Below are 57,671 nucleotides of genomic sequence, written 5' to 3'. Positions count from 1 at the left end.
ATTCAGCGTGTTATTCGCGATGTTGAAAATGAGGATCTCATGCTTTCTCTTCGTGTTGCAAGTGAAGAAGTTAAGGATATTGTCTTTAAGAATATGTCAAAACGGATGGTTGAAACCTTTCAGGAGGAAATGGAATATATGGGGCCAGTCCGGTTGCGCGATGTTGAAGAAGCACAATCTCGTATTGTAGCGGTAATTCGTAGACTTGAAGAAGCAGGTGAAATCGTCATCGCTCGTGGTGGAGGAGATGATATTATTGTCTAATGTTATTAAATCGAGTTTGATCGAGCCAAAGAATCATCAAAAAAGGGTGATAGGCCTTAAATCTCTACAAACTTCAGGAAATAAACTACCAAGCCAACAACTACCTGATTCAGAGTTTCTTACACAAAAATTACTTGATGATGCGAAGGAACAGGCTGATAAAATTGTGCAAGATGCAATATCATACTCTAATTCACTTAGGCAACAGGTAATAGTAGAAAAACAAAATTGGGAAGAGGAAAAACAAGCACTCTTTACTAAATCGTCAGCTGAAGGTTTTCAGACTGGGTTGGTTGAAGGTCGAGAGCAAGGCTATCAGGAGTACACAAGTTTACTAGCAGAGGCTCGCCAAATAATTGATGCATCTAAACATGACTATAATCAATACCTAGAATCTTCAGAAGAAGTTATTGTAAAGCTTGCTATGACGGTTGCTGAGAAGATAATCGGAGTTCATCTGTCAGAAAATCCAGATGATTTTGTTTATCTTACTAAAAACGCACTGAAAGAAGTAAAAGAACATTCGGATATTACCATCCAAGTTCATCCATTATTCTACCAAGTAGTTGTGCAGCGAAAAGAAGAGCTATCAACTGTACTTAACAAGGAGACGGACTTATTCATCTACCCAAATGAAGAATTGAACGAACAAGACTGTGTGATTGAATCGTCCTTTGGAAAAGTTAATGCAAGTGTGGACACTCAGCTTTCGGAAATAAAAGAAAAACTTCTTTCATTATTATTGGAGGAATAGTTATGAAAGCAATCGATCTTCTTGCTGAAATCCAGTCAATTGATTCGTTCAAACGTTACGGAAAAGTTTCGAGAGTTGTAGGTCTAATGATTGAGTCGCGTGGACCAGAGTGTTCGATAGGTGATTTGTGCCATATTTATGTTGGAATCTCACATAAAAGGCGTATACAGGCAGAGGTAGTAGGGTTTCGCGAAGAACATGTGATCTTAATGCCTTTTTCTAATGTCAAAGATATTTCTCCTGGAAGTATTGTTGAGGCAACTGGTAAGCCACTTGATATAAAAGTAGGTTCAGGATTAATTGGTAAAGTTTTAGATCCTTTAGGACATCCACTTGATGGAAGTGGATTGCCTCGAGGATTAACTTCCGTACCAACCGAACAGGATCCTCCTAATCCATTATCTCGTCCTCCTATTCGAGAACCAATTGAAGTAGGGGTCAAAATGATTGATTCCCTTTTAACTGTTGGTAAAGGTCAACGTGTTGGTATTTTTGCAGGAAGTGGTGTGGGTAAAAGTACATTATTGGGAATGGTTGCCCGTAATACAACAGCAGACATAAATGTCATCTCGCTTGTTGGAGAGCGTGGACGTGAGGTAAGGGAATTTATTGAAAAAGATTTAGGTGAAGAAGGTCTCAAAAGGTCAATATTAGTGGTGGCTACTTCCGATCAACCAGCCCTTCTACGAATTAAGGCAGCAATGACCGCGACTGCGATTGCTGAGTATTATCGGGATCAAGGACTCGATGTCATGCTCATGATGGACTCCGTTACGCGTGTTGCCATGGCAAGTCGGGAAATTGGTTTAGCGATTGGGGAACCTCCAACTACAAAGGGTTATACACCCAGTGTTTTTACTACACTACCAAGATTATTAGAAAGAACTGGAACAAATCATTTAGGTTCAATTACAGCATTCTACACAGTGCTAGTGGACGGGGATGATATGAATGAGCCGATAGCAGACACAGTTCGTGGGATTCTTGATGGCCATTTCGTTCTGGATCGTAGTCTAGCTAATAAAGGCCAATACCCAGCTATTAATGTATTAAAATCAATTAGTCGTGTAATGAACCAAATTACATCTCGTGACCATAAAAGCAATGCAGAGAAGATTCGAGGTCTCATGGCCACATATCTTAATTCAGAGGATTTAATAAATATCGGAGCTTATAAGAGAGGATCTTCTATAGAGGTGGATGAAGCAATAAGGTTTTATCCAAAAATAATTTCTTTTTTGAAACAGCAAACGGATGAGAAATATAGTTTTGAAGAAAGTTTGCGGTTATTGGCACAATTGGCTGAAAAAGGTGAATAAAACAAATGAGTTATAAGTTCAAATTTCAAAAAGTTATGTCGATAAAAGAAAATGAGAAGAATCAGATTTTAGCAGATTACAAAACATCGGTTAAAGAATTTGAAGAAGCCGCTGAAAGTTTGTATGAAACGTTAAAGAAAAAGGAAGTCCTTGAAGAAAATCAAAGAACGCAGTTACAATTTGGCCTATCTATCCAAAGTATTCGGCATCAGCAATCATTCATTACAGGTTTAGAAAGGACCATTTCGTATTATCAGCAACTTGTCATTAGAGCACGACAAAAAATGCAGCAACTTCAAGACTTGTTAACAGAGAAGAATATTGAAGTTAAGAAATATGAGGTCATGAATGAGAAAGAACTTGCCATTTATGAAGGTCAGTTGAAAATACAAGAAAGCCAGATGATGGATGAAATATCCATTCAACAATATATGTCTAAAGGAAGATAGGTGATCAAATGGAGACAAGTGAAAAAGAATATAGTAAGTTTCAATGGTTTCTGTTTGTCGTTCTTATTCCTACCATCTTTACACTTATAGTCGTTTTTGTTCTATTATCAGTTGCGGGTTTTAATCCTCTTGGAGCCATGAAAGAATTTGCTATCAAGGTGCCAGGTATATCTTCCATTTTTAATGATGAAGAAAAAGAGGTTCAAAAACTAGAAGAGGCTGAGGGATCTGTAGAAGAGTTAGAGGCTGAGATATTAGCAAAGGAAACAAAAATTACCGAACTAGAAAAAGCTTTAGAAACGAAGAGTGGGGAAATACAAACACTAGAAAATGAGATCAGAAATCTTTCGGATGAACTTATTAAACTTCAGGACGAACGTTTGGCGAAAAGTAAATCATTAGATGAATTAACTAAAATGTATGAAATGATGTCTCCAAAAAATGCGGCAAAAATTATTCCTAATTTGAAAGAGGAAGAAGCAACGGAGATTCTAACAAGTATCGATACGAAAAAATTAGCTGCCATCTTTGAAAAAATGGCACCAGAAGATGCTGCGAAATTCACCCAATTAATTACTCAATAATGATGCATTGTCTTGAAGGGAGGTGAAATAAGGTGAACATGGTAGCACACTTAGGACATTATCCAGAAATAAGTAGAAAGACTGTCGAGGTTATATCAGCAGTTAAAAGTAGTAATTCATTACAAGGGAATTTTCGTGAAGCTCTAGATGCGATAAAAGTTGTGGACCGTTCACAGACAGTTGAATACCATGAAGAAAAGACTTTAACTAATGTAGAGCAAGAAAATCTACTTGACGATTCTGCAATTGAATCAATAGAGAAAGCATTATATGAAATCGAGACTTACTTGAGGGATGGGGCTAATTCACCTGAATTTGAAGATGTCCTTAACGCACTTCCACTAGAATTGGTTAATCAAATCATGACATTTGTCTCTACGATTAAGTACGATGAAAGTCAACTTAATTTAGATAAGGTTACTAGTAGTTCGGAGCTTATTGGCCTTCTTTTAATAATCAAGACGTATGTCGAAAATAATCCCTCTCAACAAAAGAAAGGTCTTTTGAACTTAATAGAAACATTAAAAGTGAAGTATAGTGATATGGTCTCAAAAGAGCCACCAAGTGTTATGCATACGACTAATATAAGGTATCAGAAGTTTATCCATGAGTTAATGGAAAACATAGAAAACATACTTACTAAATCAGAAAAGCCTATTTCGGAATTACAGTCCCGTATACATTATCTACACACAGTTCATGCGAGATATTTTTCTACGCCAAAAGGGATAGAAAAACCGCAGACGATTATCACTAACATTCAAGAACAAAACGTAAGTACTATAACACAAAATCAAAGATTGACAAACGAAACTATACCTTTGAATGAAGCGGGTTCAAACCTAGTATCAAAAGCTCAGCAATTTTCAATTTTTGTTGAACAGTCGAATACGCCATTACCAAATCAACAACAATTTATTAGGCAGTTTCAAAATATATTAGCAAGAAGTAGCTTTTTGAATAATGGTGGACAACAAAAATTATTAATTAATCTTTACCCTGAACATCTTGGTTCATTACGAATTGAACTACTACAAACGGAGTCAGGGATGATTGCTAGAATTATGGCCTCAACGAGTCAAGCAAAAGAATTACTAGAGTCACAATTAGCTAACCTAAGGCACACTTTCATCGCCCAAAATATTTCAGTTGATAAAATTGAAGTTTCAACACAACTACAATATCAAACTGAGAGAAACATGCAGAGGGAAAATGAACATCAACAAGAACAACGTCAACAATCAGATAGACAACAAGATGAACAAAGCAAGCAAGAACATGGCGGCGACGAAACATCTTTTACTTCTACTCTATTAAATGAGCTTGTTAACTTTAAAGTATAGGTGGTGAATGAATGTCTACTAAAATCGATTCAAGTCTGTATCTTTCTAATCTAAAACAAGAGAGAAAAACAGGTAATGATATTTTAGGTAAAGATGACTTTTTAAAAATATTAATGACACAACTTCAAAACCAAGATCCATTGAATCCAATGGAAGATAAGGATTTTATCGCTCAAATGGCTACCTTTACTTCACTTGAACAAATGACCAATATGAATAGTACACTACAAAAATTTGTAAGTGAAATGCAGGGTGAACAACTATTAAAATATAGCAATATGATTGGAAAAGAAGTGGAGTATAGCTATAAAACAGAAGATGAGGACGGAAGTGAAATTATAAAAAAAGGACAAGGAATTGTCAATTCTGTTTCTCAAAAATCAGGTTATATTGAGTTAGAGTTGAAAGATGGAACTAAGATATATAGTGATGAAATCTTAAAAGTTAAGGAACCTTCTAACGAGGAAGAATAGGAGGTGATAATGTTGGACCATCGAATTCTTCAATTGCAAACTCATCCACTTTCATTGCAAACACAGAGAAAAGTACAGCAACCTCAACAACCTAAAATATCGTTTAAAGATGCACTCGAAAAAGAGACAAGCTTGGTGATTAGTAAGCATGCACAAAAGAGATTAGATGAGAGAAATATTAGTATTCAAGATTCGAAGTGGAAAGAAATTCAAATGAAAATATCTGAGGCGAAAACAAAGGGCATTCGAGATTCACTAGTTGTAACAAAGAATGCAGCACTAATTGTTAATGTTCCGAATAATACAGTCATCACTGCGATGAATCGTGATGAAGCGAATTCTCAGATATTCACGAATATTAATGGGACGATTATTTTAGATTAATATAAAATGGCTGGACCTTAAATGGAAGCCAATGGTGTGCGGACTGACAGAAGCCACCTAAAATCGAAAGGGGAAAATTAAAAATGTTACGTTCAATGTATTCAGGTATCAGTGGATTGAAAAACTTTCAAACAAAGTTAGACGTGATTGGAAATAACATCGCTAACGTAAATACTTATGGATTTAAAAAAGGTAGAACTACTTTCTCAGATATGATGAGTCAAACCATTCAAGGCGCAAAAGGTAGTGATAATTTAAGAGGTGGTGTGAACCCAAAACAGGTTGGTCTAGGATCTACACTATCGACAATCGATACTATTTCTACCCAAGGTAGCATCCAGTCTACAAACCGACCGCTTGATTTAGCTATTTCAGGAGCAGGCTATTTTACAGTGTCGGATGGACCAAACACTTATTATACAAGAGCTGGAAACTTTTATTTGGATGAATCTGGTGATTTAGTTAATGCCAATGGTTTAATAGTTGAACCTGGGATAAATATACCATCTAGTGCACAAAGTTTTAGTATTGACTCCGCGGGGGTAGTTAGTTATGTAGACGATACTGGACAATTACAAACCGTGGGAACAATAGAAATCACTGTTTTTGCTAACCCAGATGGCCTTGAAAAAGCTGGAGATAACTTATTTATTGAAACTCAAAACTCAGGAACACCTACTACTACAACAGCAGGAAACGGTGGAGCTGGAAAATTAATGGCTGGTGCTCTTGAAATGTCAAACGTTGACCTTTCTGAAGAATTTACTGAAATGATAGTCGCTCAACGTGGGTTCCAAGCAAATACCCGTATTATTACAACATCTGATGAGATCTTACAAGAGCTTGTAAACTTAAAACGTTAAGGGGGTTAGGGGTTTAATTCATTAAAAAACCCATGTGTATTGATAACTCTAACAAAATTAAATAATAAGAAGTTTACTTTAAATGCATTGTATATTGAACAGGTTGAATCCTTTCCTGATACAACAATTACTTTAACAAATGGAAAAAAACTTGTTGTGAAAGAAACAGAAGGAGACGTACAAGAGAAGGTACAAGAATTTTATCAAAAAATAAATGTTCTTGGCCGTCATTAGGGAGATAAGTTGCTATGAAAAATAAGTTGCTTGTAACAATGGTCATCATCTTAAGTATTATTACCTTAGTTGGTACGGCCGCTTTCATTTTTTTAACAAAAGCAATAGCTAGTGATAACAATCAGGAAGAGCCATCTATTGATGAAATACTTAAGGCAACTGTGGAGATTCCAGAAATTACAACAAAACTCTTAAGTGATGACTATATTCGTATATCCTTTAAAGTCCAAACAGATGGAAAAAAGGGAAAAGAAGAGTTAGAGAAGCGTAGCTTCCAAATAAACAATATTATAATTAAAGAACTTTCAAATATGACATCTGATGAATTTAAGGGTGAGGAAGGGATTGTGAATCTTGAAAATCGATTAAAGGATCGAATTAATGAATTAATGCAAGATGGTACAGTCGTTAGCGTCTATGCGACATCCTTTCTTCCGCAGTAGGTCATGAGATTTAAATTACTAAAAATGATGGTTCAATAAGTGACTAAAAGGACGCGTAAAAAATTGTCACGTCTTTGAGTTTTATTGGCACTAGCACAACATGTGCTTTTAAAGGTCGAGACGTGACTGTTTTGAGGAACGGGATATTAAGACATAAATATCTTGATGTGCCATTTTCGGACACTTTTTGAGCAATCTTTATTGAGCGGAGGTGGAACCTTGCCTGGAGATATATTATCCCAAAGTGAAATAGATGCTTTACTTTCGGCCCTTTCAACTGGTGAAATGAATCCAGAAGAACTTAAAAGAGAAGAAAGTGAACGCCGAGTAAAAATATATGATTTTAAAAGGGCGCTTCGTTTCTCAAAAGATCAAATTCGAAGTATCACTAGAATACATGAAAACTTTGCACGGTTATTAACAACCTATTTTTCAGCACAACTTCGAACATATGTCCAAATATCAGTTGGAACTGCGGACCAATTGCCTTATGAGGAATTTATTCGCTCAATTCCTAATATGACAATTTTAAATGTATTTGAAATGCCACCACTTGACGGGCGTATCATATTAGAGGTGAATCCCAATATTGCATATGCAATGCTTGATCGTTTGCTCGGAGGAAGAGGTACAGGATTAAATAAAATTGACAACTTAACAGAGATCGAAACGAAATTAATGAGCAATATGTTTGAAAAAGCATTCGAACAAGCGAGGGAAGCATGGGCTAATTTAGTGGAACTTGACCCGATTTTAACGGAATTTGAGGTAAATCCACAATTCCTTCAACTTGTTTCGCCTAATGAAACAGTGGTTGTTATTTCACTAAATACGCAAATTGGTGAAACAAGTGGAATGATTAATATTTGTATACCTCATGTTTTCCTTGAGCCAATTATTCCAAAACTATCGGCCCATTACTGGATGCAATCTGCACCTAAAAATGAAAAAAATAGTGAAGAGATTGCTAATATCGAAAACAACCTTAAGGATACTAAACTACCAATTGCTGCGGAATTAGGGACAGCCAATATTGCAATTCAGGAATTCTTACTTTTGGATATTGGTGATACCATCCAGCTTGATAAAATGATTCAAGAACCAATCGTGGTAAAGGTTGAGGGAATTCCGAAATTTACTGCTCAGGTTGGAAAGTTAAATAAAAAACAGGCCGTGCAAATCCTAGAGGAGATTAAAAGGGGGGACAGCGAAGATGAATAATGGAAATATGCTATCTCAAGATGAAATCGATGCATTACTACGAGGTACTGCTGATTTAGACAACGAAGAAAAAGTAGCAAATAATAATGATAAGCCCCTGGTAGAGGATTTTTTATCCGTACTTGAACAGGATGCCCTCGGGGAGATTGGGAATATATCGTTTGGTAGTTCAGCAACAGCCCTTTCTACTTTACTCAACCAAAAGGTAGAGATAACGACACCAAATGTTTCTCTAGTGGTAAGTTCAGAACTTGAACAAGAGTTTCCACACCCATATGTGGCAGTTTCCGTAAATTATACAGCGGGTTTTACAGGTACAAACCTGTTAGTAATTAAACAAAGTGACGCAGCCATCATTGCTGACTTGATGCTTGGTGGAGCTGGGGTTGCAGCACCAGAATCTCTTAGTGAACTTCAGTTAAGTGCTGTACAGGAAGCGATGAACCAAATGATGGGTTCTGCAGCCACCTCTATGTCAACAGTTTTTAGTAAAAAAGTTGATATATCTCCACCAAATATTGACATTCTGGACATAAAACATGGTGAGGGTGCTGAGAATCTTCCACCAGATGATATTTTGGTAAAAGTGTCGTTTCGATTGAAAATTGGGGAATTGATTGATTCATCTATCATGCAACTTGTTCCAGTCGAATTTGCGAAAGATCTAGTGGGAGAACTTCTTTCATCACAATCTGAAATGGTTGCTCCAACCATGGAGGTTATTTCAGAACATCAGGAATATAGTGAGATTACTGAACAACCGTCAATTGTGAACGAACAACAGAATAGACAGCAAATGGAATCAACTCACGAACGTTCTTATCAATCTGTTCAGCCTGATAGCAATCAACCTGTTTCAAATAGTAATCCACAGCATCTAGGTGGAATCCAAATGAAACAACCAGAAATTCAACCAGCCGTTTTTTCTGAGTTTGAACCAGTTCATTTACAAGAGGCTGAATCAAGAAATTTGAATATGTTATTAGATATTCCTCTTCAGGTTACTGTTGAATTGGGTAGAACAAAACGATCTATAAAAGAGATCCTAGAATTATCTGCTGGCTCTATTATTGAATTGGACAAGCTCGCAGGAGAACCTGTTGACGTTTTAGTTAATGGCAAACTCATTGCACAAGGTGAAGTAGTTGTAATTGAAGAAAATTTTGGTGTCAGAATAACTGATATTATTAGCCAAAGTGACCGCATTAAAAAATTGAATTAAATTAGGGGGCTTTTCTAATGGGACATAAAATACTTATTGTAGATGATGCAGCATTTATGAGAATGATGATTAAGGATATCCTAACTAAAAATGGCTATGAGGTCGTTGCTGAGGCGGCTGATGGCGCACAGGCGGTTGAGAAATATAAGGAACATAACCCAGACCTTGTTACCATGGATATTACAATGCCAGAGATGGATGGTATTACTGCGTTAAAAGAAATTAAAAAGATTAATCCAAATGCAAAAGTTATTATGTGTTCAGCTATGGGGCAACAAGCAATGGTCATCGATGCCATTCAAGCGGGAGCAAAAGATTTTATTGTTAAGCCATTCCAGGCGGATCGAGTGATTGAAGCAATCAGTAAAACATTAAGCTAATGATATTTATAAAATATAGTTTTCTTATGCGGTGACCAAATACAAACTCAGGAGAGTGGCAACAAAAGTGAAGTATTTTAATAAAGTTTTTATAGCACTTATCTTCTTTCATGCCTTGCTTGTCACTTTTCCTGTACAAGCTGTAGAAGGACAGATTAATAAAAGTGTCAGTGACACACTTGGCCAGCAAGAAGAACAAAAAGATAGGAATTTAAATGATGAAGAGCAAACAGAGATTCCAAAACCTGTGAATGAGCTTACTGCTGGCGACTTTTTTAAGATGATTTTTACAACCTTATTAGTTCTTGCACTGATTTATTTTTTATTGAAGTTTGTGAATAAAAGAAATCGAATGTTTAACGGTCAGAAATTTATTGAAAACTTAGGTGGGACTAGTTTAGGAACAAATCGATCAATTCAAATCGTTAAGGTCGGGGAACGAATATTGGTTGTAGGTGTAGGAGACTCGATTCAACTTCTTAAGGAAATCGATGATGTTGAAGAAATCAAAGCCATTATTGAGCAACATAATTCAACGCTAGAATCCATTATTCAACCAAGAGATGTAATAAATCGATTTTTTGATAAAAGAAGGGAAGCGAAGGATGAGGACAAGCCTTCATTTTCCTCCATCTTAGAAAAACAATTTTCAGATTTAAAGCAAGGGAGAAAGAAAATTGTCGAGCAGCTTGAAAAGAAGGAGTCTAGCAAAGAATGAATGAATTCATGGAATTTTTTAATACTAGTGCCCCTGAGAATGTTTCGACATCGGTAAAACTTTTTCTCCTTTTAACTGTTCTATCACTCGGACCTAGTATTTTGATATTGATGACCAGTTTCACTAGGATTATTGTTGTACTATCGTTTGTTCGGACATCCCTTGGAACTCAGCAAATGCCACCGAATCAGGTGTTAATTGGATTAGCCTTGTTTTTGACATTTTTTGTGATGGCACCTACTTTTAGTGACGTAAATGAGCAAGCATTGACACCACTTTTTAATGAAGAAATAAATTTAGAGGAAGCCTATAACCGTGCGGCAATTCCATTTAAAGAATTTATGAGTGCACATACTAGGCAAAAAGATTTAGAACTGTTTTTGAACTACTCTGGTGCAGAGCGACCTGAAACGATAGAGGATATTCCTTTAACTGCCTTGGTTCCAGCTTTTGCAATAAGTGAACTAAAGACAGCTTTTCAAATTGGTTTTATGATTTTTATCCCATTTCTTGTAATTGATATGGTTGTGGCCAGTATCTTAATGTCTATGGGGATGATGATGCTTCCTCCAGTTATGATTTCCTTACCATTTAAGATTCTTTTATTTATCCTTGTGGATGGATGGTATTTAATTGTTAAGTCCTTATTACAAACCTTCTAGAAGTAGGTGAACATAATTGAGTTCTGAAGCAGTAATTTCTTTGGCAGAACAAGGTGTTTATACAACTTTAATGATTAGTGGTCCTCTCTTACTGGTAGCTCTATTTGTTGGATTACTTGTCAGTGTGTTCCAGGCAACAACACAGATTCAGGAGCAAACATTGGCATTTATTCCAAAAATTATCGCAGTACTTGTGGGATTAGTGTTTTTTGGCCCTTGGATGCTTTCAAGAATGGTTGCATATACACACGATATTTTTAGTAATTTAACAAGATTTGTAGGATGAAAAAATGACAGAGGTCTATACCTATTTCCCTGCATTTTTGCTTGTATTAGTGCGGGTTACTAGCTTTTTTGTAACAATGCCACTATTTTCATATCGAACCTTACCTGCTTCACACCGAGTAGGACTTGCATTTTTTATTTCATGGATCATGTTCCTGTCAATGGAAAAACCAATTCTTCAAATTGACGGGTATTTTATCATGTTAATTTTTAAAGAGGCAATGGTCGGATTAATGGTTGGCTTAGTTGCTTATGTAATCTTTGCGGCCATTCAAATTGCAGGTGGATTTATTGATTTTCAAATGGGGTTCGCTATTGCAAATGTGATCGACCCGCAAACAGGGGCGCAAAGTCCGTTGATGGGACAATACTTATATACGTTTGCACTTTTGTTTTTATTGTCTATCAATGGTCATCATTTGTTATTAGATGGTATCTTTTACAGTTATGAATTCATCCCGATGGAGCAGGCAACCCTTCCGTTTGGTGATGAAAATATAGTGGAGTTTATTTTACAGGCATTTGGTGCGATGTTTATTATTGCATTTCAAATGTCAATGCCAGTAGTAGGGGCGTTATTTTTAGTTGACATAGCTTTAGGAATTGTGGCAAGAACGGTTCCACAGTTAAATGTGTTTGTTGTAGGTCTACCACTAAAAATTGGGGTAAGTTTTGTCATAATGTTTATTGCAATGACAATGATTTTCATGCTTGTTGGGGTTCTGGTTGACCAACTTGCTTTAACGATGAGAGGTTTATTGGAATTGTTAGGAGGAAGCTAAATGCACTATATTCGTCTTGACCTACAATTTTTTGCAGGTGAAAAAACAGAAAAAGCTACTCCTAAAAAACGCCAAGAAACTAGAAGAAAAGGGCAGGTTGCAAAAAGTGCGGATGTAAATACGGCAATTTTGCTCCTTTCCGTTTTTTTTACTCTCATGGTTTTTGGTGGCTTTTTACTTGATCGTATATTAGCTTTTTTAAAACATTCATTCACTCAATATGTATCCATTACGCCTACAGAACAAAGTGTTCAACAGGTTTTTATTGAATTATCATTGGAAGCAGCAATTGTGTTAGCACCTATTATGATAGTTGCCCTTATCGCTGGGGTTGCAGCTAACCTCATGCAAGTCGGTTTTTTGTTTTCAACGGAATCGATTCATATGAAACTCAGTAAACTTGATCCGATTCAGGGGTTTAAGCGTATTTATTCGATACGTGCACTTGTTGAGCTCATTAAATCTATATTAAAAATAGTTATTGTAGGTGGTGTGACTTTCGCCATTCTTTGGTTCCGTATAGAAGATATTTTGTCTCTACCCCAGAAAACCGTTGGTGCCGCTCTGATTATACTTGCTAAACTGACGGTACAGATGGGGTTGTTTGCGGGTGGGGCACTGTTATTTCTTTCATTTTTAGACTATCTATATCAACGCTTTGATTATGAAAAAAACATTCGAATGTCAAAGCAGGATATTAAAGACGAGTATAAAAAGACCGAAGGGGATCCTCTGATTAAATCAAAGATAAAACAGAAACAACGTGAAATGGCAATGAGTCGCATGATGCAGGAAGTACCAAATGCAGATGTCATTATTACAAACCCTACCCATTATGCGATTGCTCTTAAATATGATGAATCTAAAATGGATGCCCCCTTTGTAGTGGCCAAGGGTGTTGATTTTATTGCACAACGTATTAAAGAAATTGGGGCAGAATATGAAATTACTACTATTGAAAACAGGCCACTTGCTAGAGCCTTATATGCTGGAACTGAAATTGGTGATGCGATACCAGAAGAATATTTTAAAGCAGTAGCAGAAATTCTAGCTTATGTGTATCGCTTAAAGGAAAAAGTATGAGCAATACTTTGTTTTTGAGTGGTTTGTATAACACCCTCATCTTGTGTTTTTTGATTTAAAGGAGAGAAAATAATGCGAGCAAGAGAATTATCCGTTTTACTTAGTGTGATCTTAATAGTTGCAATGCTTATCATCCCATTTCCATCCTGGTTGTTAAGTATTTTAATATTGATAAATATCTCTCTTGCATTGCTGGTCCTCTTAACCTCTATGAATATGCAGGAACCACTTCAATTTTCCATTTTTCCATCATTACTCCTACTATTAACCTTATTTAGATTAGGGTTAAATGTTTCTACAACAAGATCTATTCTTGCTACAGGGGATGCTGGTGGAGTTGTACATACCTTTGGTACCTTTGTTGTTGGTGGGAATGTTGTTGTGGGATTCGTCGTCTTTCTAATCCTCATTGTGATTCAATTTATTGTTATTACAAAAGGATCTGAACGTGTATCAGAAGTTGCTGCTCGTTTTACACTAGATGCTATGCCAGGAAAACAGATGAGTATTGATGCCGATCTGAATGCTGGCATGATCTCGGATAAAGAAGCACGTGAACGCCGTGACAAGGTAAGCAGAGAAGCAGATTTTTACGGGGCAATGGACGGAGCAAGTAAATTTGTGAAAGGTGACGCCATTGCAGGGATTATCATAGTACTTATCAATTTAATATTTGGTTTTATTATTGGAATGACACAGCATGGATTAGGATTTCAAGAAGCCATTTCTAAATTCACCCTATTAACCATTGGGGATGGGCTTGTAAGTCAGATACCCGCGTTACTTATCTCGACTGCAACAGGTATTGTTGTAACTCGTGCTGCATCTGAAGGTAACTTAGGAACCGACATTACGAAGCAATTATTTGCATATCCAAAAATGCTTTATGTTACAGCAGGTACAATCTTCCTACTAGGTTTGTTCACTCCTATTCATGATTTATTAACGATATCTATCTCAGCTTTATTAGCTATTGGTGCCTATATGATTTCTAAAGATAAAGATCGGGAAATTCAAATCGAACCAGAAACGGAAGAAGAAGTACAAGTAGAAGATCTTAAGAGCCCTGAAAGTGTTGTTAATCTTCTAAATGTGGATCCGATTGAGTTCGAATTTGGATATGGTTTGATCCCCTTGGCAGACACAAATCAAGGTGGAGATATTTTAGATCGAATTGTTATGATCCGTCGACAGTTAGCCATAGAACTTGGTCTTGTCATTCCAGTCGTAAGAATTAGGGACAATATTCAATTACAACCGAATGAATACCGTTTAAAAATAAAAGGAAGCGAGATGGCAAGAGGAGAACTGTTGCTCGATCACTACTTGGCAATGAGCCCAGGGTATGATGACAATTCGATAGAAGGGATTGATACAGTTGAACCTTCGTTTGGATTGCCTGCAAAATGGATTTCCGAGGATATGAAAGATCAAGCAGAAATGCAAGGATATACGGTAGTGGACCCACCGTCTGTAGTGTCCACGCATATTACCGAAATCATTCGAAGAAATGCCCATGAATTGCTTGGTCGACAAGAAACAAAGCAATTAATCGATCATTTAAAAGAATCTTACCCTATTTTAGTAGAAGAAGTGACACCTAATCCACTCGCAGTCGGGGATATTCAAAAGGTATTAGCCAAATTGCTGAAAGAAAATGTATCAATACGAAATCTACCGATCATTTTCGAAACTCTGGCAGATTATGGTCGAATGACAACAGATACGGACTTATTAACAGAATATGTAAGGCAATCACTAGCTAGACAAATCACAAACCAATTTATTGTCTCAGGTGAGACTATGAAAGTTGTCACACTTTCAGGTAGGGTGGAGAAAGCAATAGCTGATGGTGTTCAGCAAACAGAACACGGTAACTATTTATCAATTGAGCCAAGCGTTTCACAATCAATTATTGAATCAATTGCAAAACAGATTGAGTCTGTAAGTATTCAAGAACAAACACCGATTTTATTATGCTCGCCTGCTGTTAGAATGTATGTAAGACAGTTAATTGAACGGTATTTCCCACAGATTCCTGTGCTTTCATATAATGAGCTTGAGGCGAATGTAGAAGTTCAAAGTGTTGGGGTGGTGAACATAGATTGAAGGTAAAAAAATTCATTGCATCTTCTATGCCAGAAGCAATGCAATTGATTCGTACTGAATTAGGTAGTGAAGCGGTTATTTTAAATTCAAAGGTTGTTCAGACACCAGGCTTTTTCGGTCTGTTTCGAAAAAAAAATTTTGAAGTGATCGCGGCTATTGATTCAGAATTTACAAGAAATCAAAAGATGCAAATAAAAGAAAAAGATAAACATGCACCTAATACCGAACTAAAAAATGAAGCTGTAGAGCCTATAGCTCAAAAACCAGTTATTAAAAATGAAACAAAAGTTACAAACAACACCTCTGAAGAGATATCCAAAGAAATTCAGGAACTCAAGGCAGCCATGAAGGAGTTATCCTCCGACCTGAATCCTTACACAGGACCTCTTCAGGAAATAAATCAATTGTTGCACGAACAAGAGATTGATCCAACAATTCGAAAAGAATTGATGTCTAGTTTGTTGGAAAAATGGTATCAATCTTCAAAAGAGGCTTCATTTAAAGAAGTTAAAGAATGGACAAAGACCATTCTCCTATCGAGGATATCTGAACTAGATTATGGTGGTGTGACATATCATAAAAAATACATTAATGTTGTTGGTCCAACTGGTGTCGGAAAAACAACAACGATTGCTAAAATTGCAGCGGACTGTATGTTGAAGGACAACAAAAGCATTGCATTTATTACCACAGATACATTCCGTATTGCAGCAATTGAGCAATTAAAAACATACGCGAAAATTCTAGGTGCTCCAGTGGAGGTTTGTTATTCATTTGACGATTTTAAACAAGCAAAAGATAAATATAAGGATTATGATGTTGTATTTATCGACACGGCTGGTAGGAATTTTCGTAATGCAAAGTATGTAGATGACTTAAATAATCTCATTCAGTTTTCAAGTGATATGGAGACGTTTTTGGTGCTTTCGTTAACATCCAAGATGAGTGACATGAAAGCAATATATGAACAATTCTCGAAAATTGATATTAATAAGTTTATTTTTACAAAGGTTGATGAAACAACAAATTTTGGAGCAATGATGAATTTAATTGTAGATTCAGAGGTTGGTGTCGCTTATCTAACGAATGGACAAAATGTCCCAGATGATATCGTCGTTGCCACACCTAACTTAATCGCAAATACGATACTTGGAGTCGATGAATGATGATGGACCAAGCTGAAGTTCTTCGTAAAAAATTAGCATCAAAGAATAACCAAAATCAACCGAAGACAATAGCGGTCATTAGTGGAAAAGGGGGTGTAGGTAAATCAAATCTATCACTTAATTTTTCCATCGCCTTGTCGCAATTTGAAAAGAAGGTCTTGTTATTTGATATGGACATTGGGATGGGGAATATTGATCTTTTGATGGGAATTACTGCTCGTCACACGATAGTTGATTTATTTGAAAATAACCTCTCCATTAACGATATCATAATGAAAGGCCCAAAAGGAATTGATTATATTGCGGGAGGTAGCGGTTTACCGACTCTCTTTAAACTCGACAATAAAAAATCTGATTATTTGATTAACCAATTGCAAGTTCTACTCACAGATTATGACTACGTTATATTTGATATGGGCGCTGGAATGACGGAAGAAAATGTTAAGTTTCTATTGGCTATGGATGAAATCTTTGTCATTTTAACTCCTGAACCAACATCAATTACTGATGCATACTCAGCCATGAAATATATTTGTATGTTTGACCAGTCTATTCCAATGTATTTACTAGTAAATCGTGCTGAAAAGGAGACAAGTGGGATACAAACCTCAAAAAGGCTGAAGCAAGCAGCGTTGCAATTCTTAATTAAAGAAGTTGCAATATTAGGTGTTTTACTTGACGATAAAACCGTTCAAAAGGCTGTCATTCACCAAGAACCATTTTTGCTTTATGCACCGAATGCTGGGGTTAGTAAGAGTTTAATGGAGATATGTAAAAAGTATTTAGAGATAAGAAACGAGCAACACATTAATAAGAATCAACAAAGTTCCTTTATATCAAAGTTACAGCGTTTTTTCGTACGTGGTAGATAGGAGACGACAATGAACAAGATAAATGTACTTGTTGTAGATGATTCAGCATTTATGAGAAAACTTATTACTAGTTTTCTTCAGGAAGATTTAAGAATTGAAGTTGTTGGCACTGCAAGAAATGGAAATGATGCTTTGGAAAAAATCGAAAAACTGAATCCTGATGTAGTTACGTTAGATGTAGAGATGCCTGAAATGAACGGCATTGAAGCATTACGACGAATTATGAGTGACTTTCCTCGCCCAGTTGTGATGCTTTCAAGTACAACAAAGGATGGGGCAGATAACACGTTACAAGCCATCCAGTATGGAGCTGTTGATTTTATTCAAAAACCATCAGGATCTATTTCGATTGACCTTCACCTTATCAAGAATGAAATTGTGACAAAAGTACTACAAGCGGGTAAAGTTAATGTTGAATTGTTGAAAAAGCCATTAAGTATACAAGAAACTCCTACTACTAGAATGATAGATTATAGTAAAATAGAACTAGTAGATCGTGGGAGTTTTAAAAAAATCGTTTGTATTGGTACTTCAACAGGAGGACCAAGAGCATTACAAGAGGTTCTTCCTAAATTACCTAAAAATTTCACTGCTCCCGTTGTAATTGTTCAGCATATGCCAGCGGGTTTTACAAAATCATTAGCCGACAGACTTAATAGTTTATGTGAGATTACTGTTAAGGAAGCAGAAAATGGAGAGTTTCTAAAGGCTGGAACGGCTTATATTGCACCTGGTGGTTCCCATATGAAAATTAAAAAAATTGGTACAACCCTCGCTGTCAATATTGATAAAAGTGAAATCAGGAATGGGCATAGACCTTCTGTTGATGTTTTATTTGAATCGATAAGTGAAATTGATGGAATTCAAAAAATCTCTGTAATCATGACGGGGATGGGGTCAGATGGTTCTCAAGGATTAATTAAACTGAAGAATACAGGAAAAGTGATTTCGATTGCAGAATCAAAGGAAACTTCTATTGTGTTTGGAATGCCAAAGGCAGCAATAGAAACAAATTTAGTAGATCGAGTTGAACATTTAGAGGCCATTGCAGATTCCATACTTAAATTTACATAGGCAAAGGGGTGTTACGTGATGGAAATGGATCAATATTTAGAGGTGTTTATTGAAGAAAGTAAAGAACATCTCCAGGCTTGTAATGAGCATTTATTACATTTAGAAAAAGAACCTGAAAATATTACAATCGTTAATGAAATTTTTCGCTCTGCCCATACATTAAAGGGAATGGCTGCAACAATGGGCTATGAGGACCTTGCTAGTCTAACCCATCAGATGGAAAATGTGCTCGATGCTATTCGTAATATGAAAATAGAAGTTACACCATCCATTTTAGATGTTGTTTTTAAAGCTGTGGATTATTTAGAAGAAATGATTTTTTCAATTGCCGACGGTGGTGATGGAAAAAAGGATGTTACAGATGTTGTCTTATTACTAAAGAAAATTGAAAGTGGAGAACACAACACGGAGCTTAATACATCTACTACGGTAGAAATGAATGCTGAAAGTAAACATCCAGCTGCGAAGGCTAATTATGATGATTTTGAGTTAACGGTGATACAACAATCAACGGAACAAGGGTTTAATTGTTATGAGATCACAATAAGTTTAGTTGATGATTGTCTTTTAAAGGCAGCTCGTGTATTTATGGTTTTTGAGGTTCTTGAACAAGTCGGTGAGATTATCAAGTCTATTCCATCTGTGGATCAACTAGAAGAGGAGCAATTTCAAAATGAATTTACTGTAACCCTCTTATCTATGGAATCTGCAGAACATATTGAAAAACGTATAATGAAGGTTTCTGAAATAGATAAGGTAGTCGTTCAGTACTTTTATTCAAAGGAGACAACGAGTCAACCAAAAGAACTGATTCAGGCACAAGCTGAAGTTGCTCCTGCCCTTGTTGAAAAAGTGGAACACGAAAAAACTGAAAAAGAGACAAACCACGCACCAAAGTCTAATAGTAAGAATGGAAGTAATCACAAAACGATTAGAGTAAATATCGAAAGACTAGATATATTGATGAACCTTTTTGAAGAATTAGTCATTGACCGTGGACGATTAGAACAAATATCAAAAGACCTCAATCATTCTGAGCTGAATGAGACTGTTGAAAGAATGTCTAGAATTTCTGGAGATTTGCAAAATATTATCCTCAACATGAGAATGGTTCCTGTTGAAACAGTGTTCAATCGTTTTCCACGAATGGTTCGTCAATTAGCGAGGGATTTGAATAAAAAAATTGATCTTCAAATTATCGGTGCCGAAACAGAATTAGATCGTACAGTTATTGATGAAATTGGTGATCCACTTGTTCACCTTTTACGAAATGCGCTAGATCATGGTATTGAAACTCCAGATGTTCGATTACAATCTGGAAAGTCAGAAACTGGGACTGTTATTTTAAGAGCTTATCATAGTGGAAATCATGTCTTTATTGAGATTGAAGATGATGGCGCTGGAATTAGTCGAGATAAAGTCATTCAAAAGGCTATAAATAAAGGACTTGTTACTGCAAAAGGAGGCGAGTCTTTAACAGATAGTCAAGTATTTGATTTTATTTTCTCTTCAGGTTTTTCAACTGCCGAAAAAGTGTCAGGTGTATCTGGACGTGGTGTTGGTTTAGATGTTGTGAAGAATACGATTGAAGCTTTAGGCGGTACGATTACGATTCAATCAGAGATAGGAAAAGGGTCAATGTTTTCAATCCAGCTACCACTTACATTATCAATTATTTCAGTATTGCTTGTTGAGGTTCAAAATGAAAAATATGCAATACCACTTTCTTCAATTATCGAAACGGCCATTATTAAGAAAAGCGATATTCTGCATGCACATAACCAAAAGGTAATTGATTTCAGAGGCAAGGTTGTACCGTTAGTAGACTTGAAGGAGATATTTGAAGTCCCCATTTCCAATGAAGAGGATGATTACCTATCAATTGTGATCGTGAAAAAAGGAGATAAATCGGCTGGTCTTATCGTAGATTCTTTCATTGGACAACAAGAGATTGTATTGAAATCTCTAGGAAACTATTTGTCGAATGTATTTGCGATATCTGGAGCAACTATACTTGGCGATGGACAAGTTGCCTTAATTATTGATTGTAATGCATTGATAAAATAATTTAACAGAATAAAAGTTATTGGTTGAAGGGAAGAAATTAAATGTCTGAACAAGCAACTGCGTTAAAGGTAATTGTATTTTCACTTCTAGATGAGGAATACGCAATCCCTGTATCCCAGGTTCGCTCAATTGAAAAGGTACAACATATCACGCGTGTACCTAGAACAGAACCTTATGTAAAAGGTGTGATTAATTTAAGAGGGGTTGTAACCCCAATCATTGATTTAAGAACTCGTTTTGGTATGCCTGAGACTGACTATTCAGATAGTACCAGAATTATTATCGTTGCTACAGAAGATGTAGAGGTAGGAGTAGTTGTAGATACAGCTAATGATGTTATGGATATCTCAATGGACACGATTGAGCCACCACCAGAAATTGTAGGTAGTGTTGAGATTGAATATTTAGAAGGTGTGGCAAAACTAGATAAAAGATTACTTATCTTATTAAATTTAGATAAGGTTCTTAATCCAGACAGAGTTAGTAAGATCGAAGGGTGATGGATGTGTCATTTTTCCAACGTATTAATTTGACTCATTTAGATATTTTAAAAGAGATTGGAAATATTGGAGCAGGTCATTCCGCTACAGCCCTTTCAACACTTCTAAATCGTAAAATTGATATGCGAGTACCCGATGTGAAAATTGTTTCATTTGATGAGATGATGGAATTTGCTGGGGGAGCAGAAAATGTTGTTGCAGCAATCTACCTTCGGTTCGAAGGAGATATGACAGGTAATATGTTTTTTATTTTGCAACTACCTCAAGCAACAAAACTTATTCAGGACTTAATAGGGGATGAAAGCTTCTCTTTTTTAAGTGATGTTCAACATGAAATGGGCATTTCTGCTTTCCAAGAGGTTGGAAATATTTTATCGGGTTCGTATCTCACATCATTATCAGATTTTACTGGATTAAATGTATATCCTTCTGTTCCAGGATATTCAGTAGATATGGTGGGTGCAATCATTGGTTACGGTTTATTGGAACTTTCACAGGTTAGTGATTTTGCTATTGTCATTGAAACTGCTATAAATGAATCAGAAGATCATGCAAACAATCATGTTAATGGGCACTTTTTACTTTTACCTGATCCCGATTCATTTGAAAAAATCTTCACCGCTTTAGGAGTTCATACACATGATTGAGTCAAAGCAGGTAATAAAGGTCGGAATAGCAGACATGAATGTCGTTGCTGCACCAGACTTAATTCGAACATCTGGCCTAGGATCATGTGTTGGTGTTGTAATATATGATCAAACTAAGAAGGTAGCAGGTCTTGCCCATATCATGTTACCGAGTTCAGCATCTACAAAAGCGGGTAACTTGAACACCGCCAAGTATGCTGATACTGCAATTGAGGAACTAATACAACGAATTATTACAATTGGGGGTAGACCCATGGGATTAAAAGCCAAGATTGCTGGTGGCTCCCAAATGTTTCAATTCCAATCAGGTAGTGATATTATGAGAATCGGTCCACGAAACGTCGATGCCGTTAAAGCTGAATTAGAAAGACTTAATATTACACTTGTCGCGTCCGATGTTGGGGGAAGTAATGGTCGTACTATTGAATTTGACCCTATGTCAGCCATTCTTAAAATTCGTACTGTCAATAAAGGTACAAAAGAAATTTAAACAGGTAACATTGCAAAAAATAAGCGAAAGGAGGAGTAGAATGTCCAGATTATCATCTACAGACACGCAAGAATATTGGCAAAAATGGACCGACTCACGAGATACCGATGCAGGGGATGCCCTTGTCAGAAAATATATGCCACTTGTTTCATATCATGTACAACGGATCTCGGTTACGCTTCCAAAAAGTGTGAACAGAGATGAGTTGAATAGTCTAGGGATGATCGGTTTATATGATGCTCTGGAAAAATTCGATCCTTCTCGTGATTTAAAATTTGATACATATGCATCCTTCCGAATTCGAGGAGCGATAATTGACGGTCTTAGAAAAGAGGATTGGTTGCCAAGAAGTGCAAGAGAAAAATCAAAAAAAGTAGAAGCTGCTATAGAAAAACTCGAACAAAACTTGATGAGAAACGCAACGATTCCAGAAATTGCAACTGAGGTTGGGATGAGCGAGGAAGAAGTATATCAAACGATTAATGAAGGCTTTTTTGCAAATGTACTCTCAATGAATGAATATCAACATGATGAAGAAGGTAGTGATAAATCAGCGTTTTCAATCAAGGACGATACAACATTAACTCCTGAAGAACATGTTGTGAAAAAAGAATTATTAAACCAATTGATTCATGTGATTCAACAGTTGAATGAAAAAGAACAGTTAATTATAAGTCTATTTTACAAAGAAGAACTCACCTTAACTGAAATCGGTCAGGTTATGGGATTATCAACATCTAGAATTTCGCAAATTCACTCGAAGGCCCTTTTTAAGCTTAAAGAGATATTACAGAAACACATCCACTAATAAAGGGTAAGGGTGTTTTAAAATAGCGTCAGGTTAAATCAGTCATTCTCTTACATCATGATATAGCGCAACTAGTAAATAAATAGATTTCAATCCATTGCCTTTCGTAAAAAATATGCGTAGGAAGAAGTGAATAAATTGAGTCTTAAATTAGTTGAATTGCAAGTTGCGCTTCCTAGAACACAAGATGTAGGGAAAATTCATGAACAACTAATAACGCGCGGACAGCACATGCAAGAGCATATTTTCTCGGAAGCGGAAAAGATAGAAAAAAGAAATAGAACCATTGTCAACGAGAGCAACGAAACAGAAAATGCACACTTACATAAGGATCAGACATCGAAATTGTATCCAGAACAACGAACACATAAAGTGCAAAATCCTGAACAAGAAAATAAAGAACACCATCCTTATAAGGGGAATTTTATTGATTTTTTAGGATAGAGGGATTTTGAATGATAACCATATTATTTATACTTTGTTTTGCCTTAATTGCCTTAGCCTTTTTTTTAATTATTCTTCTATATCTTAAATTTACTCAACTAAAAGATATAGAGATTAAACAAGAGCGATTACTTAAAGAATTTGAAAGTGTGATCACTTCATATGTAATGGAAATTAAAGAAGACAATGAAGTGTTTTTAAATAGAATTCAACAAATACAAAAGTCAACAGAGAATAATGAGGATGAAACTGAAACTTTACATAAATACAAAGAAAAAGACAACCTCGAAAATAGAGAAAGTACGATGGATTCGTTCTATTTTAAAGAGCCAGAACTAACATCAGATGAGCTTCAAGACATGTTACCGTCTTATTCAGATCACGGAGATAACATACAATTAGATAAGGTAGAAATAAAGTCTGAGCAAGTTCAATCAGAAGATCAGGAGGAAAATGTAGATAATCTTGTCAAAGATATCGAAATCCTAATGAAGCATGGTCTTTCTTATGAGGAAATTGCAAAAAAGTTAAAAAAAGGAAAAACAGAAGTTGAACTTTTACACAAATTTCGTCAAAACAACTAATTTTTCTTGCTCTCATGTTTTGATTGTGATATATTAATTTTTGGTGTTATCACACACGTTCATAGATTTAAGCAAATGGTGCTGTACAAACAGTTTTGTTTAAAGATGATATGGACGGAGGAAAAAAAACCATTAGGAGGATTTACACATGTCAGTAATTTCTATGAAGCAATTGCTTGAAGCTGGTGTTCACTTCGGTCACCAAACACGCCGTTGGAACCCAAAAATGAAACGTTACATCTTCACAGAGCGTAACGGTATCTACATCATCGACCTTCAAAAAACTGTAAAAAAGGTTGAGGAAGCTTATAATTTCGTAAAGGAATTAGCAGGTAACGGTGGAACTTTGCTTTTTGTTGGTACAAAAAAGCAAGCTCAAGATTCTGTTAAAGAAGAAGCTGAGCGTTCTGGAATGTACTATGTTAACCAACGTTGGTTAGGTGGTACATTAACAAACTTTGAAACAATTCAAAAGCGTATCAAACGTCTAAAAGACATTGAAAAAATGCAAGAAGACGGTACTTTTGATGTTTTACCTAAGAAAGAAGTTGTAGGACTTAAGAAAGAATTAGAACGTCTTGAGAAATTCTTAGGTGGAATTAAAGATATGAAGCAATTACCAGATGCTTTATTCATCATTGACCCTCGTAAAGAGCGTATTGCTGTTGCTGAAGCACATAAACTCAATATTCCGATCGTTGGTATCGTTGATACAAACTGTGATCCGGATGAAATTGATTATGTAATTCCTGCAAACGATGATGCAATTCGTGCGGTTAAGCTTTTAACAGGAAAAATGGCAGACGCTATCCTAGAAGCTAAACAAGGTGAAGAAACATCTGCTTAATGAGCGAAAGGTGATAAGAGGTTTATGCCTTTTATCACCTTTTTTAAAGACAATGTCTAACTCAGATGCAACTGGTTAACAGGTCATAAGACAACCTCTTCTGAAGGTATTGAATACGTTTGGAATTGTTATCGTATACTTGTTACTTAAAGGATTGCATGTAACGCTTCTCTAAGAATTATATAATTCCGCAAATTAAGTCATAATAGAAGAAGACTATCTAACAGTTATTTGAAATTGAACAAATAGTAGTACATAGTAGCAAATAAGGAGGAAAACATAATGGCAATTACTGCACAAATGGTAAAAGAGCTCCGTGAAAAAACTGGAGCAGGTATGATGGATTGTAAGAAGGCTCTTACAGAAACTGATGGTGATATGGAAAAAGCAATTGATTACCTTCGTGAAAAGGGTATTGCGAAAGCTGCGAAAAAAGGTGATCGTGTAGCAGCTGAAGGCTTAACTTCTATCGAAGTACAAGGTAATGAAGCTGTCATTTTAGAAGTTAACTCTGAAACAGACTTCGTTGCAAAAAATGAAGGTTTCCAAGCTCTAGTAAAAGAACTAGCATCTCACCTATTAGCAAATAAACCAGCTACAGTTGAGGAAGCATTAGAACAAAAGATGGACAACGGTGCAACTGTTGCTGAGCATGTGAATGCTGCAATTTCAAAAATTGGTGAAAAATTATCACTTCGTCGTTTTGAAATTGTAACTAAAGAAGACGGTGATGCATTTGGTGCATACCTTCACATGGGCGGTCGTATTGGAGTTCTAACAGTTCTAGGTGGAACTTCAGATAGCGATATTGCTAAGGACGTTGCAATGCATGTAGCTGCTGTTAATCCTAAATATGTTTCACGTGATCAAGTATCTGCGGATGAAGTTGAGCGCGAGCGTGAAGTACTAACTCAACAAGCGTTAAATGAAGGAAAACCTGAAAATATCGTATCGAAGATGGTTGAAGGACGTCTTGGTAAATTCTTCGAAGACATTTGCCTTCTTGACCAAAGCTTTGTTAAAGACCCTGACCACAAAGTTGGTAAATATGTACAATCTAAGGGTGCAACTGTAAAGAGCTTTGTTCGTTACGAAGTTGGTGAAGGTATCGAAAAACGTCAAGATAACTTTGCTGAAGAAGTAATGAGCCAAGTGAAGAAGTAAAAAGAAAACAGGGAACACATCATGTGTTCCCTCTTTTTGAAAGGTTTAGCTTTAAATCAAGTACTGACGCCATGGCTGACTAATTATAAGACAATTCTTTAGAGATTTTCTGTTAGTTGGTTCCCATAGATAGGCGCAATGTACTTTTCTTATAAAGATGGAGGTTTTTTATTCAATGAGCGATGCCAAATATAAACGTGTAGTGTTAAAATTAAGTGGAGAAGCATTAGCGGGTGAGCAGGGATTTGGCATAAATCCATCTGTAATCCAGTCTGTAGCCAAACAAGTGAAGGAAATTGCTGAGCTTGGAGTGGAAGTTGCTGTAGTAGTTGGCGGTGGAAATATCTGGAGAGGTAAAATTGGAAGTGAGATGGGTATGGATCGTGCAAATGCCGACTATATGGGAATGCTTGCAACAGTAATGAATTCCTTAGCATTGCAGGATAGTTTAGAAAATCAAGGTATCCAAACTCGTGTTCAAACATCCATTGAAATGCGTCAAGTTGCAGAACCGTACATAAGAAGAAAAGCAATTCGTCATCTTGAGAAGAAACGAGTTGTAATTTTTGCAGCAGGAACAGGAAATCCTTATTTCTCTACTGATACAACTGCTGCGCTACGTGCTGCTGAAATAGAGGCAGAGGTTATTTTAATGGCGAAAAATAATGTTGATGGTGTTTACACTGCAGACCCAACTAAAGATAAAACAGCTGTAAAATACGAGACCTTATCCTATCTAGATGTCATCAAAGAAGGATTAGCTGTAATGGATTCCACAGCTTCTTCACTTTGTATGGACAACGATATTCCGTTAATCGTCTTTTCAATCATGGAAGAGGGCAATATTAAACGTGCTGTACTCGGAGAAAATATTGGAACGATTGTAAGGGGGAAATAACTTTATGGCAAATAATACGATAAACCAAGTGAAAGATAAAATGGCTAAAGCAGTTCAAGCGTTATCTCGTGAACTAGCAACTGTTAGAGCTGGTAGAGCGAATCCAGCTATTCTTGATAAAGTTACTGTTGATTATTATGGTGCACCTACGCCATTAAATCAATTAGCATCTATTAATGTTCCTGAAGCTAGAATGCTTGTCATTCAACCATATGACAAGTCAGTGTTAGGTGATATGGAAAAAGCGATTCAAAAGGCTGATTTAGGTTTAAACCCAACAAATGATGGCTCTATTATTCGTATTTCAATCCCGCCACTAACTGAAGAAAGACGACGTGAATTAGTGAAGGTTGTTAAGAAGTATGCAGAAGAGTCAAAGGTTGCTGTTCGAAATGTTCGTCGTGATGGCAATGATGAATTGAAGAAACTTGAGAAAAACGGTGAAATCACAGAGGACGAATTACGTAGTCTGACTGAGGATATCCAAAAACTTACAGATGAATCTATTAATAAAATTGATTCTGTTACAAAAGAAAAAGAAAAAGAAATCATGGAAGTCTAATCCATTTCAATGTACAATATATTGTAAAAAGACCCTCTTACGTTTACAGGGGGTTTTTTTGTTAATACTGTCTACTAATTAGTTACCTCGACCAATTAGATGGTAAAATGGATTGATACGGGTGTTGGAGGACTTATTCATGTTTAAAAAATTTAAAAAGGCGAAGAAAAAGCCTATTTCTATTTCGGAAGAGGAAATAGCAAAGGGGCCAATTCCTAATCACATAGCAATCATAATGGACGGTAACGGTAGATGGGCAAGAAAACGATCATTGCCACGAACTGCTGGTCACCATGAAGGAATGAAGGTTGTTAAAAAGGTGACAAAACTTGCTAGTAGACTAGGAGTTAAGACGTTAACAGTCTACGCGTTTTCAACCGAAAACTGGAAGCGTCCAGAGGATGAGGTTAATTATTTATTAAAACTTCCCCAAGAATTTATGGGAACCTTCCTACCAGAGTTAATTGAAGAAAATGTACAGGTCCGAATTATGGGGAATAAAAATGCGATACCTGCACATACTCAACAAGCGGTTGATAAAGCGGTAAACGATACAAAACATAACACTGGCTTGGTTTTAAACTTTGCCCTAAATTATGGAGGCCGCGCAGAAATCTTAGATGCGGTAAACAATATCGTTACGGACTATCAGGAAGGTCGTATACATAAACAAATAGATGAAGAACTTTTTTCAGGGTATTTAATGAGTGCAGGATTAGCAGATCCTGATCTATTAATTCGAACAAGTGGGGAAATTCGACTAAGTAATTTTATGCTCTGGCAGCTTGCATATACAGAATTTTGGTTCACCGATGTATTATGGCCTGATTTTAAGGAACAACATTTGTTAGAGGCAATAAGTGGTTTTCAAAAGAGAGGTAGACGATTTGGTGGTTTATAATTGTAATCACCAATCCGTTTTCAAAAAGGAATGATACAATGAAACAAAGAATTATTACAGCGATAATTGCAGCAGCAGTCTTTATACCTATTGTGATTATTGGAGGTATCCCATTTACAATCCTGGTCTATTTAATGGGGGCAATAGCAGTTTTTGAGCTATTGAGAATGAAGCACATTCATATTGCATCTATCCCAGGGATTATATCCCTTATCTTGTTGTGGGTTATTTTAATACCTAGTGAGTATAATGAGTTTTTTACGACTTTAAAATTTACGAAAATTGAATTGGTCCTCCTTATCGTCTTATTTATCTTGACGTATACTGTTATTTCGAAAAATAACTTTAGCTTTGATGATGCTGGACTTATTATTTTAGCGGCGCTATATATTGGATTTGGGTTTTATTATATGATTGAAATAAGAGCGCTGGGATTAGCATATATATTTTATGCGTTCGTTGTTATATGGACAACTGATTCAGGTGCCTATTTTGTTGGTAGAAAGTTGGGTAAAAATAAACTTTGGCCAGAAATAAGTCCAAATAAAACAATTGAAGGATTTATTGGGGGAATTGTAACTGCAGTTGTTTTTGCATTGATTTTTAACATGATTGCAGATTTATTTGATTCCTTTATTTCCTTATTTATTGTGACATTAGTCGTGTCAATTTTTGGACAAATTGGGGATCTAGTAGAATCTGCATTGAAGCGACACTATAAGGTAAAGGATTCAGGAACACTCTTACCTGGTCATGGTGGTATATTAGACCGGTTTGATAGTATGCTTTTTATTCTACCGATTCTTTATTTTTTACGAGTTATCCTTTAGTAGTGGTTGTAAATTGGGAGTGAGTTTGTGAAAAAAATAAGTTTATTAGGTGCGACAGGCTCAATTGGGCAGCAAACATTGGATGTGATTGAACAACATCCAGATCAACTGCAGCTTGTAGCGATGTCATTAGGAGAGAATATTACACTAGGAAGAGAAATCATACGTAAGTTTTCTCCAAAACTTGTTTCTGTAAAATCAAGAGAAACATTTGAAATTCTTAGAAATGAATTTGAAAGTGACATTCAGTTTGTTTATGGTGATGAAGGACTGATCGAAGTTGCTACATTTGAAGAATCCACAATTGTACTTAACTCAGTAGTGGGAAGTGTAGGTCTTCTGCCAACACTTAAAGCAATAGAAGCAAAAAAGACGATTGCTCTTGCTAACAAAGAAACATTAGTAACAGCAGGTCATCTTGTTATGGATGCAGCTAAACGTAATGGTGTTGACATCTTACCTGTTGATAGTGAGCACTCTGCTATTTTTCAATGCTTACAGGGTGAAAATGAAAAGAATGTGGACAAAATTATTCTTACTGCTTCAGGCGGGAGTTTCCGTGACCGAACTCGTGAGGAACTTGAGGGAGTTTCGATTGAGGATGCACTCAATCATCCGAACTGGTCAATGGGTGCAAAAATAACAATTGATTCTGCGACAATGATGAACAAAGGATTAGAGGTCATTGAGGCTCACTGGTTGTTTAATCTTCCTTATGAAAAAATTGAGGTTCTTCTTCATAAAGAAAGCATTATACATTCTATGGTTGAGTTTCAAGACAGTAGTGTCATCGCTCAACTTGGAACACCAGATATGAAAGTGCCTATCCAATATGCCTTTTCATATCCTGATCGTTTACCAATGTCGGCTTCTAAGGATAGATTAAAACTTTGGGAGATCGGTAAACTGCATTTTTCAAAGCCTGACTTCGACAGGTTTAGATGCCTTGGATTAGCGTTTCATGCAGGAAAAACAGGTGGGACGTTACCAACTGTATTGAATGCAGCTAATGAAGAAGCCGTAGCAGGATTTTTGAGTGGGAAAATTTCATTCTTAGAAATTGAAGAAATGATTGAGGAAACAATGGAGAAACATCAGACCATCCAAAACCCTAGTTTGGATATTATTCAACAGGTAGATAAAGAAACACGGGCATATGTACGTGAGTTAGTAGAGAAAAAATAAAGAATAAAGTCAACTAACAAAAGGTGGTTAAATATGTGGAGACTGTGATAGCCTTTATATTAATTTTTGGTGTACTCGTATTTGTTCATGAGTGGGGACATCTCATGTTAGCAAAACGAGCAGGAATTCTCTGCCGTGAATTTGCAATTGGGATGGGACCAAAGGTATTTACCTTTACTAGAAATGAAACACTTTATACGATTCGTCTCCTCCCAATTGGTGGATATGTTAGAATGGCTGGCGAAGATCCAGAAATGATAGATATTAAACCAGGGCATAATATCGGCTTATTATTCGATAAACTTGGGAAAGTTGATAAAATTATCTTAAACAATAAAGACAAATATCCAGATTTAAGAGTCATAGAAGTAGAAGAAGCAGATTTGGAACATAATCTCTTTATTTCAGGGTATGAAGATGGAGAAGATGAGACTTTAAAGCGATTTGAAGTTAGTGAGACTGCCTTCTTTGTTGTAGATGGACAAGAGACTCAAATTGCTCCATATAACCGTCAATTCGCCTCTAAAACGTTAATTCAACGAACATTGGCAATTGCTGCTGGGCCAGCAATGAACTTTGTACTAGCTTTTGTTATTTTAATCGCTCTTGGATTGTTACAAGGTACTCCAGTTGATAAACCTATCTTAGGTCAATTAACAGAAGACGGTGCTGCAATTCAAGCTGGTCTTCACGAAGGGGATATTGTTCGTGAGGTCGACAATGAACAAGTATCTAGCTGGAACGAAATTGTGGAGATAATTCGTGCACATCCAGAAGAGGAAATTCCATTTGTTGTCGAACGTAATGGTGAGCTTCTGGAAATATCCGTTACACCAAAAGCGCAACAACTAGAAGATCAGACAATTGGCATCATAGGTGTATATGGTCCAGTTGAGAAATCTGTCATACCTTCGTTAAAACATGGCGTGATGGAAACCTTTATGTGGACAAAAGAAATTTTATTAGGACTCGGAAAGCTTATAACTGGACAATTCTCCATTGATATGCTTTCAGGGCCAGTTGGAATATATGTTTCAACCGATACAGTGGTTCAGTCAGGAATCTATTATGTGATGAAATGGGCTGCTATACTTAGCATCAACCTTGGAATTGTCAACCTTTTACCATTGCCAGCTCTTGATGGTGGAAGATTAGTGTTTTTTGCAGTAGAGGCTGTACGTGGAAAACCAATTGACAAGCAAAAGGAAGGTATGGTTCATTTTATCGGATTTGCATTACTAATGCTGTTGATGTTGGTTGTAACTTGGAATGATATTCAAAGATTCTTTTTATAAAGTAAACCTTAATTAGTGTGGGGATTCAAATTCTGTTTCCCCTCTAATTGTTTGCCTGCGACCCACTCATGTGGGAGTCTTTCCACCCGTTAATGCGGGATAACTTAAGTTGAAATTATAATGAGGTGCAAGATATGAAACAAAGTATGACACTTATACCTACACTACGTGAAGTACCAGCAGATGCTGAAATCAAAAGTCATCAACTCTTAATTCGAGCAGGTTTTATACGACAAAATGCTAGTGGCGTGTATAGTTATCTCCCATTAGCAAAACGTGTACTACAAAAAATTGAGACAATTGTCCGTGAAGAAATGGAGCGTGCAGGTGCTGCTGAACTTCTTATGCCTGCTTTAACTCCTGCAGAACTATGGCAAGAATCTGGTCGGTGGTATTCATATGGTCCAGAACTCATGAGATTACATGACCGTCATAAGCGTGATTTTGTACTGGGTCCTACGCATGAGGAGACCATCACTAGCATTGTTGGCGATGAAATTAAATCATATAAGAGATTGCCACTTACTCTTTATCAAATCCAAACTAAATTCCGAGATGAAAAAAGACCACGTTTCGGACTATTACGTGGCCGTGAATTTATTATGAAGGATGCATATTCTTTTCACGCAGATCTAGAAAGTTTAGATGATGTTTATGAAAAAATGTATACTGCCTACTCTAATGTGTTCGCTCGTTGTGGATTGAACTTCCGAGCAGTCATGGCGGATTCAGGTGCGATGGGTGGAACAGACACTCATGAATTCATGGTGCTTTCTGAAATTGGGGAAGATACAATTGCCTATTCAGATACATCCACATTTGCAGCGAATATTGAAATGGCTCCAGTAATCATGGAATACCCAAAAAGTGATGAGCCTGTAAAAGATTTAGAAGAAGTAGAAACAATCGATATAAAAACGATTGAAGAGGTAGCGGGTTATCTTAATGTTTCAGCAGAAAAATGTATCAAATCATTACTATTCCAAGTGGATGATAAGTTTGTGCTAGTATTAGCTCGTGGGGACCACGAAGTGAATGACATAAAAGTAAAAAATTTACTTGGAGCTACAACAGTTGAATTAGCAACTGCAGAAGATACTGAAAGAATTATGGGTTGTACAGTCGGTTCACTAGGTCCAATTAATGTGTCTGAAGACATTACTGTAATTGCTGACCATGCCGTAGCATCAGTTGTTAATGGTGTTTGTGGTGCAAATAAAGAGCATTATCATTTTGTGAATGTGAATCCAGATCGTGATTTTGCTGACATTCAATATGCTGACCTACGGTATATTCAAGAAGGAGATCCTTCTCCAGATGGACAAGGAAAAATCGTTTTTGCTGAAGGGATCGAAGTTGGTCATATCTTTAAGCTTGGTACACGCTATAGTGAAGCTATGGACGCTACATTCCTTGATGAAAATGGAAGAGCACAACCTATCATCATGGGTTGCTATGGTATTGGAATTTCAAGAACCCTTTCTGCAGTAGCAGAACAATCTAATGATGAAAATGGTTTAATTTGGCCATCAAATCTTGCACCATATGATTTGCATCTGATTCCGATAAACATGAAGAATGAAGAACAAAAAGCCCTTTCTGAATCGTTATACCTAACCTTACAGGAGAGTGGTTACGATGTTTTATTTGATGACCGAGCTGAACGCCCAGGTGTCAAATTTGCCGATTCTGATTTAATCGGTCTTCCTCTACGTATTACTGTTGGGAAAAAAGCAAGCGAAGGTATTGTTGAAGTAAAAGTACGTAAAACAGGGGAAACATTGGAAATAAATATTGAAAATCTAATCGAGACAATTAACAAATATGTAGTAAAATAAAGAATAGAAAAGAAAAGGGTACCTCTGTATATGTTGAGGTACCTTCATTATTGTTTAAGTGAAAGAGCAGGATAATAGTGTGAATATAGGCCGCTAATCTAGGCATTTTCGTCTGAAGAGGGGGAACGAGGATGGAATTATCGCCACAGCAGAAAGAGCGTTTTAATGTATTGCTTCAACAACTTGAATTAACAGATGATGCACTTGTAGCGCATTTTGAAAATGCAGGAATTGAAAAACTTGTAATTGATAAAGAAAAGAAAGCATGGCATTTCTTTTTCTCATTAAATAAATTAATTCCAGCAGATGTTATGAGAATATTCTCTACACAATTACGCACAAAGTTTACTAATATCGCCTCAGTAAGTTTCTCAATACGTGTACAATCACAACATGTCACCGAGGAGATGGTTCAAGCCTATTGGCCTCTATGTTTACAAGAGTTAGATGGAATCGCTCCACCGATACTTTCTTTATTGCATAATCAAGTACCAAAACAACAAGGTCTAAAACTTCATATCAAAACAAGAAATGATACAGAAGCGACTGCCATAAAGAAAAAATATGCTCAAATAATTGGACAGGTGTATGAGTCATATGGTTTTCCATTTTTTCAGCTTGAAACAGAAGTAGAAGTCTCTAATAAAGAATATGAGCAATTCTTAGAGAAAAAACAACAGGAAGATCAAGAAAAAGCTTTATTAGCTGTTGCTGACATGCAGAAGAAAGAAAAGGAAAAAGACCAAGCTGGCGCAATCTCAGGACCTATTACGATTGGTTATACAATTAAAGATGATGAAGATTTCAAAGAAATTAGTTCAATCCTTGATGAAGAACGTAGAATTGCTATTCAAGGTTATATCTTTTTTGCAGAGACGAGAGAATTGCGTAGTGGTAGAACGCTTCTCACGTTTAAAGTGACAGACTATACTGATTCGATATTGGTGAAAGTCTTCTCTCGTGATAAAGAAGATGTTCATCTATTACAAGCCATCAAAAAAGGAATGTGGGTACGGGTGCGAGGAAGCATTCAAAACGATACATTTGTCAGGGACCTAGTTATGTTAGCGAATGATATCAACGAAATACAGCCTTTAAATGAAAGAAAAGACACCGCGCCTGAAGGAGAGAAGCGTGTTGAACTTCACCTTCATTCACCGATGAGTCAAATGGATGCTGTAACATCAATTAGTCAATATGTTGGACAGGCTAAAAAATGGGGACATACTGCTATTGCTTTAACCGACCACGCAGTTGGACAATCATTCCCAGAAGCATATGCCGCTGCAAAGAAAAGTGGAATAAAGATGATTTATGGGGTTGAAGTTAACTTAGTAGATGATGGTGTTCCTATTGCATATAATTCACAACACAGGAACTTAGAAGAAGATACCTATGTCGTCTTTGACGTTGAGACAACAGGATTATCTGCGGTTTATAATACGATTATCGAATTAGCTGCGGTGAAGGTTAAGAATGGAGAAATTATTGACCGGTTCGAATCATTTGCTAACCCACATCATCGATTAAGTGCAACTACCATCGATTTGACAGGCATTACAGATGATATGGTTCGAAATGCACCTGAGGTCAGTGAAGTTCTAGTTAAATTTAAGGAATGGACTGAGGATGCCATTTTAGTCGCTCATAATGCGAGCTTTGATATGGGCTTTTTAAATGTGGGTTATAAAAAAGCGGGGATCGAACAAGCAACAAATCCAGTCATTGATACACTCGAACTTGCTAGATTCTTATATCCAGAACTTAAAAATCACCGTTTAAATACATTATGTAAAAAGTTTGATATTGAGTTGACACAGCATCACCGAGCAATTTATGATGCTGAAGCTACAGGGTACTTAGCGGTGAAATTATTGAAAGATGCGGCTGAAAAAGGAATCGCATATCATGATCAACTTAACGATTACATGGGACAAGGAAAGGCGTATCAACGCTCTAGACCTTATCATGCAACTTTGCTAGCACAAAATGATGTAGGTCTTAAAAATCTATTTAAATTAATTTCCTTATCCCATATTCACTATTTTTATCGTGTACCTCGTATTCCGCGGTCTCAACTGCAGAAATATCGTGAGGGAATTCTAGTTGGTTCTGCTTGCGATAAAGGGGAAGTCTTCGAGGGAATGATGCAAAAATCTCCAGAAGAGGTAGAATCCGTTGCTCAGTTCTATGATTATTTAGAAGTACAGCCACCTTCAAATTATAAGCATTTATTAGAATTAGATTTAATACAGAATGAACGTGAGCTTAAAGATATTTTGAACAATATTGTTAAGCTTGGAGAAAAGTTGAATATACCTGTTGTTGCAACAGGTAATGCGCACTATTTAAATCCTGAGGACCATATCTATCGAAAAATTTTAGTAAGGTCTCAGGGTGGTGCAAATCCATTAAATCGTCATTCACTTCCAGAAGTTCATTTTCGGACAACGAATGAAATGTTAGACTGTTTCTCTTTTCTAGAAAAAGAAAAAGCAAAAGAAATTGTCGTAACAAATACACAAAAAATAGCTGATATGATTGGCGAAGTAAAACCAATCAAAGATGATCTTTATACACCTAAAATTGAGGGTGCTGACGATGAAATTCGTAATATGAGCTATAGTATGGCAAGAAGCATCTATGGTGAGGACTTACCTGAAATTGTAGAAAAACGATTAGAAAAAGAGTTAAAAAGTATTATTGGGCATGGATTTGCGGTTATTTATTTGATTTCGCATAAACTTGTAAAAAAATCACTTGATGATGGATATCTTGTAGGTTCACGTGGTTCGGTAGGGTCTTCTTTAGTCGCGACAATGACAGAAATTACAGAGGTTAATCCCCTACCACCACATTACGTTTGTCCAGATTGTAAACATTCTGAGTTTTTTAATGATGGATCTGTTGGATCTGGTTTTGACTTACCAGACAAGGAATGCCCACAATGTGGTGCGAATTACAAAAAAGATGGTCATGATATCCCGTTTGAAACTTTCCTTGGATTTAAAGGGGATAAAGTACCAGATATTGACCTTAACTTCTCAGGTGAATACCAGCCCCGTGCTCATAACTATACGAAGGTTTTATTCGGAGAGGATTATGTATTCCGTGCTGGAACAATTGGTACAGTAGCCGAAAAAACTGCCTATGGATATGTAAAAGGGTATGCTAATGACAATAATTTAACGATGCGTGGAGCAGAAACGGATCGATTAGTTGCGGGTTGTACAGGGGTCAAACGGACAACGGGTCAACACCCAGGGGGCATAATCGTTGTCCCAGACTACATGGATATTTATGATTTCTCACCGATTCAATATCCTGCTGATGATACAAATTCCGAATGGAAAACAACACATTTTGATTTCCACTCGATTCACGATAATGTATTAAAGCTTGATATACTTGGTCACGATGATCCAACTGTGATTAGGATGCTTCAAGATTTAAGTGGAATTGATCCAAAAACGATACCTACAGATGATCCTGAAGTTATGAAAATTTTCAGTGGTACGGAATCTCTCGGAGTAACAGAAGAACAAATTATGTGTAAAACGGGAACACTGGGGATTCCAGAGTTCGGTACACGATTTGTTCGTCAAATGCTAGAGGATACTAAACCAACTACTTTCTCAGAACTTGTTCAAATCTCTGGTCTGTCACACGGTACGGATGTATGGTTGGGTAATGCTCAGGAGCTTATCCATAACAATATATGTACGCTAAGTGAAGTTATTGGTTGTCGTGACGATATTATGGTGTATCTCATATATAAAGGCTTAGAGCCGTCATTAGCCTTTAAGATCATGGAATCTGTACGTAAAGGTAAAGGACTAACAGATGAGTTTATTGAAGAAATGAAGAAAAATGATGTTCCAGATTGGTATATTGATTCATGTCTAAAAATCAAATATATGTTCCCTAAGGCCCATGCTGCCGCATATGTATTAATGGCCGTTAGGATTGCGTATTTCAAGGTTCATCTACCATTACTATACTACGCAGCATACTTCACTGTTCGTGCTGATGATTTTGATGTTGATGCGATGGTTCGAGGTTCTAGTTCAATACGTGCGAAGATCGATGAAATTAATGCAAAGGGACTTGATGCTTCACCTAAGGAGAAGAACCTCCTTACTGTTCTCGAATTGGCACTTGAAATGTGTGAGCGAGGTTTTGCCTTTAAGAAGGTTGATTTATATCGCTCGAGTGCTACAGAATTTATCATTGATGGGGATGCACTTATACCACCGTTTAACTCAATTCCAGGACTAGGTACAAATGCAGCAATCAATATTGTAAAAGCTAGAGAACAAGGTGAATTTTTATCGAAAGAAGACTTACAGAAACGTGGTAAAGTATCCAAAACAATCATGGAATATCTAGAGAATCATGGATGTCTTGAGGATATGCCAGAACAAAACCAATTATCGTTGTTCTAATTGTATGCAGTTCAACGAATGTCTCTATCGGACATAGAATGGACCGAAAGATAAATGACCTTTCGTTTTTCTATTCATTTTGATTTGCATATAAATACCGATTATGTTATAGTTTTTATGGAAATACTATGTATATTACTGGTAAAAGAGTGGGGCTTCCCACTCTTTATTCTTTGGCTGAGGCTAAAATTGTGTATCAATGTGTTTAAGATGGAACTTCTCTATATTTTCCAACTGCCTCCCTGCTATTATAGCAGGGTGTTTTTACACTACTTAGGAAATACTATGAATAAAACAAAGGTATTCCTTGACAGCTTAGGAGGAAAAACATGAGCAAAAAGGTAACACAGATAGTGGAAGAATTAGTGATACCTATATTAACTGAATTACAGATGGAGCTTGTTGATGTCGAGTATGTAAAGGAAGGGAAAGACTGGTTTCTTCGTGTCTACATCGATTCAGAAAAGGGTGTTGATATCGAAGATTGTGGTACAGTTAGTGAAAAATTAAGTGAAAAACTTGATGAAGTAGATCCCATTCCGTATAACTATTTTCTCGAAGTTTCTAGTCCAGGTGCTGAGCGGCCATTGAAAAAGACAAGTGACTTCGAAAAGGCAATTGGAAAACAAGTGTATGTCAAAACATACGAGCCAATCGATGGGGAAAAGATTTTTGAAGGAGAGCTTGCTTCATTTGATGGTAGTCTTGTGACAATGAATATAATGGTTAAGACACGAAAAAAATCTGTTGAAATTCCGTATGAAAAAATCGCAAATGCGAGACTTGCTGTTACTTTTAACTAAAAAAGTGAGAGTTCAAAGTGTGATGAAATGGATGAGGTTGTCATTTTCACCAGACTATTTGAACAACATCTAATAGGTTTGAGATAATAAAGGGGGATTTGAAATCCAATGAGTAGTGAATTATTAGATGCCTTAACATTGCTCGAGAAAGAAAAAGGCATTAGTAAAGATGTGATTATAGAGGCAATCGAGGCAGCTCTTATTTCTGCATATAAGCGGAATTTTAATCAAGCTCAGAATGTAAGGGTTGATTTAAACTTAGCAAATGGTTCAATGCGAGTGTTTGCTAGGAAAGATGTAGTAGATGAAGTGTTTGACCCACGATTGGAAATCTCCTTAAGTGAAGCTAGAACTATTAATCCAAACTACCAAGTGGATGACGTTGTTGAAATTGAAGTAACACCAAAAGATTTTGGACGTATTGCCGCACAAACGGCTAAACAGGTCGTTACTCAACGTGTTCGAGAAGCAGAAAGAGGAGTTATCTACTCAGAATTTATTGATCGTGAAGAAGATATTATGACGGGAATTGTACAACGTCTTGATTCTAAATTTATCTATGTAGCTTTAGGTAAAATTGAAGCATTACTCCCGGTTAATGAACAAATGCCAAATGAACAGTATAAGCCTCACGACAGAATTAAAGTCTACATAACAAAGGTTGAAAGAACGACAAAGGGACCACAAATCTTTGTTTCTAGAACACATCCTGGATTACTGAAGCGTCTATTTGAAATTGAGGTTCCAGAAATCTATGATGGAACAGTAGAAATAAAGTCAGTCGCTAGAGAAGCGGGAGATCGTTCAAAAATTTCTGTCCACTCCGATAATCCAGAAGTAGACCCAGTCGGATCCTGTGTTGGACCAAAGGGGCAACGTGTTCAAGCAATCGTGAATGAATTAAAAGGTGAAAAAATTGATATTGTTAAATGGTCCGATGATCCAGTTGTTTTTGTAGCAAATGCTCTAAGTCCATCTAAGGTTCTTGATGTCATTGTGAATGAAGAGGAAAAAGCAACAACTGTCGTTGTCCCTGACTATCAATTATCATTAGCCATTGGTAAACGAGGACAAAATGCACGATTAGCAGCAAAATTAACTGGTTGGAAAATTGATATTAAAAGCCAATCAGAAGCTGAACAAGCAGGAATTTACCCAAGAGAAGGCTTTGGACTATTTGAAGACGATCAACTAGAGGAAAACGAGGAAGAAGCATTCGATTTGCAGACTGAAGAAATCGAGTGAGGTGGAAAAATTGGTAGGGAAGAAAAAAATACCATTACGTAAGTGTATAGTTAGCGGTGAGATGAAGCCGAAAAAGGAACTAGTAAGAATTGTCCGTTCCAAAGAGGGTGAGGTTTCAATAGACCTTACTGGAAAAAAGTCAGGGCGAGGCGCATACCTAAGTAAGGATAAAGAATGTATCTTGCTTGCAAAGAAAAGGAACATACTAGCAGGTCAACTAAAAGCTACGATTGATGATTCAATTTATGAAGACTTACTCCAACTGGTAGAGAAAGAGAAGCTTTCATAAATGGAAAAGTGGATATCGTTATTGGGACTTGCCAATCGAGCAAGAAAGGTCATTTCAGGTGAAGAACTTGTTGTGAAGGAAATTCGCAACGGAAACGCAAAAATCGTTTTATTATCTGATGACGCTTCAGCAAACACTACAAAGAAAATCACAGATAAATGCACGTATTATCAGGTTCAACTTCGTAATGTAAGCGATCGGTACACATTAGGGCATGCGATTGGAAAAGATGCTAGAGTAGTTGTCGCTATTACAGATAGTGGGTTTGCAAAAAAAATTAGTCACTTGCTCGATTAACATATTTGGGGGTGAACATATGAGCAGAATGCGTGTATACGAATATGCAAAAAAACAAAATATCTCAAGTAAGGAAGTTATATCGAAGCTAAAAGAGATGGACATAGAAGTAAAAAATCATATGGCAACAATAGAGGGAGATATTTTGAATAAATTGGATCAAACATTTGGTAAAAAATCAGAAGCACCAAAGGCTTCAAACGAACAAAATAAAAATAACAGTCCAAAACAACCAGCTAATAATGCTACAACGAATGTGACTGAAAAGAAGGATGCTAAGAAAAAGCCAGCACCTTCTAAAAATCAAGGACAAAAGAAGGGCTTCCAGTCTAATAATCGAAACAATAATCAAAAGAATAAAAAGAGACAGGGTAATAATCGACCAAATCATCAACATCAACCTGTTCAACCAAAGCCTGAAAAGAAATTACCTGAAAAAATTACGTTTATCGGTTCATTAACAGTTGGAGAATTAGCTAAAGAACTTGGCAAAGAGCCTTCAGAAATTATTAAGAAGCTCTTTATGCTTGGGGTAATGGCGACAATTAACCAAGAACTTGATAAAGATTCTATCGAATTAATCGCTTCAGAGTACGGTGTAGAAGTAGAAGAAGAAATTGTCTTTGATGTAACTGAATTTGAACAATATGTCGAAGAAGATAATGAGGAAGACTTAATTGAAAGACCTGCAATCGTAACAATCATGGGACACGTTGACCATGGTAAAACAACAACTCTTGATTCAATTCGACATACAAAGGTTACTGCTGGAGAAGCTGGTGGGATTACTCAACATATCGGTGCCTACCAAGTTGTTGAAAATGGCAAAAAAATAACTTTCTTAGATACACCAGGACATGCCGCGTTTACGACAATGCGTGCTAGAGGAGCACAGGTTACAGACATAACAGTATTAGTTGTAGCTGCAGATGATGGTGTAATGCCACAGACAGTAGAAGCAATTAACCATGCTAAAGCAGCTGAGGTACCAATTATCGTTGCTGTGAATAAAATGGATAAACCTACGGCAAACCCTGATCGAGTTATGCAGGAATTAACTGAGCATGGCCTAGTTCCTGAAGCTTGGGGAGGCGAAACCATTTTCGTACCGATTTCAGCATTAACTGGTGAGGGTATCGACGAGTTGCTTGAAATGATCCTTCTCGTTAGTGAGGTTGAAGAGTACAAAGCGAATCCTAAAAAGAGAGCAACAGGTACTGTAATTGAAGCAAAGCTTGATAAAGGTAGAGGATCCGTTGCTACGTTATTAGTTCAAAATGGAACGTTACGCATTGGTGACCCAATTGTAGTTGGAAACACATTTGGTCGTGTACGTGCAATGGTTAATGATTTAGGCCGTCGTGTTAAAGAAGCAGGTCCTTCAACTCCAGTTGAAATTACGGGACTTAATGATGTTCCACAAGCTGGTGACCAGTTTGTTGTCTTCGAAGATGAAAAGAAAGCACGTCAAGTTGGAGAAGCTAGAGCTCAGAAACAATTAGTTGAGCAGCGTGGGGATAAAGTAAAGGTTAGCCTAGAAGATTTGTTTGAACAAATCAAACAAGGTGAAATGAAAGAAATTAATTTAATTGTAAAAGCTGATGTTCAGGGTTCTGTTGAAGCCTTAACTGCGTCACTTCAAAAAATCGACGTAGAAGGTGTAAAAGTTAAGATTATCCATACTGGCGTTGGTGCAATTAATGAATCAGATATTACGCTTGCATCAGCTTCAAATGCTATTGTAATCGGCTTTAATGTTCGACCTGATGTTAATGCGAAACGTAAAGCGGAAGAGGAAGAAATTGATATTCGTCTTCACCGCATCATCTACAAAGCGATTGAAGAAATTGAATCTGCAATGAAGGGTATGCTAGATCCTGAATTTGAAGAGAAGGTAATTGGCCAGGCTGAAGTACGTACTACTTTTAAAGTATCTAAGATTGGTACGATTGCTGGAGCTTACGTGACAGATGGGAAGATTACTCGTGACAGTGGAGTACGTCTCATCCGTAACGGCGTCGTAATATTTGAAGGTGAAATTGATACGTTGAAACGTTTCAAAGATGATGTGAAAGAAGTAGCTCAAAACTACGAGTGTGGTATAACAATTGCGAAATACAACGATATTAAAGAAGGAGATATCATTGAAGCATTCGTCATGCAAGAAGTTGAACGCCGTTGATCGGATATGTTGAGTGCGAATGTGTAATTTATGATGTAAATTCTTTAAAAGCGAAGCGTGCTGTTTTGCAGAGCGTTATAACGAGGCTCAAGCAAAAGTTTAATGTTTCAGTGGCTGAGGTTGACCATCAGGATACATGGCAGCGAACAAGGCTTGCGATTGTTACTGTTGCATCAAGCCGTAAAGTCACTGAACACGAATTAAACAATGCTCTAAAGTTTATTGATTCGTTTCCAGAATTAGATCGAACAGTAACCGATTTTGAGTGGTTATAGACGAGGTGATACAAAGATGAGTTTACGACCAAATCGTGTTGGAGAACAAATGAAAAAGGAATTAAGTGACATCATTGGACGGAAGATTAAAGATCCGCGCATTGGATTTGTAACTGTAACCGACGTTCAAGTTACTGGAGACCTTCAACAAGCAAAAGTTTTTATTTCGGTTTTAGGTGATGAAGAGCAAAGACAGAACACTTTAAAAGGTCTTGCAAAAGCGAAAGGCTTTATCCGCTCAGAAATAGGTCAACGTATTCGTTTACGAAAAACACCTGAAATTCTATTTGAATTTGATGAGTCAATAGACTATGGAAATCGAATTGAAACAATCCTTCATGAAATTAATAAACAGTCAAATCAAGAATCAAACCAAGAATAGAAGAAAGGATAGGCTTTATAATAAAAGTCTATCCCTTTTTCAATTTTATTTATGAACATTTCTTAAAAAGTGATCGGTAGGGGAGTGACAATAGGTGGATGGAATTTTACTACTTAATAAACCAAAAGGAATGACTTCTCACGATTGTGTTTTCAAGGTCCGAAAGCTAGTGAAAATGAAAAAGGTAGGCCATACTGGAACATTAGACCCTGATGTATCAGGAGTTCTACCTATTTGTTTAGGAAGAGCTACAAAAATCGTTGAATACATAACAGCCGCAAATAAAACCTATGAAGGCGAAGTAACGATAGGTTTCTCAACGACTACTGAGGATTCTTCTGGTGAAAAAGTAGAAGAAAAAAGTGTAAATAAAGATATAACAAAAGATGAAGTGTTGAAAGTGTTTCGTTCCTTAACTGGAGAAATTATTCAAACACCTCCAATGTACTCTGCCGTTAAAGTAAATGGCAAGCGACTATATGAATATGCAAGACAAGGAATGGTAATTGAAAGACCTTCACGAAAAATTACGATACACAAATTAGAATTGCTTAGTGATATCAAAAAAGATAATGGGACGATTTCATTTCGTTTTCGTGTTACCTGTAGTAAAGGTACATATGTAAGAACTTTAGCTGTTCAGATTGGTGAGCAACTGGGGTATCCATCCCATATGTCTGATCTAAAACGGACATCATCTGGCGAATATACACTTGACCAATGTATAACTCTAGATGAACTAGAGTCCCTTGTTCAAAAAGGAAACATTGAAGAGCATTTACTTTCAATTGAAACGGCTCTATCTCATTTGCGCAAAATATTAATTAATGATAAAGTAGCAGAGAAAGTAAAAAATGGGGCAGTACTTCCATTACCACAAGAATTAAGTGATATTCAGGTTGAGGAACCTATTGTTACCCAATGTAATGGAGAAATCCTAGCAATATATCAAAGACATCCAGATAAACCACAATTGATAAAACCTATCAAAGTATTAGTAAATAACCAAGAATTAAAATAGGTTTGGATAGGTTATTCAGTGTAGAAAAGGTGAAATAGAAGTGAAAACGATTCATATCACACATCCACATTCATTTACTAAGACAGATTTTCCACCAACTGTGTTGGCGTTGGGATACTTTGATGGTATACATTTAGGTCACCAAAAAGTTGTTGAAACTGCAAAAAAGGAAGCAGATAAACAAGGAATCGCTTGCTCTGTTATGACATTTGACCCACATCCATCAGTTGTATTGAGAAAAGGTGGAGCACATATCGAATATATAACCCCTTTACATCATAAAGAAGAGCTTTTTGCTGACTTGGGAATTGACTATCTCTATATAGTGAATTTCACATCTGAGTTTGCAAGTCTTTCACCACAACAATTTGTGGATGAATATATTGTAGGTCTTCATGTTAAGCATGTTGTTGCTGGATTTGATTTTACCTATGGGCGATTTGGAGAAGGAACAATGGAAAATCTTACCGAACTCGCAAAAGGAAGATTCACTCAAACAACTGTAGAAAAATTAACCTTTAATAATGAAAAAGTGAGTTCTACGCTTATTCGAAACCATATTGCATCAGGAGAAGTTGATCAATTACCATGCCTGTTAGGTCGATACTACTCAATTAAAGGGATAGTCGTTGATGGCGAAAAACGAGGCAGAAAGATCGGGTTTCCTACAGCCAATATAAAATCGAATGGAGATTACATTATTCCGAAAATGGGAGTCTATGCAGTTCGATTAAAAATCGATGCAAAATGGTATAATGGAGTATGTAATTTAGGTGTAAAACCTACTTTTCATGAAAACAAAACAGTACCATCTATTGAAGTTCATTTATTCGACTTTAACGAAGATATTTATAGCAAAGAAGTTACTGTTGAATGGCATAAGCGAATTCGTTCTGAACAAAAGTTTTCATCTGTTGAAGAATTAGTTAAACAAATTGGGCAAGACAAGGAACATGCGAAGGAATACTTTGAGAAAATAGCCGAACATACTTGCTTTTTATCGTGAAAAGTTGTATTCTAGTTAAGTATTATAAAGAACCATTGCGTGGCAGTTCGAATCACCAACGTCTGCTAGGTAATTGGGGATACTATTATTAGGAGGTGAATAGGATGGCAATCACACAAGAGCGTAAGAATGAAATTATCAGCGAGTTCAAGACTCACGAAAATGACACTGGTTCTCCAGAGGTTCAAATCGCTGTCCTAACTGAGCAAATCAATAAGTTAAATGATCATTTACGTACACACAAGAAAGATCATCATTCACGTCGTGGTCTATTAAAGATGGTTGGTAAACGTCGTAATTTATTAACATATCTACGTAATAAAGACGTAACTCGTTACCGTGAATTAATCAACAAGCTTGGACTACGTCGATAATCTACGAAAAAGCGGGAGCATTCCCGCTTTTTTATTAGGTTAAAAATGGAGGGATTTTTTTCCTTCCTTTCTACCAAATTGAAATAAAATTCACTTTACATATGGAACAAGTATTGATATGTTCGAATAAATTAGTTCATACTATTAATACATAAACTGAATGTGATATGAAAGAGGGGTACTAATATATGGAACAAGGAAAGCAAGTCTTTTCCATGGACTGGGCTGGCCGACAACTGACCGTAGAAATTGGTCAGTTAGCGAAGCAAGCGAATGGAGCTGTATTAGTTCGCTATGGAGAAACAGCTGTTTTAAGTACAGCAACAGCATCAAAAGAGCCAAAACCGTTGGATTTCTTTCCGCTGACAGTAAACTATGAAGAAAGATTATATGCGGTTGGAAAAATTCCTGGAGGATTCATCAAACGGGAAGGAAGACCAAGTGAAAAAGCTATTCTAGCAAGTCGATTAATAGATAGACCAATCCGACCTTTATTTGCGGATGGTTTCAGAAATGAAGTACAAGTTGTCAGCATTGTCATGAGTGTGGACCAAGATTGTTCTTCAGAAATGGCAGCTATGTTTGGTTCGTCATTAGCTTTATCTGTGTCAGATATTCCATTTGAAGGTCCAATTGCGGGCGTTACTGTTGGTAGAGTTGATAATGAATTCATCATCAACCCGTCAGTGAAGGATCAGGAAAGAAGTGATATCCATCTAGTTGTTGCAGGTACTAAAGATGCCATTAACATGGTTGAAGCAGGTGCAGAGGAAGTTCCTGAAGAAGTAATGCTTGAAGCAATTATGTTTGGACATGAAGAAATCAAACGTTTAATTGAATTCCAAGAAAAGATTGTTTCAGAAGTTGGTAAGGAGAAAATGGAGATTGTTCTCTATGAGCTTGATCCAGAATTAGAAGCACAAATCCGTGCAAAAGCTGAAGAGGACATTAATAAAGCTGTACAAGTTGCTGAAAAGCATGCAAGAGAGGCTGCAATAAATGAAGTTAAGGAAACGATTGTTGCAGAATACGAGGAGCAAGAAGCTGAAGAAGCAACCATTAAACAAGTAAAAGAAATCTTAAATAAACTTGTAAAAGAGGAAGTACGTCGCTTAATTACTGTTGAAAAGGTACGTCCAGATGGAAGGAAAATTGATGAAATTCGCCCTCTTTCATCCGAGGTAGGCATACTGCCACGTACTCACGGCTCAGGTCTATTCACACGTGGACAAACTCAAGCATTAAGTATTTGTACCCTTGGAGCACTTGGTGACGTGCAAATCCTCGATGGATTGGGAATTGAAGAAACGAAGCGATTTATGCACCATTACAATTTCCCTCAATTCAGCGTTGGTGAAACAGGACCAATGAGAGGTCCAGGCCGTCGTGAAATTGGCCATGGAGCATTAGGTGAACGTGCACTTGAACCTGTTGTACCTTCTGAAAAGGATTTCCCATATACCATTCGTCTTGTATCGGAAGTGTTAGAATCAAATGGTTCTACTTCTCAAGCAAGTATCTGTGCAAGTACATTAGCGATGATGGATGCAGGTGTACCTATTAAAGCACCTGTAGCAGGAATTGCAATGGGTCTAGTTAAATCTGGAGAGCACTATACTGTGTTATCCGATATCCAAGGAATGGAAGACCACTTAGGAGACATGGACTTTAAGGTTGCTGGAACATCAAAAGGTGTAACCGCTCTTCAAATGGACATTAAAATCGAGGGTCTTTCTCGTGAAATTCTTGAAGAAGCATTACAACAAGCGAAAAAAGGTCGCTTGCACATTCTAGATTCTATGTTAGCAACTTTAACTACACCACGAACTGAATTGTCTAGATATGCACCTAAGATCTTAACAATGGCTATTAATCCAGATAAGATCCGAGATGTAATTGGACCAAGTGGAAAACAAATCAACAAAATCATTGATGAAACGGGTGTAAAAATCGATATTGAGCAAGACGGTACGATCTTTATCTCATCAGTTGATTCAGAAATGAATGAAAAAGCGAAGAAAATTATTGAAGATATCGTTCGTGAAGTAGAAGTAGGTCAAATGTACCTTGGTAAAGTAAAACGTATTGAAAAGTTCGGTGCGTTTGTAGAAATTTTCAGTGGTAAAGACGGACTTGTTCATATTTCAGAGCTTGCTGAAGAACGAGTTGGAAAAGTCGAGGATGTTGTTTCAATTGGTGACGAACTACTTGTAAAGGTAACAGAAATCGATAAACAAGGACGAGTAAACCTTTCAAGAAAAGCCGTTTTACGTGAACAAAAGGAAAAAGAACAACAAAAACAATAAATAAATCCTTTCGCAAAGCCTGGTAAACCGGGCTTTTTAAGTTTTAGTAAAACATCTTTATAAAAAGGCTCTATAATATTTGTTGGGGTTTAAACAAAATTTTGTGTGCATAAAAAAACACGCAAACTCCACATTCTTTTATACTTGAATTGTCTAGAAACAAGTCTAAAGAATGGAGTTGCGTGTATATGGATTTTACCATGATTATTCCTGGATTAAAAGGGTCTATCCTAACCAATGTTGAAGAAGTAGGCGAAGTTATCCGCCTGTACGTTGAAATGGAGCGAAAAGTACATCGGTGCCCTAAATGTAATCAAAGGACGAGTAAAATTCATGACTATCGTATACAAAAAATTCAACACTTAAAGTGGTTTGAAAGAAAAACCCAAATCTTTTATAAGCGAAGACGATATGTCTGTGAATGTGGGAAACGTTTTTCAGAGAAAAATCCTTTTGTCATGCGTTATCAACGTACCTCAATAGAATGGAATCAAGCTATATCAATTAAAGCGATTAAAGGAAAAACATTTAAGGAAACAGCTGAAATCTACGGGTGTTCATCTTCAACCATTATACGTCGATTCGATCAAATTTCACGAAGTGAAATTCGTCCGGTGGAAGAATTACCTACAGTTATAGCTATTGATGAATACAAGGGTGATACCCGCGAAGGGAAATACCAGTTAATCATTGCGAATGGGATAACAAAAGAACCGATTGATATTCTACCAAATCGTTATAAACGTACGATAAAAGACTACTTAAGAAAGCACGGATCTAGAGTGCAAATAGTCATAATGGATATGAATCATTCCTTTAAAGCAGCCGTTCAAGAGGCATTGGGTAAACCTGTTATTGTAGCTGATAGATTTCATTTTTGTCGTTACATCTATTGGGGGCTTGATGGAGTAAGACGTCGAGTACAAAACCAATTTCATGGCTACGACCGTAAAAAGTGTAAACGTATGAAACATGTCTTTCATAAAGACTGCCAACGCTTAACTAAGGATGAGAAATGGCATTTAAATCGTTACTTGGAGATGTCGAATGAACTCAAACAAGCATATGAAATTAAAGAGGCATATCGTTCTTGGTTTTTACGTGCCAAAGAAAACGGAAAAAACAGTATCAGTTTGGTTAAAAAGGAATTGGAAGAACTATATAAGTTAATTGAGGATTCAAAGATACCTGAAATGATTAAAGCAATAAAGACCATACAAAATTGGCAAGTTGAAGTATTAAATAGCTTTGCCTATGAATATTCAAATGGGTTTTTAGAGGGAATTAATAATTCAACCAAAGTTCTAAAGAGAAATGCTTATGGATTTAGAGTTTTTGAACGCTTTAGGGCGAAGATTTTATTAACACACAAGTATAAAAGAATTGGGGTACATATTGGTTAACCGAGTTGGTGTGATTCTCCTCTATAAAAAATGATGAATGGTACCATCCATCATTTTTTATAGAGGCCACCAAGCGTAGCGCGGTAGCCTAAAACCCCAACATTTGATTTAGAACCTATAAAAAAGCTTTATTATTTGATTTCTGTTCTACCTTGTCCCTCCTTTACATATTTTCTAGTAAAGAGGGGGATAGTTATGAAAAAACAATACATACAGTTTTTAGCTTTTATATGTATTTTATTGGTTTCAATTGGATCATTACATAATCCGTTTACAAATGATTACGTCAGGGGTCTAAAAGAAAACGCTGAAGCGATCCCTGTAAGTGGTAAAGGTGACCAGTTATTAAATGAAATCGAGAAAAGGGCAATCGAGTATAGTATTCCAGCAGAAGATGCAAAGATTGACCCTGTTTGGAAAGCAACTCCTGGCTTAAATGGACTGGAAGTGGATATAAAAGCATCATTTGAAAAAATGAAAAAAGATGGCGATTTTAATGAAAATAAGCTTGTATATAGGCAGATTTCACCAAAGGTTCATCTTGAAGATTTACCTTCAACTGCAATTTATCGTGGAAATCCGAACAAACCAATCGTTTCATTTTTGATAAACGTGGCATGGGGGAACGAATATATCCCTGATATGCTTAAAACTCTAAAGAAGCACAATGTGAGAGCAACATTTTTTCTTGAAGGAAGATGGGTAAAGGAAAATCCTGATTTAGCAAAAATGATTACAGATGCTGGCCACGAGGTTGGTAACCATTCCTATACACATCCAAATATGAAAACATTGGCCTCTAATCTAGTAAGAGAAGAGCTACTTAAGACAAACCAGGTTATTGAGGCTGCTACAGGTAAAAAGCCAACTTTGTTTGCGCCACCTAGTGGAAGTTATCGTGATGAGGTCGTAAAAATAGCAGATGAACTTGGCATGAAAACAATCATGTGGAGCGTGGATACAATAGATTGGCAGCGCCCTCAACCACATGTGCTGGTTCAAAGAGTTATGGGTAAAGTTCATCCTGGGGCCATGGTGTTAATGCATCCAACATCACCAACCGCTCAAAGTCTTGAGCGATTAATTATTTCTATCAAACAAAAAAATCTTGCAATCGACAACGTTTCTACATTATTAAATGAAGAACGTATTATACTAAAGAAAAAGTAACGTTGTGTTCTTAGAACAGGAGGAATCCAGACTTGATCAAAAAATATACTTGTCAAAATGGTGTAAGAATTGTATTAGAAAATATCCCAACTGTTCGATCAGTTGCAATTGGTGTTTGGATTGGTACAGGTTCACGAAATGAAACCCCAGAGAACAATGGTATATCACATTTTCTGGAGCATATGTTTTTTAAAGGTACGAAAACAAGAACTGCAAGGGAAATTGCCGAGTCTTTTGACAGTATAGGTGGACAGGTAAATGCATTTACCTCAAAAGAATATACTTGTTATTACGCAAAAGTCTTAGATGAGCATGCAAAATTTGCACTAGATGTTTTAGCTGATATGTTTTTTAATTCAACTTTTGATGAAGAAGAATTAAAAAAAGAAAAAAATGTCGTTTATGAAGAAATAAAGATGTATGAAGATACACCAGATGATATAGTTCATGATTTATTGAGTAAAGCGACTTATGAAAATCATCCACTAGGATTTCCGATATTAGGTACTGAAGAAACGTTGGCCACTTTTAATGGGAATACGCTTCGTCAATACATGAATGAAATGTATACACCTGAAAAAGTAGTTGTGTCAATTGCAGGTAATATCGATGAAAAATTTATATCTGAGGTAGAAGCATATTTTGGTAATTATTCTGGAAGTCAATCTAATCAAGAATTGCAGAAACCTGTATTCCATACAAATAAAATCACCCGAAAAAAAGATACTGAACAAGCACATCTCTGTTTAGGATTTAATGGCCTACAAATTGGGGATAAAGATGTTTATGACTTAATCGTGCTAAATAATATTCTTGGCGGTAGTATGAGTAGCAGATTGTTCCAAGAAGTACGTGAGCAAAGAGGGTTAGCTTATTCTGTATTCTCCTATCACTCCTCTTATAAAGATACAGGGATGGTGACCATTTATGGTGGTACAGGTAGTAATCAATTAAACCTCCTGTACGAAACCATTCAAAACACCTTAGCTAAGCTAAAAGCAGAGGGAATTACTGAAAAAGAATTAAAAAATAGCAAAGAACAAATGAAAGGTAGCTTGATGCTGAGCCTCGAAAGTACTAACAGCAGGATGAGTCGCAATGGAAAGAATGAATTATTATTAAAGGAACATAAAAGTCTTGATCAAATATTAGAGGAAATTAATGCAGTAAATGAAGAAAGTGTGAATGCGATGGGTAAACGCGTTTTCACTGATGATTTTTCATTAGCTTTAATCAGCCCTAATGAAGATCTACCACTAAAGTGAAATGATCAATAAGAAGATTTCCTCAATTTCGACCCGTTCCTATTCGTAAGGTACCAAATTGAAATTGCTTCTAAAAAAGTGGACTACTCCATAATATGTAGTAAGGACAATGAAGGGGTGGTCTTATTGAGGCTAAGTGAACTAAGTGGAAAAGAAATTGTCGATGTAAAACGTGCCGAGAGACTTGGGGTTTTAGGACAAACAGATTTAGAAATTGATGAAAGGACGGGTCAAATAAAGGCCCTCATCATTCCTTCTTTAAAATGGTTTGGATTAAAAAGACAGGGAAATGAAGTCCGAGTTTCTTGGCAACATATCCGTAAAATAGGTACTGATATGATCATCATTGATATTCCAGATGAATATGGAACTGAAGAAGAAATTGAATAACACTCACAAAAAAACCACGAGTTTTCGTGGCAGCTGAAAAACTTACGTTTTTTATAGGTGATTAAATTGATAAATCAAAAAAGACGACTAAAATTCATTTTTTGAATTAAAAGTCGTCTTTTTTATGCATATGATACCATTTCACCCGGGGTTATTACCCTAATAGTTTTAAAATCCGCTTTATATTTACCGTAAATATCGCCATGGCATCTTGTAATTCCATGCCAATTAGACCCGAGGATTTCGCTACATCATACCCGTGTCTGTGTTTTAATTCGCTATTTTTAGCTTCTATTTTATAACGCTCTTTGGGTTTTTCTTTAAAATAGTCGCTTTCCTGAAATTCCATCTGTTCAGTATGTACATTTGATTTAATACTAACAGAATAAGTTTTACTTTTAGCACCTTCCTTATAACAACCTTCTTTAAATGGACAGTGTTTACACTTTTCGATATCAAAATAATAGGTATCCACTTGATTGGCAGCTACGCCTTTTTTACCTTGTCGAGCTTTGCGAATGGCCATATGTCCTGCCTTACAGACATACATTCCAGCATCTTTATTACATTCAAATACATCCTCTTTCTTACGAGTACCTTGAGTAACAGATGGGTTTAATTTAGCAACTAGTTTTATTTCATTCTTTTCAGTGTACTCAATATTTCCTTTTTCAGAGTAGGCTGCATCACCAATAACTGTTTCAACATCTATTCCAGCTTTTTTACTTTTTTCTATGAGTGTCTCAAGTTGTTTTCCATCATCTTTCTCACCTGAAGTAACTGACGCGGCTGTGACAATGCGTTCCTCGCTCATCGCAAGATGTGTTTTGAATCCAAAGAAGGCAGTATCGGCACTTTTGTGCCCTATTTTTGCATCTTGGTCCTCGGAAATCTGTAAGTGTTCAATATCATCCTCGACAGTTTCTTTCAATAAATTTAGTTGATTGGAGCGGAAGGCACGAGACTCCTGCGGGAAAAGCGTGGCCAGGGGAGACCCCGCAGGAGCACAGCGACGAGGAGGCTCCTGGACCGCCCGCGGAAAGCGAGTGGCTGCAGCGGAAATCAACACCAATTTTAGAAAGGGACTTTTTCAGTGCCCTCGAGTTTTCGTGGTTTTTTTTAATCCCTTCCTCCACAGCCTAAAAATTCCCTCTAACTTTTATTTCCTTATGGGTAATTAATGCTATTCCAAGAGAATTTCACCTTGTTGATTCACCTATTTAAGCAATACCTCATAGTATGGTGAAGTAAATAAAATTATGGTGATTTTATTAGAAGTAAGTGTTTTAAAGAAGTTTGAGATTGAAATGAATTGGGAAGTGCCATTTTGTCATGTACTCACATAGCTTTGTGTTTTCACTTTAGGTAGAAGAAGGTGATAAAACGTATGTTAATGTTAACTGATATGCATGTTGCAATCATTGGTGGCGATGCACGACAGTTAGAAATTATTCGTAAATTAATTGAACTAGATGCAAGACTTTCTTTAATTGGTTTTGATCAATTGGACCATGGATTTACTGGAGCTTCAAAAGTACGAATAGATGAAATCGATTTTTCAGATATAGACGCCATAATATTACCAGTATCTGGAACGAATAATGAAGGAGAAGTTGAAACGATTTTCTCCAATGAGACAGTCGTCTTGTCTGAAGAAATACTGTCGAAAACACCAGAACACTGTGTAGTTTATTCAGGAATTAGTAATTCATATCTAGATGGAATAATTAAGGCAACCAATCGAAAGTTAGTCCGTTTATTTGAAAGAGATGATGTAGCCATTTATAATTCAATCCCTACTGTGGAAGGAACAATTATGATGGTCATTCAACATACCGATATAACCATCCATAATTCAAATGTGGCGGTTCTGGGGCTTGGAAGAGTCGGAATGAGTGTTGCGAGAAGCTTTGCTGCGTTAGGGGCAAATGTAAAGGTAGGTGCCAGAAAATCAGAGCACATTGCAAGGATTTCCGAAATGGGGTTAACACCATTTCATTTATCTAACATCGCCGAAGAAGTGAAGGATATTGATGTATGTATCAATACGATCCCACATTTAATTGTTACGGCTAGTGTCATTTCAAAGATGCCTGCTCACACATTAATTGTCGATTTAGCCTCTAAACCAGGAGGAACCGATTTTAGATATGCTGAAAAAAGAGGAATTAAAGCTTTATTAGCACCTGGATTGCCTGGAATTGTTGCTCCAAAAACAGCCGGGCAAATTGTTGCGAACGTACTATCTCAATTACTTCTTGAGTTATTACAGCAGAGAGAGGGGAACGAATAAAATGACTTCATTAAAAGGGAAAAGAATTGGATTTGGTGTGACTGGATCCCATTGTACGTATGATGCAGTATTCCCAGAGATTGTTAGACTTGTAAATGAAGGTGCAGAAGTAATACCTGTTGTCTCTTGGACCGTCCAGTCAACAAATACACATTTTGGGGAAGGTGCCGAGTGGGTAGAAAAAATTGAAAAAGCTACTGGAAACAAAGTGATTGATTCAATTGTAAAAGCTGAACCTTTAGGTCCTAGAATGCCGCTTGATTGTATGGTCATTGCACCACTTACAGGCAATTCAATGAGTAAATTTGCTAACGCCTTAACAGATTCCCCAGTATTGATGGCTGCTAAAGCTACATTGCGAAACCAACGTCCTGTTGTTTTAGGGATTTCAACAAATGATGCTTTAGGTTTAAATGGTGTAAATCTAATGAGATTAATGGCAACTAAGAATATATATTTTATCCCATATGGCCAGGATGCACCTACGAAAAAACCAAATTCAATGGTAGCTCGAATGTCATTGCTTAGAGATACTGTAGTAGCTGCAATTGAAGGTAAACAATTACAACCCGTAATTGTTGAAAAATTCCGTGACGACGAAAAATAGACATTATTTTCACAATATAGGAGAAAGAATGAAAAATTCTCTCTCCTTTAGTCCTTGTATGTGGTAAAATATATATCATTAAACGTAAATTAGACGTTCTAGTAAGACTAGGAAGGGGAATTATTCAAAATGACAGAAGTAAGAGAATTACATGTTGCGGTAGTAGGAGCAACAGGTGCAGTAGGAATGCAGATTATTAAAACATTAGAAGAAACTGATTTTCCATTGACAAAACTAACTTTATTATCATCAGAACGTTCTGCTGGTAAAAAGATTATGTATAAAGGTGAAGAAGTAACAGTTGAGGTGGCAGCACCAGAGAAGTTTGAAGGTGTCGATATTGCTTTATTTAGTGCTGGTGGCGGGGTTTCAAAAGAGCTAGCTCCAGAAGCAGTAAAACGTGGTGCAGTTGTAGTAGATAACACGAGTGCATTTAGAATGGATGAAAATGTACCTCTTGTTGTACCAGAAGTAAACGAAAATGACCTTCTAAATCATAATGGAATTATTGCAAATCCGAATTGTTCAACTATTCAAATGGTTGTTGCTTTAGAGCCGATTCGCAAGACATATGGTTTAAGTAAAGTAATCGTTTCAACTTATCAAGCAGTATCTGGTTCAGGTGTAGCGGCTATTCAAGAAATGAATCAGCAAACACAAGATATTATTGAAGGAAATGAAATTTCACCAAAGGTTTTACCTGTAAAAGGCGACAAAAAACATTATCAAATTGCATTCAACGCAATTCCACAAATTGACAAATTTGAGGATAACGGCTTCACTTTCGAAGAAATGAAAATGATAAATGAAACAAAGAAGATTATGCATCTTCCAGATCTTCATGTTGCAGCTACCTGTGTGCGTCTACCTGTTGAAACGGGGCATTCAGAATCTGTCTATTTTGAGACAACTCAAAGTGGGGTATCAGCACAGGATGTAAAAGACCTATTAGCAACTGCACCAGGAGTTGTATTAGAAGATAATCCAGCTGAACAAGTGTATCCAATGCCAATTAATGCGGTTGGTAAAAAGGATGTATTCGTAGGAAGAATTAGAAAAGACCTAGACCAAGACAATGGGTTCCACATGTGGGTTGTATCTGACAATCTATTAAAAGGTGCAGCTTGGAACACCGTACAAATAGCAGGAAGCTTAGTAAAACTAGGTTTAGTTGCAAAATAATCGTTTCAACCAAACAAGAGGTGGTTACATGAAGATTGTTGTACAGAAATTTGGAGGAACCTCAGTTCGGGATATAGAATCGAGAGAAAGGGCATTAAAACATATTGAAAGTGCCGTTTCCGATGGGTATAAAGTAGTTGTCGTTGTATCTGCGATGGGGCGCATGGGCGACCCATACGCAACAGATACATTGATAAGCTTAGTTGGTGAGCATGATTCAGGGATAAGCAACAGAGAAATGGATATGTTGATTTCATGTGGTGAAATTATATCCAGTGTTGTTTTTACTAATATGTTAAATAAGTCTGGAATCTCTAGCGTGGCCTTCACGGGTGGGCAGGCTGGCTTCCGAACAAATAATGATCATACCAATGCTCGAATTACGGAAATGAAATGTGACAGGCTCCTTCAAACCCTTGAAGAGCATGATGTTATTGTTGTAGCTGGTTTTCAGGGAATTTCAAAATTAGGTGACGTTACAACACTAGGACGTGGTGGAAGTGACACATCTGCTGCAGCTCTTGGTGTTGCCTTACAAGCTGAATGGATTGATATTTTTACAGACGTTGAAGGTGTTATGACGGCAGACCCACGTATTGTAGGGGATGCAAAACCGTTATCTGTTGTCACTTATAACGAGATTGTAAATATGGCATACCAAGGTGCAAAAGTGATACACCCACGAGCTGTTGAAATCGCGATGGAGGCTAAGGTTCCAATTCGAGTTCGTTCAACTTACTCAGACGCTCCAGGCACACTTGTGACAACGATCGATAAACGCAGAAATGTTGAAATCAAGGATCGATTAATTACGGGGATTGCACATGTAACGAATGTTACTCAACTTAAGGTTCAAGCTAAAAAAGGTCAATACAATCTTCAAACTGAAGTTTTTAAGGCCATGGCACATGAAAAAATTAGTGTGGACTTTTTTAATATTACTCCAAACGGAGTGGTCTATACGGTCTCTGGGGACATGACAACAAGGGCTG

59 protein-coding genes and 1 pseudogene (2 of these 60 cut by a window edge) are annotated in these 57,671 nt (G+C 36.7%); 59 read left to right on the top strand and 1 reads right to left on the bottom strand.

Features of this window, described 5'->3' with window-relative positions; all coding sequences use genetic code 11:
* From fliG to ACWPVE_RS21160, 55 genes are all read left to right on the top strand, one after another.
* Positions 1 to 264 carry the end of a flagellar motor switch protein FliG gene (gene fliG, locus ACWPVE_RS21430; protein WP_453996954.1) on the top strand. It extends 756 nt beyond the left edge of the window, so only the last 264 of its 1,020 coding nucleotides appear in the window; its start codon lies beyond the left edge, outside the window; the stop codon is at positions 262 to 264.
* Positions 257 to 1,018 (top strand): flagellar assembly protein FliH, encoded by a 762-nt coding sequence (gene fliH / locus ACWPVE_RS21425; RefSeq protein ID WP_453996952.1) that lies wholly within the window; start codon positions 257 to 259, stop codon positions 1,016 to 1,018. Before fliG ends, fliH begins: the two co-directional genes overlap by 8 nt.
* Before the next feature lie 2 nt (positions 1,019 to 1,020).
* Complete coding sequence (fliI, locus tag ACWPVE_RS21420) at positions 1,021 to 2,337, top strand: flagellar protein export ATPase FliI (protein ID WP_453996950.1); 1,317 nt, start codon at positions 1,021 to 1,023, stop codon at positions 2,335 to 2,337.
* A gap of 5 nt (positions 2,338 to 2,342) precedes the next feature.
* A complete protein-coding gene (gene fliJ, locus ACWPVE_RS21415) occupies positions 2,343 to 2,786 on the top strand; it encodes a flagellar export protein FliJ (RefSeq protein WP_453996948.1) in 444 nt (147 codons plus the stop codon).
* An 8-nt stretch (positions 2,787 to 2,794) separates the two neighbouring features.
* A complete protein-coding gene (locus ACWPVE_RS21410) occupies positions 2,795 to 3,370 on the top strand; it encodes a MotE family protein (RefSeq protein WP_453996946.1) in 576 nt (191 codons plus the stop codon).
* 38 nt (positions 3,371 to 3,408) lie between these two features.
* Positions 3,409 to 4,713 (top strand): flagellar hook-length control protein FliK, encoded by a 1,305-nt coding sequence (locus ACWPVE_RS21405; protein ID WP_453997674.1) that lies wholly within the window; start codon positions 3,409 to 3,411, stop codon positions 4,711 to 4,713.
* Between the two features lie 11 nt (positions 4,714 to 4,724).
* On the top strand, positions 4,725 to 5,186 hold the full coding sequence (flgD, locus tag ACWPVE_RS21400) for a flagellar hook assembly protein FlgD (protein ID WP_453996944.1): 462 nt from the start codon (positions 4,725 to 4,727) through the stop codon (positions 5,184 to 5,186).
* Between the two features lie 12 nt (positions 5,187 to 5,198).
* Positions 5,199 to 5,570 carry a TIGR02530 family flagellar biosynthesis protein gene (locus ACWPVE_RS21395; RefSeq protein WP_453996942.1) on the top strand — a complete coding sequence of 124 codons (372 nt, stop codon included), beginning with the start codon at positions 5,199 to 5,201 and terminating at the stop codon, positions 5,568 to 5,570.
* 83 nt (positions 5,571 to 5,653) lie between these two features.
* Positions 5,654 to 6,433, top strand: coding sequence for a flagellar basal body rod protein FlgG (gene flgG / locus ACWPVE_RS21390; protein ID WP_453996941.1), 780 nt, complete (start codon positions 5,654 to 5,656; stop codon positions 6,431 to 6,433).
* A gap of 39 nt (positions 6,434 to 6,472) precedes the next feature.
* A complete protein-coding gene (locus tag ACWPVE_RS21385; RefSeq protein WP_453996939.1) occupies positions 6,473 to 6,667 on the top strand; it encodes a flagellar FlbD family protein in 195 nt (64 codons plus the stop codon).
* 14 nt (positions 6,668 to 6,681) lie between these two features.
* Positions 6,682 to 7,110, top strand: coding sequence for a flagellar basal body-associated protein FliL (fliL, locus tag ACWPVE_RS21380; protein WP_453996937.1), 429 nt, complete (start codon positions 6,682 to 6,684; stop codon positions 7,108 to 7,110).
* Positions 7,111 to 7,329: 219 nt separating this feature from the next.
* Entirely contained in the window at positions 7,330 to 8,331 is a 1,002-nt protein-coding gene (gene fliM, locus ACWPVE_RS21375; RefSeq protein WP_453996935.1) for a flagellar motor switch protein FliM, read from the top strand.
* Complete coding sequence (fliY, locus tag ACWPVE_RS21370; RefSeq protein WP_453996933.1) at positions 8,324 to 9,553, top strand: flagellar motor switch phosphatase FliY; 1,230 nt, start codon at positions 8,324 to 8,326, stop codon at positions 9,551 to 9,553. The genes fliM and fliY overlap by 8 nt, the downstream gene beginning before the upstream one ends.
* Positions 9,554 to 9,570: 17 nt before the next feature.
* Positions 9,571 to 9,933 carry a response regulator gene (locus ACWPVE_RS21365; protein WP_453996931.1) on the top strand — a complete coding sequence of 121 codons (363 nt, stop codon included), beginning with the start codon at positions 9,571 to 9,573 and terminating at the stop codon, positions 9,931 to 9,933.
* Positions 9,934 to 9,988: 55 nt separating this feature from the next.
* The gene (gene fliO, locus ACWPVE_RS21360; protein ID WP_453996929.1) at positions 9,989 to 10,651 is read left to right on the top strand and encodes a flagellar biosynthetic protein FliO; all 663 of its coding nucleotides are present in this window, start codon (positions 9,989 to 9,991) and stop codon (positions 10,649 to 10,651) included.
* Positions 10,648 to 11,313, top strand: a complete 666-nt coding sequence (gene fliP, locus ACWPVE_RS21355) for a flagellar type III secretion system pore protein FliP (protein WP_453996927.1) — start codon at positions 10,648 to 10,650, stop codon at positions 11,311 to 11,313. Before fliO ends, fliP begins: the two co-directional genes overlap by 4 nt.
* A 16-nt stretch (positions 11,314 to 11,329) precedes the next feature.
* Positions 11,330 to 11,599 carry a flagellar biosynthesis protein FliQ gene (fliQ, locus tag ACWPVE_RS21350; protein WP_453996925.1) on the top strand — a complete coding sequence of 90 codons (270 nt, stop codon included), beginning with the start codon at positions 11,330 to 11,332 and terminating at the stop codon, positions 11,597 to 11,599.
* 4 nt (positions 11,600 to 11,603) lie between these two features.
* Positions 11,604 to 12,380 carry a flagellar biosynthetic protein FliR gene (fliR, locus tag ACWPVE_RS21345; protein ID WP_453996923.1) on the top strand — a complete coding sequence of 259 codons (777 nt, stop codon included), beginning with the start codon at positions 11,604 to 11,606 and terminating at the stop codon, positions 12,378 to 12,380.
* A complete protein-coding gene (gene flhB / locus ACWPVE_RS21340) occupies positions 12,381 to 13,463 on the top strand; it encodes a flagellar biosynthesis protein FlhB (RefSeq protein WP_453996921.1) in 1,083 nt (360 codons plus the stop codon). It abuts the gene before it with no gap.
* A 72-nt stretch (positions 13,464 to 13,535) separates the two neighbouring features.
* Entirely contained in the window at positions 13,536 to 15,572 is a 2,037-nt protein-coding gene (flhA, locus tag ACWPVE_RS21335; protein WP_453996919.1) for a flagellar biosynthesis protein FlhA, read from the top strand.
* Positions 15,569 to 16,738 (top strand): flagellar biosynthesis protein FlhF, encoded by a 1,170-nt coding sequence (gene flhF / locus ACWPVE_RS21330; protein WP_453996917.1) that lies wholly within the window; start codon positions 15,569 to 15,571, stop codon positions 16,736 to 16,738. The genes flhA and flhF overlap by 4 nt, the downstream gene beginning before the upstream one ends.
* Positions 16,735 to 17,610 carry a MinD/ParA family protein gene (locus tag ACWPVE_RS21325; RefSeq protein WP_453996915.1) on the top strand — a complete coding sequence of 292 codons (876 nt, stop codon included), beginning with the start codon at positions 16,735 to 16,737 and terminating at the stop codon, positions 17,608 to 17,610. The genes flhF and ACWPVE_RS21325 overlap by 4 nt, the downstream gene beginning before the upstream one ends.
* 9 nt (positions 17,611 to 17,619) lie before the next feature.
* Positions 17,620 to 18,684, top strand: coding sequence for a protein-glutamate methylesterase/protein-glutamine glutaminase (locus tag ACWPVE_RS21320; RefSeq protein ID WP_453996913.1), 1,065 nt, complete (start codon positions 17,620 to 17,622; stop codon positions 18,682 to 18,684).
* Between the two features lie 18 nt (positions 18,685 to 18,702).
* On the top strand, positions 18,703 to 20,751 hold the full coding sequence (locus ACWPVE_RS21315; RefSeq protein WP_453996910.1) for a chemotaxis protein CheW: 2,049 nt from the start codon (positions 18,703 to 18,705) through the stop codon (positions 20,749 to 20,751).
* 41 nt (positions 20,752 to 20,792) lie between these two features.
* Positions 20,793 to 21,251 carry a chemotaxis protein CheW gene (locus ACWPVE_RS21310; protein ID WP_453996908.1) on the top strand — a complete coding sequence of 153 codons (459 nt, stop codon included), beginning with the start codon at positions 20,793 to 20,795 and terminating at the stop codon, positions 21,249 to 21,251.
* Positions 21,252 to 21,256: 5 nt separating this feature from the next.
* Complete coding sequence (locus tag ACWPVE_RS21305) at positions 21,257 to 21,898, top strand: chemotaxis protein CheC (RefSeq protein ID WP_453996906.1); 642 nt, start codon at positions 21,257 to 21,259, stop codon at positions 21,896 to 21,898.
* Entirely contained in the window at positions 21,891 to 22,388 is a 498-nt protein-coding gene (locus ACWPVE_RS21300; RefSeq protein WP_453996904.1) for a chemotaxis protein CheD, read from the top strand. Before ACWPVE_RS21305 ends, ACWPVE_RS21300 begins: the two co-directional genes overlap by 8 nt.
* 40 nt (positions 22,389 to 22,428) lie before the next feature.
* Positions 22,429 to 23,196: a FliA/WhiG family RNA polymerase sigma factor gene (locus ACWPVE_RS21295; protein WP_453996902.1), complete on the top strand. Its 768-nt coding sequence runs from the start codon at positions 22,429 to 22,431 to the stop codon at positions 23,194 to 23,196.
* A gap of 138 nt (positions 23,197 to 23,334) precedes the next feature.
* Complete coding sequence (locus ACWPVE_RS21290) at positions 23,335 to 23,640, top strand: hypothetical protein (RefSeq protein ID WP_453996900.1); 306 nt, start codon at positions 23,335 to 23,337, stop codon at positions 23,638 to 23,640.
* An 11-nt stretch (positions 23,641 to 23,651) separates the two neighbouring features.
* Positions 23,652 to 24,224 carry a hypothetical protein gene (locus ACWPVE_RS21285; RefSeq protein ID WP_453996898.1) on the top strand — a complete coding sequence of 191 codons (573 nt, stop codon included), beginning with the start codon at positions 23,652 to 23,654 and terminating at the stop codon, positions 24,222 to 24,224.
* 148 nt (positions 24,225 to 24,372) lie between these two features.
* Positions 24,373 to 25,071, top strand: a complete 699-nt coding sequence (gene rpsB / locus ACWPVE_RS21280; RefSeq protein WP_453996896.1) for a 30S ribosomal protein S2 — start codon at positions 24,373 to 24,375, stop codon at positions 25,069 to 25,071.
* A gap of 282 nt (positions 25,072 to 25,353) precedes the next feature.
* Positions 25,354 to 26,235 carry a translation elongation factor Ts gene (tsf, locus tag ACWPVE_RS21275; protein ID WP_453996894.1) on the top strand — a complete coding sequence of 294 codons (882 nt, stop codon included), beginning with the start codon at positions 25,354 to 25,356 and terminating at the stop codon, positions 26,233 to 26,235.
* A 175-nt stretch (positions 26,236 to 26,410) separates the two neighbouring features.
* Entirely contained in the window at positions 26,411 to 27,133 is a 723-nt protein-coding gene (gene pyrH, locus ACWPVE_RS21270; protein ID WP_453996892.1) for a UMP kinase, read from the top strand.
* Between the two features lie 4 nt (positions 27,134 to 27,137).
* Positions 27,138 to 27,695 (top strand): ribosome recycling factor, encoded by a 558-nt coding sequence (gene frr, locus ACWPVE_RS21265; protein ID WP_453996890.1) that lies wholly within the window; start codon positions 27,138 to 27,140, stop codon positions 27,693 to 27,695.
* A 139-nt stretch (positions 27,696 to 27,834) separates the two neighbouring features.
* The gene (locus ACWPVE_RS21260) at positions 27,835 to 28,596 is read left to right on the top strand and encodes an isoprenyl transferase (protein WP_453996888.1); all 762 of its coding nucleotides are present in this window, start codon (positions 27,835 to 27,837) and stop codon (positions 28,594 to 28,596) included.
* A gap of 38 nt (positions 28,597 to 28,634) precedes the next feature.
* The gene (locus ACWPVE_RS21255; RefSeq protein ID WP_453996886.1) at positions 28,635 to 29,426 is read left to right on the top strand and encodes a phosphatidate cytidylyltransferase; all 792 of its coding nucleotides are present in this window, start codon (positions 28,635 to 28,637) and stop codon (positions 29,424 to 29,426) included.
* A 27-nt stretch (positions 29,427 to 29,453) separates the two neighbouring features.
* Complete coding sequence (locus ACWPVE_RS21250; protein WP_453996884.1) at positions 29,454 to 30,611, top strand: 1-deoxy-D-xylulose-5-phosphate reductoisomerase; 1,158 nt, start codon at positions 29,454 to 29,456, stop codon at positions 30,609 to 30,611.
* Positions 30,612 to 30,646: 35 nt separating this feature from the next.
* The gene (gene rseP, locus ACWPVE_RS21245) at positions 30,647 to 31,906 is read left to right on the top strand and encodes an RIP metalloprotease RseP (protein ID WP_453996882.1); all 1,260 of its coding nucleotides are present in this window, start codon (positions 30,647 to 30,649) and stop codon (positions 31,904 to 31,906) included.
* A gap of 134 nt (positions 31,907 to 32,040) precedes the next feature.
* On the top strand, positions 32,041 to 33,744 hold the full coding sequence (locus tag ACWPVE_RS21240; RefSeq protein ID WP_453996880.1) for a proline--tRNA ligase: 1,704 nt from the start codon (positions 32,041 to 32,043) through the stop codon (positions 33,742 to 33,744).
* A 131-nt stretch (positions 33,745 to 33,875) separates the two neighbouring features.
* Complete coding sequence (locus ACWPVE_RS21235) at positions 33,876 to 38,189, top strand: PolC-type DNA polymerase III (protein ID WP_453996878.1); 4,314 nt, start codon at positions 33,876 to 33,878, stop codon at positions 38,187 to 38,189.
* 329 nt (positions 38,190 to 38,518) lie between these two features.
* Entirely contained in the window at positions 38,519 to 38,992 is a 474-nt protein-coding gene (gene rimP, locus ACWPVE_RS21230) for a ribosome maturation factor RimP (RefSeq protein WP_453996876.1), read from the top strand.
* A 108-nt stretch (positions 38,993 to 39,100) separates the two neighbouring features.
* A complete protein-coding gene (gene nusA, locus ACWPVE_RS21225; RefSeq protein WP_453996875.1) occupies positions 39,101 to 40,237 on the top strand; it encodes a transcription termination factor NusA in 1,137 nt (378 codons plus the stop codon).
* 10 nt (positions 40,238 to 40,247) lie between these two features.
* Positions 40,248 to 40,526: an RNase P modulator RnpM gene (rnpM, locus tag ACWPVE_RS21220; protein ID WP_453996874.1), complete on the top strand. Its 279-nt coding sequence runs from the start codon at positions 40,248 to 40,250 to the stop codon at positions 40,524 to 40,526.
* Positions 40,527 to 40,823 carry a YlxQ family RNA-binding protein gene (locus ACWPVE_RS21215; RefSeq protein WP_453996872.1) on the top strand — a complete coding sequence of 99 codons (297 nt, stop codon included), beginning with the start codon at positions 40,527 to 40,529 and terminating at the stop codon, positions 40,821 to 40,823.
* 19 nt (positions 40,824 to 40,842) lie between these two features.
* Entirely contained in the window at positions 40,843 to 43,005 is a 2,163-nt protein-coding gene (infB, locus tag ACWPVE_RS21210; RefSeq protein WP_453996870.1) for a translation initiation factor IF-2, read from the top strand.
* Positions 43,002 to 43,280, top strand: coding sequence for a DUF503 domain-containing protein (locus tag ACWPVE_RS21205; RefSeq protein WP_453996868.1), 279 nt, complete (start codon positions 43,002 to 43,004; stop codon positions 43,278 to 43,280). The genes infB and ACWPVE_RS21205 overlap by 4 nt, the downstream gene beginning before the upstream one ends.
* A 16-nt stretch (positions 43,281 to 43,296) precedes the next feature.
* Positions 43,297 to 43,662 (top strand): 30S ribosome-binding factor RbfA, encoded by a 366-nt coding sequence (gene rbfA, locus ACWPVE_RS21200; protein WP_057996952.1) that lies wholly within the window; start codon positions 43,297 to 43,299, stop codon positions 43,660 to 43,662.
* 94 nt (positions 43,663 to 43,756) lie between these two features.
* Positions 43,757 to 44,683 (top strand): tRNA pseudouridine(55) synthase TruB, encoded by a 927-nt coding sequence (truB, locus tag ACWPVE_RS21195; protein ID WP_453996866.1) that lies wholly within the window; start codon positions 43,757 to 43,759, stop codon positions 44,681 to 44,683.
* A 40-nt stretch (positions 44,684 to 44,723) separates the two neighbouring features.
* Positions 44,724 to 45,689: a bifunctional riboflavin kinase/FAD synthetase gene (gene ribF, locus ACWPVE_RS21190; RefSeq protein ID WP_453996865.1), complete on the top strand. Its 966-nt coding sequence runs from the start codon at positions 44,724 to 44,726 to the stop codon at positions 45,687 to 45,689.
* A 104-nt stretch (positions 45,690 to 45,793) separates the two neighbouring features.
* The gene (gene rpsO / locus ACWPVE_RS21185; RefSeq protein WP_136378383.1) at positions 45,794 to 46,063 is read left to right on the top strand and encodes a 30S ribosomal protein S15; all 270 of its coding nucleotides are present in this window, start codon (positions 45,794 to 45,796) and stop codon (positions 46,061 to 46,063) included.
* A 188-nt stretch (positions 46,064 to 46,251) separates the two neighbouring features.
* Positions 46,252 to 48,369, top strand: a complete 2,118-nt coding sequence (pnp, locus tag ACWPVE_RS21180) for a polyribonucleotide nucleotidyltransferase (RefSeq protein ID WP_453996863.1) — start codon at positions 46,252 to 46,254, stop codon at positions 48,367 to 48,369.
* A gap of 182 nt (positions 48,370 to 48,551) precedes the next feature.
* Positions 48,552 to 49,772 carry an ISL3 family transposase gene (locus ACWPVE_RS21175; protein WP_082090051.1) on the top strand — a complete coding sequence of 407 codons (1,221 nt, stop codon included), beginning with the start codon at positions 48,552 to 48,554 and terminating at the stop codon, positions 49,770 to 49,772.
* Between the two features lie 195 nt (positions 49,773 to 49,967).
* Positions 49,968 to 50,942: a polysaccharide deacetylase family protein gene (locus tag ACWPVE_RS21170; protein WP_453996861.1), complete on the top strand. Its 975-nt coding sequence runs from the start codon at positions 49,968 to 49,970 to the stop codon at positions 50,940 to 50,942.
* 32 nt (positions 50,943 to 50,974) lie between these two features.
* Entirely contained in the window at positions 50,975 to 52,207 is a 1,233-nt protein-coding gene (locus ACWPVE_RS21165) for a M16 family metallopeptidase (protein ID WP_453996859.1), read from the top strand.
* Positions 52,208 to 52,333: 126 nt separating this feature from the next.
* Positions 52,334 to 52,597 carry a YlmC/YmxH family sporulation protein gene (locus tag ACWPVE_RS21160; protein WP_453996857.1) on the top strand — a complete coding sequence of 88 codons (264 nt, stop codon included), beginning with the start codon at positions 52,334 to 52,336 and terminating at the stop codon, positions 52,595 to 52,597.
* A 154-nt stretch (positions 52,598 to 52,751) separates the two neighbouring features.
* On the opposite strand, the pseudogene ACWPVE_RS21155 reads toward ACWPVE_RS21160, so the two are convergent.
* Positions 52,752 to 53,540 (bottom strand): annotated as a pseudogene (locus ACWPVE_RS21155) (transposase); the annotation flags it as partial.
* A gap of 450 nt (positions 53,541 to 53,990) precedes the next feature.
* Here ACWPVE_RS21155 and dpaA point away from each other — a divergent pair.
* The 4 genes from dpaA to dapG all read left to right on the top strand — a co-directional run.
* Entirely contained in the window at positions 53,991 to 54,890 is a 900-nt protein-coding gene (dpaA, locus tag ACWPVE_RS21150; RefSeq protein WP_453997672.1) for a dipicolinic acid synthetase subunit A, read from the top strand.
* Position 54,891: 1 nt separating this feature from the next.
* Positions 54,892 to 55,497 (top strand): dipicolinate synthase subunit B, encoded by a 606-nt coding sequence (locus tag ACWPVE_RS21145; RefSeq protein WP_453996855.1) that lies wholly within the window; start codon positions 54,892 to 54,894, stop codon positions 55,495 to 55,497.
* Between the two features lie 129 nt (positions 55,498 to 55,626).
* Positions 55,627 to 56,679 carry an aspartate-semialdehyde dehydrogenase gene (asd, locus tag ACWPVE_RS21140; RefSeq protein ID WP_453996852.1) on the top strand — a complete coding sequence of 351 codons (1,053 nt, stop codon included), beginning with the start codon at positions 55,627 to 55,629 and terminating at the stop codon, positions 56,677 to 56,679.
* A gap of 28 nt (positions 56,680 to 56,707) precedes the next feature.
* Positions 56,708 to 57,671, top strand: partial view of an aspartate kinase gene (gene dapG, locus ACWPVE_RS21135; protein ID WP_453996850.1) — the 5' portion only. 278 nt of this gene lie beyond the right edge of the window; only the first 964 of its 1,242 coding nucleotides appear in the window; the start codon lies at positions 56,708 to 56,710; the stop codon falls past the right edge of the window.

The sequence above is a fragment of the Bacillus nitroreducens genome, assembly GCF_964021195.1.
This window is presented reverse-complemented; position numbering and strand designations above follow the sequence as displayed.

Bases quoted from the DNA above. Each gene is read 5' to 3' on its own strand.
- ACWPVE_RS21300 (WP_453996904.1), top strand. From the start codon at position 21,891: ATGATTGAGTCAAAGCAGGTAATAAAGGTCGGAATAGCAGACATGAAT.
- pyrH (WP_453996892.1), top strand. From the start codon at position 26,411: ATGAGCGATGCCAAATATAAACGTGTAGTGTTAAAATTAAGTGGAGAA.
- ACWPVE_RS21145 (WP_453996855.1), top strand. From the start codon at position 54,892: ATGACTTCATTAAAAGGGAAAAGAATTGGATTTGGTGTGACTGGATCC.
- ACWPVE_RS21310 (WP_453996908.1), top strand. From the start codon at position 20,793: ATGTCTGAACAAGCAACTGCGTTAAAGGTAATTGTATTTTCACTTCTA.
- ACWPVE_RS21295 (WP_453996902.1), top strand. From the start codon at position 22,429: ATGTCCAGATTATCATCTACAGACACGCAAGAATATTGGCAAAAATGG.
- rpsO (WP_136378383.1), top strand. From the start codon at position 45,794: ATGGCAATCACACAAGAGCGTAAGAATGAAATTATCAGCGAGTTCAAG.
- fliR (WP_453996923.1), top strand. From the start codon at position 11,604: ATGACAGAGGTCTATACCTATTTCCCTGCATTTTTGCTTGTATTAGTG.
- pnp (WP_453996863.1), top strand. From the start codon at position 46,252: ATGGAACAAGGAAAGCAAGTCTTTTCCATGGACTGGGCTGGCCGACAA.
- fliL (WP_453996937.1), top strand. From the start codon at position 6,682: ATGAAAAATAAGTTGCTTGTAACAATGGTCATCATCTTAAGTATTATT.
- fliI (WP_453996950.1), top strand. From the start codon at position 1,021: ATGAAAGCAATCGATCTTCTTGCTGAAATCCAGTCAATTGATTCGTTC.
- ACWPVE_RS21320 (WP_453996913.1), top strand. From the start codon at position 17,620: ATGAACAAGATAAATGTACTTGTTGTAGATGATTCAGCATTTATGAGA.
- nusA (WP_453996875.1), top strand. From the start codon at position 39,101: ATGAGTAGTGAATTATTAGATGCCTTAACATTGCTCGAGAAAGAAAAA.
- rpsB (WP_453996896.1), top strand. From the start codon at position 24,373: ATGTCAGTAATTTCTATGAAGCAATTGCTTGAAGCTGGTGTTCACTTC.
- flhA (WP_453996919.1), top strand. From the start codon at position 13,536: ATGCGAGCAAGAGAATTATCCGTTTTACTTAGTGTGATCTTAATAGTT.
- ACWPVE_RS21325 (WP_453996915.1), top strand. From the start codon at position 16,735: ATGATGATGGACCAAGCTGAAGTTCTTCGTAAAAAATTAGCATCAAAG.
- ACWPVE_RS21285 (WP_453996898.1), top strand. From the start codon at position 23,652: ATGATAACCATATTATTTATACTTTGTTTTGCCTTAATTGCCTTAGCC.
- fliJ (WP_453996948.1), top strand. From the start codon at position 2,343: ATGAGTTATAAGTTCAAATTTCAAAAAGTTATGTCGATAAAAGAAAAT.
- ACWPVE_RS21255 (WP_453996886.1), top strand. From the start codon at position 28,635: ATGAAACAAAGAATTATTACAGCGATAATTGCAGCAGCAGTCTTTATA.
- flgG (WP_453996941.1), top strand. From the start codon at position 5,654: ATGTTACGTTCAATGTATTCAGGTATCAGTGGATTGAAAAACTTTCAA.
- ACWPVE_RS21410 (WP_453996946.1), top strand. From the start codon at position 2,795: ATGGAGACAAGTGAAAAAGAATATAGTAAGTTTCAATGGTTTCTGTTT.
- ACWPVE_RS21315 (WP_453996910.1), top strand. From the start codon at position 18,703: ATGGAAATGGATCAATATTTAGAGGTGTTTATTGAAGAAAGTAAAGAA.
- ACWPVE_RS21240 (WP_453996880.1), top strand. From the start codon at position 32,041: ATGAAACAAAGTATGACACTTATACCTACACTACGTGAAGTACCAGCA.
- frr (WP_453996890.1), top strand. From the start codon at position 27,138: ATGGCAAATAATACGATAAACCAAGTGAAAGATAAAATGGCTAAAGCA.
- tsf (WP_453996894.1), top strand. From the start codon at position 25,354: ATGGCAATTACTGCACAAATGGTAAAAGAGCTCCGTGAAAAAACTGGA.
- fliY (WP_453996933.1), top strand. From the start codon at position 8,324: ATGAATAATGGAAATATGCTATCTCAAGATGAAATCGATGCATTACTA.
- ACWPVE_RS21405 (WP_453997674.1), top strand. From the start codon at position 3,409: ATGGTAGCACACTTAGGACATTATCCAGAAATAAGTAGAAAGACTGTC.
- ACWPVE_RS21215 (WP_453996872.1), top strand. From the start codon at position 40,527: ATGGAAAAGTGGATATCGTTATTGGGACTTGCCAATCGAGCAAGAAAG.
- dpaA (WP_453997672.1), top strand. From the start codon at position 53,991: ATGTTAACTGATATGCATGTTGCAATCATTGGTGGCGATGCACGACAG.
- rimP (WP_453996876.1), top strand. From the start codon at position 38,519: ATGAGCAAAAAGGTAACACAGATAGTGGAAGAATTAGTGATACCTATA.
- asd (WP_453996852.1), top strand. From the start codon at position 55,627: ATGACAGAAGTAAGAGAATTACATGTTGCGGTAGTAGGAGCAACAGGT.
- flhB (WP_453996921.1), top strand. From the start codon at position 12,381: ATGCACTATATTCGTCTTGACCTACAATTTTTTGCAGGTGAAAAAACA.
- flgD (WP_453996944.1), top strand. From the start codon at position 4,725: ATGTCTACTAAAATCGATTCAAGTCTGTATCTTTCTAATCTAAAACAA.
- ACWPVE_RS21260 (WP_453996888.1), top strand. From the start codon at position 27,835: ATGTTTAAAAAATTTAAAAAGGCGAAGAAAAAGCCTATTTCTATTTCG.
- infB (WP_453996870.1), top strand. From the start codon at position 40,843: ATGAGCAGAATGCGTGTATACGAATATGCAAAAAAACAAAATATCTCA.
- rbfA (WP_057996952.1), top strand. From the start codon at position 43,297: ATGAGTTTACGACCAAATCGTGTTGGAGAACAAATGAAAAAGGAATTA.
- ACWPVE_RS21170 (WP_453996861.1), top strand. From the start codon at position 49,968: ATGAAAAAACAATACATACAGTTTTTAGCTTTTATATGTATTTTATTG.
- ACWPVE_RS21365 (WP_453996931.1), top strand. From the start codon at position 9,571: ATGGGACATAAAATACTTATTGTAGATGATGCAGCATTTATGAGAATG.
- fliP (WP_453996927.1), top strand. From the start codon at position 10,648: ATGAATGAATTCATGGAATTTTTTAATACTAGTGCCCCTGAGAATGTT.
- ACWPVE_RS21235 (WP_453996878.1), top strand. From the start codon at position 33,876: ATGGAATTATCGCCACAGCAGAAAGAGCGTTTTAATGTATTGCTTCAA.